This window comes from Pseudomonas sp. S1(2024) (assembly GCF_046557535.1).
Genome location: NZ_JBKGFP010000090.1, coordinates 1 through 56343 on the forward strand (window position 1 = coordinate 1; position 56343 = coordinate 56343).

At 63.4% G+C, this 56343-nt stretch carries 51 protein-coding genes and 1 pseudogene (1 of these 52 only partly in view); 25 read left to right on the forward strand and 27 right to left on the reverse strand.

The features are described 5' to 3' along the window. The first annotated feature begins 181 nt into the window (after positions 1–181). A complete protein-coding gene (locus ACLCGK_RS24740; protein ID WP_410953158.1) occupies positions 182–1669 on the forward strand; it encodes a methylenetetrahydrofolate reductase C-terminal domain-containing protein in 1488 nt (495 codons plus the stop codon). Here the strand turns inward: ACLCGK_RS24740 and yjiA are convergent. The 3 genes from yjiA to ACLCGK_RS24755 all read right to left on the reverse strand — a co-directional run bounded on the left by yjiA (position 1629) and on the right by ACLCGK_RS24755 (position 5061). Continuing rightward, positions 1629–2606 carry a GTPase gene (gene yjiA / locus ACLCGK_RS24745; RefSeq protein WP_015271793.1) on the reverse strand — a complete coding sequence of 326 codons (978 nt, stop codon included), beginning with the start codon at positions 2604–2606 and terminating at the stop codon, positions 1629–1631. The two genes, ACLCGK_RS24740 and yjiA, sit on opposite strands and share 41 nt — an antisense overlap. A gap of 177 nt (positions 2607–2783) precedes the next feature. Next, entirely contained in the window at positions 2784–2981 is a 198-nt protein-coding gene (locus ACLCGK_RS24750) for a YbdD/YjiX family protein (RefSeq protein ID WP_013974210.1), read from the reverse strand. Positions 2982–2994: 13 nt separating this feature from the next. Next, positions 2995–5061 (reverse strand): carbon starvation CstA family protein, encoded by a 2067-nt coding sequence (locus tag ACLCGK_RS24755; protein WP_024087740.1) that lies wholly within the window; start codon positions 5059–5061, stop codon positions 2995–2997. A 178-nt stretch (positions 5062–5239) separates the two neighbouring features. Between ACLCGK_RS24755 and ACLCGK_RS24760 the strand changes: the two genes are divergently transcribed. Next, the gene (locus tag ACLCGK_RS24760) at positions 5240–5602 is read left to right on the forward strand and encodes a PilZ domain-containing protein (protein WP_410953159.1); all 363 of its coding nucleotides are present in this window, start codon (positions 5240–5242) and stop codon (positions 5600–5602) included. A gap of 263 nt (positions 5603–5865) precedes the next feature. After that, on the forward strand, positions 5866–7383 hold the full coding sequence (locus ACLCGK_RS24765; RefSeq protein WP_013974213.1) for a nucleobase:cation symporter-2 family protein: 1518 nt from the start codon (positions 5866–5868) through the stop codon (positions 7381–7383). Positions 7384–7559: 176 nt separating this feature from the next. On the opposite strand, the gene radA is transcribed toward ACLCGK_RS24765, so the two are convergent. Next, the gene (gene radA, locus ACLCGK_RS24770) at positions 7560–8930 is read right to left on the reverse strand and encodes a DNA repair protein RadA (protein WP_015271795.1); all 1371 of its coding nucleotides are present in this window, start codon (positions 8928–8930) and stop codon (positions 7560–7562) included. A 177-nt stretch (positions 8931–9107) separates the two neighbouring features. Between radA and mscL the strand changes: the two genes are divergently transcribed. After that, positions 9108–9527 (forward strand): large-conductance mechanosensitive channel protein MscL, encoded by a 420-nt coding sequence (mscL, locus tag ACLCGK_RS24775; protein WP_015271796.1) that lies wholly within the window; start codon positions 9108–9110, stop codon positions 9525–9527. Positions 9528–9662: 135 nt separating this feature from the next. Here mscL and ACLCGK_RS24780 read toward each other — a convergent pair whose 3' ends face one another. Beyond that, positions 9663–10439, reverse strand: coding sequence for a ferredoxin--NADP reductase (locus ACLCGK_RS24780; protein WP_046616355.1), 777 nt, complete (start codon positions 10437–10439; stop codon positions 9663–9665). Positions 10440–10650: 211 nt separating this feature from the next. On the opposite strand from ACLCGK_RS24780, the gene ACLCGK_RS24785 reads away from it, so the two are divergent. Continuing rightward, positions 10651–11358 (forward strand): autoinducer binding domain-containing protein, encoded by a 708-nt coding sequence (locus tag ACLCGK_RS24785; protein WP_039613046.1) that lies wholly within the window; start codon positions 10651–10653, stop codon positions 11356–11358. Positions 11359–11454: 96 nt separating this feature from the next. After that, complete coding sequence (locus tag ACLCGK_RS24790) at positions 11455–12579, forward strand: methyltransferase (RefSeq protein WP_410953160.1); 1125 nt, start codon at positions 11455–11457, stop codon at positions 12577–12579. A 112-nt stretch (positions 12580–12691) separates the two neighbouring features. On the opposite strand, the gene ACLCGK_RS24795 is transcribed toward ACLCGK_RS24790, so the two are convergent. The 3 genes from ACLCGK_RS24795 to ACLCGK_RS24805 are packed head-to-tail and all read right to left on the reverse strand — an operon-like array spanning position 12692 to position 15304. Beyond that, on the reverse strand, positions 12692–12847 hold the full coding sequence (locus ACLCGK_RS24795) for a DUF2474 domain-containing protein (RefSeq protein ID WP_013974218.1): 156 nt from the start codon (positions 12845–12847) through the stop codon (positions 12692–12694). A gap of 9 nt (positions 12848–12856) precedes the next feature. After that, positions 12857–13864: a cytochrome d ubiquinol oxidase subunit II gene (gene cydB, locus ACLCGK_RS24800; RefSeq protein ID WP_013974219.1), complete on the reverse strand. Its 1008-nt coding sequence runs from the start codon at positions 13862–13864 to the stop codon at positions 12857–12859. A gap of 3 nt (positions 13865–13867) precedes the next feature. Next, positions 13868–15304 carry a cytochrome ubiquinol oxidase subunit I gene (locus tag ACLCGK_RS24805; protein WP_023662143.1) on the reverse strand — a complete coding sequence of 479 codons (1437 nt, stop codon included), beginning with the start codon at positions 15302–15304 and terminating at the stop codon, positions 13868–13870. 344 nt (positions 15305–15648) lie between these two features. Here ACLCGK_RS24805 and ACLCGK_RS24810 point away from each other — a divergent pair, with 344 nt between their 5' ends. The 3 genes from ACLCGK_RS24810 (at position 15649) to trmA (ending at position 19528) form a co-directional block, all read left to right on the forward strand. Beyond that, the gene (locus tag ACLCGK_RS24810; RefSeq protein ID WP_013974221.1) at positions 15649–16869 is read left to right on the forward strand and encodes an MFS transporter; all 1221 of its coding nucleotides are present in this window, start codon (positions 15649–15651) and stop codon (positions 16867–16869) included. 281 nt (positions 16870–17150) lie between these two features. Next, positions 17151–18446 (forward strand): NCS2 family permease, encoded by a 1296-nt coding sequence (locus tag ACLCGK_RS24815; protein WP_410953161.1) that lies wholly within the window; start codon positions 17151–17153, stop codon positions 18444–18446. Beyond that, complete coding sequence (trmA, locus tag ACLCGK_RS24820) at positions 18443–19528, forward strand: tRNA (uridine(54)-C5)-methyltransferase TrmA (RefSeq protein WP_410953162.1); 1086 nt, start codon at positions 18443–18445, stop codon at positions 19526–19528. The genes ACLCGK_RS24815 and trmA overlap by 4 nt, the downstream gene beginning before the upstream one ends. A 127-nt stretch (positions 19529–19655) precedes the next feature. On the opposite strand, the gene pcaG is transcribed toward trmA, so the two are convergent. Together pcaG and pcaH are read right to left on the reverse strand one after the other, a co-directional pair. Continuing rightward, on the reverse strand, positions 19656–20261 hold the full coding sequence (gene pcaG, locus ACLCGK_RS24825; RefSeq protein ID WP_015271805.1) for a protocatechuate 3,4-dioxygenase subunit alpha: 606 nt from the start codon (positions 20259–20261) through the stop codon (positions 19656–19658). Positions 20262–20271: 10 nt separating this feature from the next. After that, positions 20272–20991 carry a protocatechuate 3,4-dioxygenase subunit beta gene (gene pcaH / locus ACLCGK_RS24830; protein ID WP_003251597.1) on the reverse strand — a complete coding sequence of 240 codons (720 nt, stop codon included), beginning with the start codon at positions 20989–20991 and terminating at the stop codon, positions 20272–20274. Between the two features lie 227 nt (positions 20992–21218). Here pcaH and ACLCGK_RS24835 point away from each other — a divergent pair, with 227 nt between their 5' ends. The 3 genes and pseudogenes from ACLCGK_RS24835 (at position 21219) to ACLCGK_RS24845 (ending at position 24269) form a co-directional block, all read left to right on the forward strand. Then, a complete protein-coding gene (locus ACLCGK_RS24835; protein ID WP_410953163.1) occupies positions 21219–22103 on the forward strand; it encodes a neutral zinc metallopeptidase in 885 nt (294 codons plus the stop codon). Positions 22104–22484: 381 nt separating this feature from the next. After that, positions 22485–23414, forward strand: a pseudogene (locus ACLCGK_RS24840) (methyl-accepting chemotaxis protein); the annotation flags it as partial. Next, positions 23406–24269 (forward strand): methyl-accepting chemotaxis protein, encoded by an 864-nt coding sequence (locus tag ACLCGK_RS24845; protein ID WP_410953179.1) that lies wholly within the window; start codon positions 23406–23408, stop codon positions 24267–24269. The pseudogene ACLCGK_RS24840 and the gene ACLCGK_RS24845, both read left to right, overlap by 9 nt. A 133-nt stretch (positions 24270–24402) precedes the next feature. Here ACLCGK_RS24845 and ggt read toward each other — a convergent pair whose 3' ends face one another. From ggt to ACLCGK_RS24860, 3 genes are all read right to left on the reverse strand, one after another. Next, entirely contained in the window at positions 24403–26070 is a 1668-nt protein-coding gene (gene ggt, locus ACLCGK_RS24850) for a gamma-glutamyltransferase (protein WP_410953164.1), read from the reverse strand. A gap of 117 nt (positions 26071–26187) precedes the next feature. After that, complete coding sequence (locus tag ACLCGK_RS24855) at positions 26188–27084, reverse strand: LysR family transcriptional regulator (RefSeq protein ID WP_015271809.1); 897 nt, start codon at positions 27082–27084, stop codon at positions 26188–26190. Positions 27085–27156: 72 nt separating this feature from the next. Then, entirely contained in the window at positions 27157–27747 is a 591-nt protein-coding gene (locus tag ACLCGK_RS24860) for an NAD(P)H-dependent oxidoreductase (protein WP_039613053.1), read from the reverse strand. A gap of 156 nt (positions 27748–27903) precedes the next feature. Here ACLCGK_RS24860 and ACLCGK_RS24865 point away from each other — a divergent pair, with 156 nt between their 5' ends. Next, a complete protein-coding gene (locus ACLCGK_RS24865) occupies positions 27904–28218 on the forward strand; it encodes a putative quinol monooxygenase (RefSeq protein WP_003258316.1) in 315 nt (104 codons plus the stop codon). On the opposite strand, the gene ACLCGK_RS24870 is transcribed toward ACLCGK_RS24865, so the two are convergent. Beyond that, complete coding sequence (locus ACLCGK_RS24870; protein WP_367244663.1) at positions 28208–28972, reverse strand: sulfite exporter TauE/SafE family protein; 765 nt, start codon at positions 28970–28972, stop codon at positions 28208–28210. The genes ACLCGK_RS24865 and ACLCGK_RS24870 overlap by 11 nt on opposite strands. Before the next feature lie 77 nt (positions 28973–29049). On the opposite strand from ACLCGK_RS24870, the gene ACLCGK_RS24875 reads away from it, so the two are divergent. From ACLCGK_RS24875 to ACLCGK_RS24905, 7 genes are all read left to right on the forward strand, one after another. Beyond that, positions 29050–29931 carry a LysR substrate-binding domain-containing protein gene (locus tag ACLCGK_RS24875; RefSeq protein ID WP_410953165.1) on the forward strand — a complete coding sequence of 294 codons (882 nt, stop codon included), beginning with the start codon at positions 29050–29052 and terminating at the stop codon, positions 29929–29931. A 281-nt stretch (positions 29932–30212) separates the two neighbouring features. Then, positions 30213–30818: a CDP-alcohol phosphatidyltransferase family protein gene (locus ACLCGK_RS24880; RefSeq protein ID WP_013974233.1), complete on the forward strand. Its 606-nt coding sequence runs from the start codon at positions 30213–30215 to the stop codon at positions 30816–30818. Between the two features lie 30 nt (positions 30819–30848). Then, entirely contained in the window at positions 30849–32603 is a 1755-nt protein-coding gene (locus tag ACLCGK_RS24885; RefSeq protein ID WP_410953166.1) for a bifunctional alpha/beta hydrolase/class I SAM-dependent methyltransferase, read from the forward strand. Then, positions 32604–33935 carry a phosphatase PAP2/dual specificity phosphatase family protein gene (locus ACLCGK_RS24890; protein WP_410953167.1) on the forward strand — a complete coding sequence of 444 codons (1332 nt, stop codon included), beginning with the start codon at positions 32604–32606 and terminating at the stop codon, positions 33933–33935. Next, the gene (locus ACLCGK_RS24895; protein WP_410953168.1) at positions 33932–34363 is read left to right on the forward strand and encodes a hypothetical protein; all 432 of its coding nucleotides are present in this window, start codon (positions 33932–33934) and stop codon (positions 34361–34363) included. The genes ACLCGK_RS24890 and ACLCGK_RS24895 overlap by 4 nt, the downstream gene beginning before the upstream one ends. 10 nt (positions 34364–34373) lie before the next feature. Further along, positions 34374–34997: a lysophospholipid acyltransferase family protein gene (locus ACLCGK_RS24900; protein WP_102083310.1), complete on the forward strand. Its 624-nt coding sequence runs from the start codon at positions 34374–34376 to the stop codon at positions 34995–34997. 1 nt (position 34998) lies between these two features. After that, complete coding sequence (locus ACLCGK_RS24905) at positions 34999–35931, forward strand: phosphatidate cytidylyltransferase (RefSeq protein ID WP_410953169.1); 933 nt, start codon at positions 34999–35001, stop codon at positions 35929–35931. Positions 35932–35949: 18 nt separating this feature from the next. On the opposite strand, the gene ACLCGK_RS24910 is transcribed toward ACLCGK_RS24905, so the two are convergent. The 3 genes from ACLCGK_RS24910 to ACLCGK_RS24920 form a co-directional block, all read right to left on the reverse strand. Beyond that, entirely contained in the window at positions 35950–36357 is a 408-nt protein-coding gene (locus tag ACLCGK_RS24910; RefSeq protein ID WP_003258416.1) for a type II toxin-antitoxin system HicB family antitoxin, read from the reverse strand. Next, positions 36354–36581, reverse strand: coding sequence for a type II toxin-antitoxin system HicA family toxin (locus ACLCGK_RS24915; protein WP_003258415.1), 228 nt, complete (start codon positions 36579–36581; stop codon positions 36354–36356). Before ACLCGK_RS24915 ends, ACLCGK_RS24910 begins: the two co-directional genes overlap by 4 nt. 196 nt (positions 36582–36777) lie before the next feature. After that, on the reverse strand, positions 36778–37053 hold the full coding sequence (locus ACLCGK_RS24920; protein ID WP_410953170.1) for a metal/formaldehyde-sensitive transcriptional repressor: 276 nt from the start codon (positions 37051–37053) through the stop codon (positions 36778–36780). Between the two features lie 70 nt (positions 37054–37123). Here ACLCGK_RS24920 and dmeF point away from each other — a divergent pair, with 70 nt between their 5' ends. The 4 genes from dmeF (at position 37124) to ACLCGK_RS24940 (ending at position 40296) form a co-directional block, all read left to right on the forward strand. Continuing rightward, positions 37124–38071: a CDF family Co(II)/Ni(II) efflux transporter DmeF gene (gene dmeF, locus ACLCGK_RS24925; protein ID WP_410953171.1), complete on the forward strand. Its 948-nt coding sequence runs from the start codon at positions 37124–37126 to the stop codon at positions 38069–38071. 96 nt (positions 38072–38167) lie between these two features. After that, the gene (locus ACLCGK_RS24930; protein WP_003258412.1) at positions 38168–38512 is read left to right on the forward strand and encodes a cupin domain-containing protein; all 345 of its coding nucleotides are present in this window, start codon (positions 38168–38170) and stop codon (positions 38510–38512) included. Positions 38513–38819: 307 nt separating this feature from the next. Continuing rightward, positions 38820–39308, forward strand: coding sequence for an Hcp family type VI secretion system effector (locus ACLCGK_RS24935; protein WP_023663075.1), 489 nt, complete (start codon positions 38820–38822; stop codon positions 39306–39308). Positions 39309–39318: 10 nt separating this feature from the next. Further along, the gene (locus ACLCGK_RS24940; RefSeq protein WP_247846565.1) at positions 39319–40296 is read left to right on the forward strand and encodes a hypothetical protein; all 978 of its coding nucleotides are present in this window, start codon (positions 39319–39321) and stop codon (positions 40294–40296) included. 482 nt (positions 40297–40778) lie between these two features. Here the strand turns inward: ACLCGK_RS24940 and mmsB are convergent, their stop codons facing one another. Then, positions 40779–41666 (reverse strand): 3-hydroxyisobutyrate dehydrogenase, encoded by an 888-nt coding sequence (gene mmsB / locus ACLCGK_RS24945; RefSeq protein WP_015271823.1) that lies wholly within the window; start codon positions 41664–41666, stop codon positions 40779–40781. Between the two features lie 10 nt (positions 41667–41676). Continuing rightward, entirely contained in the window at positions 41677–43203 is a 1527-nt protein-coding gene (locus tag ACLCGK_RS24950; RefSeq protein ID WP_410953172.1) for a CoA-acylating methylmalonate-semialdehyde dehydrogenase, read from the reverse strand. A 132-nt stretch (positions 43204–43335) separates the two neighbouring features. On the opposite strand from ACLCGK_RS24950, the gene ACLCGK_RS24955 reads away from it, so the two are divergent. Next, positions 43336–44286, forward strand: a complete 951-nt coding sequence (locus ACLCGK_RS24955) for a LysR family transcriptional regulator (RefSeq protein WP_039613063.1) — start codon at positions 43336–43338, stop codon at positions 44284–44286. A 157-nt stretch (positions 44287–44443) separates the two neighbouring features. On the opposite strand, the gene ACLCGK_RS24960 is transcribed toward ACLCGK_RS24955, so the two are convergent. The 8 genes from ACLCGK_RS24960 to recC all read right to left on the reverse strand — a co-directional run. Further along, on the reverse strand, positions 44444–44695 hold the full coding sequence (locus tag ACLCGK_RS24960; RefSeq protein WP_410953173.1) for a DUF3077 domain-containing protein: 252 nt from the start codon (positions 44693–44695) through the stop codon (positions 44444–44446). Position 44696: 1 nt separating this feature from the next. Beyond that, positions 44697–44960 (reverse strand): hypothetical protein, encoded by a 264-nt coding sequence (locus ACLCGK_RS24965; protein ID WP_085720972.1) that lies wholly within the window; start codon positions 44958–44960, stop codon positions 44697–44699. A gap of 1160 nt (positions 44961–46120) precedes the next feature. Beyond that, positions 46121–46612, reverse strand: a complete 492-nt coding sequence (locus tag ACLCGK_RS24970) for an OmpA family protein (protein ID WP_410953174.1) — start codon at positions 46610–46612, stop codon at positions 46121–46123. 4 nt (positions 46613–46616) lie between these two features. Continuing rightward, positions 46617–47888 (reverse strand): diguanylate cyclase domain-containing protein, encoded by a 1272-nt coding sequence (locus ACLCGK_RS24975; protein ID WP_123085737.1) that lies wholly within the window; start codon positions 47886–47888, stop codon positions 46617–46619. Next, on the reverse strand, positions 47885–48451 hold the full coding sequence (locus ACLCGK_RS24980) for a YfiR family protein (RefSeq protein WP_410953175.1): 567 nt from the start codon (positions 48449–48451) through the stop codon (positions 47885–47887). Before ACLCGK_RS24980 ends, ACLCGK_RS24975 begins: the two co-directional genes overlap by 4 nt. A gap of 190 nt (positions 48452–48641) precedes the next feature. Beyond that, a complete protein-coding gene (gene recD / locus ACLCGK_RS24985; RefSeq protein ID WP_410953176.1) occupies positions 48642–50726 on the reverse strand; it encodes an exodeoxyribonuclease V subunit alpha in 2085 nt (694 codons plus the stop codon). After that, positions 50723–54400, reverse strand: coding sequence for an exodeoxyribonuclease V subunit beta (gene recB / locus ACLCGK_RS24990; protein ID WP_410953177.1), 3678 nt, complete (start codon positions 54398–54400; stop codon positions 50723–50725). Before recB ends, recD begins: the two co-directional genes overlap by 4 nt. Beyond that, positions 54397–56343: the 3' portion of an exodeoxyribonuclease V subunit gamma gene (recC, locus tag ACLCGK_RS24995; RefSeq protein WP_410953178.1), read on the reverse strand. 1536 nt of this gene lie beyond the right edge of the window; only the last 1947 of its 3483 coding nucleotides appear in the window; the start codon falls outside the window, past its right edge; it ends in the stop codon at positions 54397–54399. The genes recB and recC overlap by 4 nt, the downstream gene beginning before the upstream one ends.

Consider the following 56343-nt stretch of genomic DNA (forward strand, 5'->3'; position numbering starts at 1 on the left):
GCATGCCCCCTCCCCTTCCCACGTTCCCCCCCCCTTTTTTGGTCCCTCCTTCCCCCCCAAAAAGGGCCGGCACAGGCAAACCCGGATGTCTCATTCAGAGCACCACCCTGCGCATCCGGACATGACCGCACCCGCCTTCTGCCGCACAATGCCAGCCTGACCAAACCAGGTACCCGGCCCCATGAGCCTGCTGAAAACCGCGCTGCGCGAAAACACCTTCGTCTGCGTCATGGAGTTCGTCCCCAAGCCCTCCACAGAACGCTTTGCCGCCATGGACGCGATCCTGGCCCGTGCGCACCTGTGCGGCTGGCCGATGACCGTGGCAATCGGCGACCGCGTCGGCAGCCCGCTGGACATGTCGCCACTGGACGCCCTCGCCTCGTTCAGCAACCCGGTACCCGCCCTGCCGCACTTCTCCGGCAAGGACCGCGAACGCCACCACCTGCTCGCCCAACTGCAACGCATGGATGCCGCCGGCCTCGACCAACTGTTGCTGCTTACCGGCGACCGCCTGCCCGGCCACCAGCCTGGCCAACGCCCGGTGCGCTACCTGGAATCGGTCGCAGCCCTGCAGATCGCCCGCCAGGCCTGCCCACACTGGCTGCTTGGTGCGGCGCTCAACCCGTTCAAGTACTGCGAGGACGAAGGCGGTGCCCAATACTTCAAGGCCGAGAAAAAACTGGCGGCGGGCGCCGACTTCCTCACCCTGCAACTGGGCTTCGATGCCGGCAAACACCAGGAAGCCATGCACTGGATGAGCCGCCAGGCCATGCCCAGGCCGATGCTGGCCTGCCTGATGAGCCTCACCCACGGGCGTGCGACGATGCTCGAGCACGTGGCTGGCGTGACCGTCACGCCGTCCATGCGCGACATGCTGGAAGCGGAAGCGGCGCAGTCCAAGGCCTTTGCCCAGGCGCGCAGCGTCGACCGCCTGGCCTTGCAGATCATCGGCGTGAAGCTGATGGGCTACGCCGGCGTGCATCTGTCGGGGGTTCACGAACTCAAGCAACTGCTGGCCCTGGAGGCACGCATCGAGCACTGGAAGGCGCAAATCCACACACTGGAACAATGGGCGCCGGCCTGGCAGGCCAGCTGGCAGATGCCCGGCCTGCCGGCAGTCAGCTTCCATCCGCCGCAGGCAAGCTGGCGCCAGGGCGAGTCACGGGTCGATGCCTCGTTCAAGGAGAAAGCGCGCTATCACCTGATGCACGGCATGCATTCGCTGCTGTTCAGCCGCCGCAATAGCCTGAGCAAGGCATTTGGCTGGGCCGTGCGCCAACCGATGTGGGCTACCCGCCTTGGCGCACAGGTTCTGCACAAGGTGGAACACGCGGTGAAGCACCCGCTGGTAGGCTGCGACACCTGTGGCCGCTGCCGCCTGGAAGACACCCTGTACATCTGCCCGGAAACCTGCCCCAAGGGCCTGGCCAACGGCCCCTGCGGCGGCACCGCGCTGAACCGCTGCGAGTTCGGCGACCGCGAATGCATCCACAGCGTCAAGTACCGCACCGCCAAGGCAGTGCGGCAGACGGCGCTGCTGACCGAGCGCCTGATCCCGTGCATCGAGCTCGAGACACGCCACCGCAGCTCATGGCCGCAGTGGTTCCAGGCCCAGACGCCGCGTCAGCTCAGCCCGCAGCCAGCGCCTCGAACCCAGCCCGAATCGTAGCTTCGGGCAATTCGTCAGCGATGAACACCATCACGCTCTCGCGAGTTTCACCCTCGGCCCACTCGGCGTCCCAGTCGAAGCCATAGAGCTTGAGCACACCCTGGAACACCAGCTTGCGCGCTTCACCGGCGATGTTCAGCACGCCCTTGTAGCGCAGCAGCTGCTTGCCGTGGGTTTCCAGCAGTTCGTTCATGAAATCGCTGAGGCGGTCGATGTCCAGCGCGCTTTCCGTGCGCAGCACCAAGGTGGAGATCCGGTCCGGGGTAGCGGGCTTGAGCAGCGGGCGTAGCGCTGGCTTCAGGTTCGCGCCCAGATCGGGGTTGAGGTTGAAACCACGCACATCCAGCAGCTCGGCCAGGTCGATGCGACCATGCTCGACCACGCGGATCGCCGCCCGGCCATTGATGCGGGCCAGGCGCTCGCGCAGGGCCTCGACCGCAGCGGGCTCGACCAGGTCGGTCTTGCTCAGCAGCAGGCGATCGGCAAAGCCGACCTGGGCCTGGGCGATGGTCTGGGTCAGGTGCAGCTCGGCGTGGGCGGCATCGACCAGGGTGATGATGCCATCGAGGATGTAGCGCTCACGCAGTTCCTCGTCGATGAAGAAGGTTTGGGCCACCGGCGCCGGGTCGGCCAGGCCGGTGCATTCGATTACCAGGCGGTCGAAGGCGATCTCGCCGGCATCCAGGCGTTCGAGCAGCAGGTACAAGGCGCGGGTCAGGTCGCCGTGGATGCTGCAGCACACGCAGCCATTGGCCAGGGTCATCACCTGCACCGGCTCGTCGCCCAGCAGCTGGCTGTCGATGCCGGCCTCGCTGAATTCGTTTTCGATCACGGCGATCTTCAGGCCGTGCTCGGCCTTGAGCATGTGCTTGAGCAAGGTGGTCTTGCCGGCACCGAGGAAGCCAGTGAGTACGGTTACGGGGATAGGCGTCTGCACGCAGAACATCTCCTGTGCGGAAAAAACACTGGCCTCATCGCCGGCAAGCCAGCTCCCACAGGTACCGCACAGACCTTGAGGGCTGCGGAGTACCTGTGGGAGGCTGATTGCCTGCGCTGAGGCCGGAGCGGAGCCGGCTTGCCGGCGATGAGGCCGGGACAGGTTAACGCTTGAGGCTCAACAGCACTTGGGCCCGGACTTGCCGCCGTAACGCGCTTCCTGGCGTTCGCGGAAGAACTCCTCGTACGTCATGACCGGCTTGTCCGGGTGCTTGGTCTGCATGTGCTCGACGTAGTTGTCGTAGTCGGGCATGCCGACCATCAGGCGGGCTGCCTGCCCCAGGTATTTACCCAGTCGACCCAGGTCGTTGAACATCGCAGCAGTCCTCTCAAGCGTCAGGCAGGGCCTGGAACGGGGTTTCCTTGTCGGTGCGCTCTTTGCGGCCGAGGGCGGCGAAGCCGACCTTGACAGCGAAGAACAGCACGCTGAACACCACCACCAGGAACAGCACGGTCAGGCCGGCATTGGTGTAGGCATTGAAGATCACGTGCTGCATCTGCCCGATGTCCTTGGCCGGGGCCAGTACCTGGCCGGCGTCCAGTGCGGTGCTGTACTTCTTGGCCAGGGCCAGGAAGCCCACTGCCGGGTTCGGGTCGAACAGCTTGATCAGGCCGGCGGTGGTGGTGCAGATCAGCAGCCATACGGCCGGCAGCAGGGTGACCCAGACGTAGCGCTGACGCTTCATCTTGATCAGCACCACGGTGCCGAGCATCAGGGCGATACCCGCCAGCATCTGGTTGGAAATGCCGAACAGCGGCCACAGGGTATTGATGCCACCCAGCGGGTCGATCACGCCTTGGTACAGCAGGTAGCCCCACAGGGCCACGCAGCCGGCAGTACCGATCAGGTTGGCAGTCCACGATTCGGTGCGCTTGAGCGCCGGCACGAAGCTGCCCAGCAGGTCCTGCAGCATGAAGCGCCCGGCACGGGTGCCGGCGTCCACTGCGGTGAGGATGAACAGCGCCTCGAACAGGATCGCGAAGTGGTACCAGAAGGCCATGGTGTTTTCACCCGGCAGCACCTGGTGCAGGATCTGCGCGATACCCACAGCCAGGGTCGGCGCACCACCGGCACGAGCCAGCACGGTGTGCTCGCCAATGTCGCGGGCAGTGGCCTCGAGTTGCTCAGGGGTGATCAGGAAGCCCCAGCTGCTGACCGTCTGCGCCACCGACGCCACATCGGCACCGACCACCGCGGCCGGGCTGTTCATGGCGAAGTACACGCCTGGTTCGATCACCGAGGCGGCAACCATGGCCATGATGGCAACGAACGACTCCATCAGCATGCCGCCGTAGCCGATGTAGCGAGCGTTGGTTTCGTTGTCCAGCAGCTTCGGCGTGGTCCCCGAGGAGATCAGCGCGTGGAAGCCGGACACCGCACCACAGGCGATGGTGATGAACAGGAACGGGAACAGGGTGCCCTTCCACACCGGGCCAGTGCCGTCGGTGAACTGGGTCAGCGCCGGCATCTTCAGCTCGGGCGCGATGATCAGGATACCGATGGCCAGGCCGACGATGGTGCCGATCTTGAGGAAGGTCGACAGGTAGTCACGTGGCGCAAGTACCAGCCATACAGGCAGTACCGCGGCGACGAAACCGTAGCCCACCAGCATCCAGGTGATCTGCACACCGGTAAAGGTAAACGCCGGGCCCCAGGTCGGGTCTGCGGCAATCTGGCCCCCCAGCCAGATCGAAGCCAGCAGCAGCACCACGCCGATGACCGATATCTCACCGATATGGCCCGGACGGATGTAGCGCATGTAGATGCCCATGAACATCGCGATCGGGATGGTCGCCATCACCGTGAACATGCCCCAAGGGCTTTCGGCCAGGGCCTTGACCACGATCAATGCCAGCACCGCAAGGATGATGATCATGATCAGGAAGCAACCGAACAGCGCGATGGTGCCTGGAATGCGGCCCATCTCCTCGCGCACCATGTCGCCCAGCGAGCGGCCGTTGCGGCGGGTGGACAGGAACAGGACCATGAAGTCCTGCACCGCACCGGCCAGCACCACGCCGGCGATCAGCCACAGCGTGCCGGGCAGGTAGCCCATCTGCGCGGCGAGTACCGGGCCGACCAAGGGGCCTGCGCCAGCGATGGCGGCGAAATGGTGACCGAAGAGGATGTGTTTGTTGGTCGGGACGTAGTCCAGGCCGTCGTTGTTGAGCACCGCCGGGGTGGCACGGCGAGGGTCGAGCTGCATCACCTTGGTGGCGATGAACAGGCTGTAGTAACGATAGGCGACCAGGTAGATGGCCACTGCCGCGACCACGATCCACAAGGCATTGATCGCCTCGCCGCGACGCAGGGCAACCACGCCCAGCGCACAGGCTCCTATGACTGCCAGCGCCAGCCACGGAATGTGGCGTAGCAGGCTATTATTGTTGTTCATGGTTTGCTTCCAGCTGGTGGATTGGAAAAGACCGCCCATCGAGTCTAGGGCGAGTCATCGCGCATTGCCACACTTGCTTTGGTCTAGAGCCTCTGCGGCCAGATTGCGGTACCTGATGTACATACCACTCTAACTATAGTCAGGATGTCACCTGAAGACCTATGCGAGGATCTAACCCATGAGCGACCACGACGAACGCCGCCGTTTCCAGCGCATCGATTTCGACGCCCCCACCGAGCTGCGCCAGGGCCTGCGACGCTGGCCTGCGAAGCTGCTGGACCTTTCACTCAAGGGTTTGCTGATCGAACGACCGGCCAACTGGGATGTCGACCTGACCCAGGACTTCGATGCCATCATTCACCTGGGCCCCGATGCACACGTGCAAATGCAGGTTGAACTGCGCCATGAGGAACCAGACCGCCTGGGTTTCATCTGCTTGTACATCGACCTCGATTCGATGAGCCATCTGCACCGTCTTGTGGAATTGAACGTGGCCGACAGCACCGAAATGATGCGTGAGCTGCGCGAACTGATCGAATAATGAAATCTCTTAGCTAGCTAATCGCTTCCCCACCTTTTGTTTCCTGTCTACCCAGACAGCTTTAAGCCTGGGTAGCAGCGTTTTGTACACACCCCTCTAGCACAGCCTCTGACAAGTTGGTACGCCTTCTGCATTGAGCTCTCGCACACCTTGCGGGCGCTCTTGTGCGCGCTCCGATCAAAATATTGTATACAATTCTTGTGGCAATCATTTGTAGGAAGTGTCTACAGTAGCACCACAACAATAAACAGAGAGCCTGCTCCATGACTACGTCCCCTAGCACGTCTCCCGCCAAGCGCCCCGAGGATGAAAACCTCGGCCTTGGTGCCAACCTGGCCTATGGTCTGCAGCATGTGCTGACCATGTACGGGGGGATCGTCGCGGTACCCCTGATCCTGGGGCAGGCCGCGGGCCTGAACGGTGCCGAAATCGGCATGCTGATCGCCGCTTCGTTGTTTGCCGGTGGCCTGGCCACCCTGCTGCAAACCCTCGGTCTGCCGTTCTTCGGCTGCCAGTTGCCGCTGGTGCAGGGCGTTTCGTTCGCCGGTGTGGCAACCATGGGTGCAATCCTCAGCAGCGAGGGCGGCGGTGGCCTGCCGGGCGTGCTCGGTGCGGTCATGGCAGCATCGCTGATCGGCTTTCTGATCACCCCGGTGTTCTCGCGCATCACCAAGTTCTTCCCGCCGCTGGTGACCGGCATCGTCATCACCACCATCGGCCTGACCCTGATGCCCGTGGCCGCTCGCTGGGTGATGGGTGGCAACAGCGCCTCGCCGGAATTCGGCAGCGTGGCCAATATCGGCCTGGCGGCCCTGACCTTCGCCATCGTGCTGCTGCTGAGCAAGCTGGGCAGCGCGGCGATTTCACGCCTGTCGATCCTGCTGGCCATGGTGGTCGGCACCCTGATCGCCTGGGCGCTGGGCATGGCCGACTTCAGCAAGGTCACAGAGGGCCCGATGTTCGCCTTCCCCACGCCGTTCCATTTCGGCATGCCGGAATTCCACATCGCCGCGATCCTGTCGATGTGCATCGTGATCATGGTGACCTTGGTGGAAACCTCGGCCGACATCCTCGCCGTGGGTGAGATCATCGACACCAAGGTCGACTCCAAACGCCTGGGCAATGGCCTGCGCGCCGACATGGCATCGAGCATCCTGGCGCCAATCTTCGGCTCGTTCACCCAGAGCGCGTTCGCCCAGAACGTCGGCCTGGTAGCCGTGACCGGGGTCAAGAGCCGCTACGTGGTGGCCACCGGTGGCTTGATCCTGGTGGTGCTCGGCCTGCTGCCGATCATGGGCCGGGTGATTGCCGCAGTCCCTACTCCGGTACTGGGTGGCGCGGGCATCGTGCTGTTCGGCACCGTGGCAGCCAGCGGTATCCGCACCTTGTCCAAGGTCAGCTACAAGAACAACGTCAACCTGATCATCGTCGCTGCCTCGCTGGGCTTCGGCATGATCCCGATTGCCGCACCGACCTTCTACCACCACTTCCCGAACTGGTTCGAGACCATCTTCCACTCGGGCATCAGCTCGGCGGCGATCATGGCCATCCTGCTGAACCTGATCTTCAACCACTTCACCGCCGGCAACTCGGACCAGCAGTCGGTGTTTGCCGCCGCGTACGAGCGCACCATCCAGTACTCGGACATTTCAGCGCTGCGTGATGGCGACTACTTCAAGGATGGCAAGCTGTTCGATGCCGAGGGTAATGAGGTGCCGATGCTGGAACTGGACGAGCATGGCAATGAAACGGTCAGGCGCAGTGCGGTTGCCGAGCATTGACCGCTGACTGAGCGGTGAGGTGGGGGGCCGATGCGCATCGTCGGCCCCTTTTTCATTTACCTGTACCGGCCTCTTCGCGGGCGCGCCCGCTCCCACAGGGACTGCACAAGTTTCGGAGACTGAGGTGATCCTGTGGGAGCGGGCGTGCCCGCGAAGAGGCCGGTACAGGCGACAAACTATTCGAACAACGCATCCAGAGCCTGCTCCAGCCGGGTAACGGCAATCACCTGCAACCCGGCCGGAGCCTCTTTCGGCGCATTGCCCTTGGGCACGATGGCCCGCTTGAAACCATGCTTGGCGGCCTCCTTCAAACGCTCCTGACCACTGGGCACCGGCCGTACCTCACCAGACAGGCCGATCTCGCCAAACACCAGCAGGCCATGGGCCAGGGGCCGGTTGCGCAGGCTGGACATCACCGCCGCCAGCAACGCCAGGTCCGAGGCGGTTTCCAGCACCTTCACCCCGCCCACCACGTTGAGGAACACGTCCTGGTCATGGGTGGGAATACCGCCGTGGCGGTGCAGCACTGCCAGCAACATGGCCAGGCGATTCTGGTCCAGGCCCAGGGTCACCCGGCGCGGGTTGGCCAGGTGGCTATCGTCGACCAGCGCCTGCACCTCCACCAACATCGGCCGGGTGCCCTCCCAGGTCGCCATCACCACGCTGCCCGGTACTTCCTCCTGGGTGCGGTTGAGGAAGATCGCCGAGGGGTTGGACACCTCTTTCAGGCCCCGGTCGGTCATGCCGAACACACCCAGCTCGTTGACCGCGCCAAAGCGGTTCTTGACTGCCCGCAGCAGGCGCAGGCGGCCATCGGACTCGCCCTCGAAATACAGCACGGTGTCCACCATGTGCTCGAGTACCCGCGGGCCGGCCAGCGAACCTTCCTTGGTCACATGGCCGACCAGGAAGATCGCCGTGCCGCTCTGCTTGGCGTAGCGCACCAGCAACGCCGTGCTTTCGCGCACCTGGGCCACGCCGCCGGGTGCCGATTGCAGCTGCTCGGTGAAAATGGTCTGGATCGAGTCGATCACCATGACCCGCGGTTTCTCGACGCGGGCCGTGGCGATGATGGTCTCGATGCAGGTTTCGGTCATCACCTTGAGCTGGTCCTGGGGCAGGCCCAGGCGCCGGGAGCGCATGGCCACCTGCTGCTGCGACTCCTCGCCGGTGACATACAGCGCCGGCATGCCCACGGCAATGTTGCACAAGGTCTGCAGCAGGATGGTCGATTTGCCGATGCCGGGGTCACCACCGATCAACACCACCGAGCCATCCACCAGGCCACCGCCCAGCACGCGGTCCAGCTCGGTGCTGCTGGTGGTGAAGCGCGGGATCTCCTCGACGCTGACTTCGGCCAGGGTCTTGATCTGCGCCTGCTGCCCGGTCCAGCCGGCACGGCCGGTACTGGGCGCAGCGGCACCGCCGCTTTCGATCATGGTCTCGACCAGGGTGTTCCAGGCCCCGCATTCGCCACACTGGCCGGCCCATTTGGGGAAGGTCGCACCGCACTCGGTGCAGCCATACAAGCGCTTGGCCTTGGCCATGGCTGGGGTCTCCTGGAAAAAAACCGCCATGATAGCCGAGCTGGACGTGCCTCGAACGCCTCGGGATGCGACAAAACTATTCGTTCTAACAGCAGTCTGTGGCCCTGAGCACAACGCATGAAGCGTTTGAGTGGCTTACACTGCGTAAACCTTACCTTTTGTTACAAGGAACCAAACATGGGCATGATCAGTGAATTCAAGGCCTTCGCGGTCAAAGGCAATGTCGTCGACATGGCGGTTGGTATCATCATCGGCGCGGCCTTCGGCAAGATCGTCTCGTCTTTCGTCGGTGACGTGGTCATGCCGCCATTGGGCCTGTTGATCGGTGGCGTGGACTTCAGCGACCTGGCAATTACCCTGAAGGCTGCCGAAGGTGACGTTCCGGCGGTGATGTTGGCGTATGGCAAGTTCATCCAGACCGTGATCGACTTCCTGATCGTGGCCTTTGCCATCTTCATGGGGGTGAAGGCGATCAACCAGCTCAAGCGTGAAGAGGCCGTGGCGCCGACTGCACCGCCTGTGCCGACTGCAGAAGAGACCTTGCTGACCGAGATTCGCGACCTTCTCAAGGCGCAGAACCAGAACCGCTTGCCTTGAGATTGCCGGGGGCTGCCTTGCAGCCCTATCGCGACACAAGGCCGCTCCTACAAGGTTTTTGCATCTCCCAGGAAATCGCGGTTCCTGTAGGAGCGGCCTTGTGTCGCGATGGGCCGCAAAGCGGCCCCAACGGCCTTACCAGTAGTTTTCCACAGCCACCTGCCCCGGCCGCTTGCTCAGGCTCAATTGCAGGTCGCGCGCCTTCAGTACCTTGCGCGTCTCATCAATCATCTCCGGGTTGCCACACAGCATCACCCGCGAATGTTCCGGCGACAGTTCCAGCCCCGCCGCCTTCTCCAGCTCGCCATTCTCGATCAGCGTGGTAATCCGTTGGTTCAACGCCCCTGGGTGCTGTTCACGGGTCACCACCGGAATGAACTGCAACTTGCCGGCGAATTCAGCCAGGTAATCGCGCTGCTCCAGCCCGGCAATCTCGTCCACATAGGCCAGCTCTTTCGCTTCGCGCACCGAGTACACAAGCTTGATGTTGTCGAAACGCTCCCAGGCCTCGAAGTCCTGCAGGATCGACATGAACGGCGCAATGCCAGTACCGGTCGCCAGCAACCACAGGTCACGGCCACCAACGAAGCGGTCGAGGGTAAGGAAGCCGAAGGCCTGGCGGTCGATCAGCAGGGTATCGCCTGCCCCCAGCCGGCTCAGCTCGCTGGTGAACTCCCCGCCTGGCACCACGATGGAGAAAAAATCGAGGTGCTCGTCATGGGGCGCGCTGACCATGGAATAGGCGCGCCACACCACACTGCCATCGGCCTTGGTCACACCCAGGCGGGCAAACTGGCCGGAACGGAAGCGGAACCCCGCATCGCGCGTAACCCGCAGGCTGAAGAGGTTCGGCGTAAGTGGCTGAACATCGAGCAGGGTCTGGCGGGTGAACTTTTCGGCGCTAGCGGTCATATCGGGCTCCAGGTTTGGCGTGCGCACAGTGTCGCGCAAAGTGACGCGGATAAAAACCACTGCTTTGTAGGGCCTCGTCTGCGACGATCCTGTCTTACTCGCAGCAAATCCTGACTGCTATAACAAAAAATTCTCAGCGAATCGGTAGGTCCTTTCCTACAATCATGCGGGTACCTAAACGGACTGGTTCCTGAGGCAAGGAGTATTTCAGATGCTTAACTGGAAACCCGAGCATCTTCATTTGTTCATCGACGAACGCTGTCCAAAGAAATTGTTCGACATCGCCGTGCATCTGGCGCAGGACCTGGACATGGAGTACCTGGGACTGAACATTCGCATCCAGATCGCGACGCAAACACCCCACCTGTTCCTGTACAGCAACTACCCCCGCGAATGGATCGAGCGCTACCAGCGCGATGAGTTCTACAAGCAGGACGCGGCCGCCAATGTGAGCCACAGCTCGACCATGCCGGTGCTGTGGACTGATGACCTGTATCACGAGGCTCCGCAGTTTCGTGAAGCGGCCTGCCGGAGCGGTCTGCGCTATGGTTGGACACAGTCATTGCACGACCAGCGGCACAACGAAAGCCAGATCAGTGTGGCCAGGCCCGCCGGGGCCATCGATACGGTCGAACTCTACAGCAAGGCCGGCAATGTGCAGTGGCTGTGCCATACGCTGCATGCGGTGCTTGGCGAACATCACCTCAAAGCACTGTGCCCGCCACAACCGAAAATGAGCGAGCGGGAGCTGGAAGTGCTGAAATGGTCCGCCGCCGGCAAGACCGCCGCAGACGTTGCCTGCATCCTTTCTCTGTCGCAAAGCACGGTGAACTTCCATATTCGTAGCGTTATCACCAAGACCAACGCCGCCAACAAGGCCGGCGCCATCGCCATCGCCGCCCTGCGTGGCTGGCTCTGAGCTTCAAACCTGCGACCTTGGGCAAAGCCCTGTAGAATCGCCCGGCAAAGCCCGGGGCGAACCGCAACGGGCAGTTTCATACCCGAGCCAGACGCCATGCCCCTGTTGACCACCCCATACGCCGAACTCGACCTGATCCGCCAGCCGGAACAGGCCAACGACCCGCTGCAGGCTTTCGATGCCGCCGACGAGTACCTGCTTGCGCAGCTGCACGAGCAGGCACCCGAGGCCAACTGCCGGGTGCTGGTGCTCAATGACAGCTTCGGCGCCCTGGCCGCCAGCCTGGCAGGCAAGCTGCAGGTGGTCAGCAGTGGCGATTCGCACCTGGCGCACCTGGCCCTGGAAAAGAACCTGGCACGCAATGGCCTGCCGTTCGACAGCGTGCCATTCGTGCCGGCCAGCGAACATTGGCAAGGCCCGTTCGACCGGGTACTGGTGCGCGTGCCCAAGACCCTGGCCCTGCTCGAAGAACAGCTGATCCGCCTGCAGGGCCACCTGGCACCCGGTGCGCAGGTGATTGCCGGGGCGATGATAAAGCACCTGCCACGGGCGGCCGGAGACCTGATGGAGAAGTACATCGGCCCGGTGCAGGCCTCGCTGGCGCAGAAAAAGGCCCGCTTGCTGACCGCGACGGTGGCCGAACGGCCGGTCGCCCGCTCGCCTTACCCTAGCCGCTACCGCCTCGACGCGCCGGCGCTGGAGCTGCTCAACCACGCCAACGTGTTCTGCCGGGAGGGGCTGGATATCGGCACGCGGGCGTTCCTGCCGCACCTGCCCCGCGAACTGGGCCGCGCGCGAGTGGCGGACCTGGGCTGCGGCAACGGCGTGCTGGCGATAGCCAGTGCCCTGGCAAACCCGGATGCCCAATACACCCTGATCGACGAGTCGTACATGGCGGTGCAATCGGCGCGGGAGAACTGGCAGGCCGCGTTGGGCGAGCGCCCGGCGGTGTTCGAGGCAGCCGATGGGTTGGCGGGGGTAGAGAAGCAGTCGCTGGATGTGGTGCTGTGCAACCCGCCGTTCCACCAGCAGCAGGTGGTGGGCGATTTCCTCGCCTGGCGCATGTTCCAGCAGGCGCGTGAAGCGTTGGTGGTGGGTGGGGCGCTGTATATCGTGGGTAACCGCCACCTGGGCTATCACAGCAAGCTGGCGCGGTTGTTCCGGGGGGTGGAACAGGTGGCGGCAACGCCCAAGTTCGTTATCCTGAAAGCCCGCAAGTAAGCCTGTACCGGCCCTATCGCCGGCAAGCCAGCTCCCACAGGTACTGCACTGCATTCAAGGGCAGTACCTGTGGGAGCTGGCTTGCCGGCGATAGGGCCAGAGCAGGCTTACCTCAATGGGTGGTCAGCCCCGCAGCCCCCATGAACAGGCGCATCACGTAGGCCGCCACGCCCAGGGCCGCCACGCTCATCGCCCAGATCAGCAACAGCCAGCCCAACCGCTGCCACAGGGGTTTCTTCTCCTCCAAGCCAGGCTTGCCGGTCATCATGCAGCCCTCCTAGTGATAGCCGTCTTCATGGGTCACCTTGCCGCGGAACACGTAGTAGCTCCAGAAGGTATACATGAGGATGAACGGCAGGATGAACAGTGTGCCCACCAGCATGAAGCCCTGGCTCTGCGGTGGCGCCGCGGCATCCCAGATCGAGATCGACGGCGGGATGATGTTCGGCCACAGGCTGATGCCCAGGCCGCTGTAGCCGAGGAAGATCAGCACCAACGTCAGCAGGAACGGCGTGTAGTGCGCATTGCGCGCCACCGCCTTGAGCAACCCGTAGAAGGTTACCAGCACCAGGATCGGCACCGGCATGAACCAGACCAGGTTAGGCATGCTGAACCAGCGCTCGGCAATCTGCGGGTAGGCGATCGGTGTCCACAGGCTGACAATGCCGATCACCACCAGCAGCACCAGCGCCAGCGGCCGGGCAATGTCGTGCATCTTCTGCTGCAGCGACCCTTCGGTCTTCATGATCAGCCAGGTGCAGCCCAGCAGGGTGTAGGCAACGATCAGCCCCAGGCCGCAGAACAGGCTGAACGGGGTCAGCCAGTCAAGGGTGCCACCGGCGAAATGCCGGTCGACCACCTTGAAGCCTTCGAGGAACGCACCCAGCGCCACGCCCTGGAAGAAGGTGGCGATCAACGAGCCCCAGATGAACGCCTTGTCCCAGATGTGGCGCTTGTCGGCCTTGGCCTTGAAGCGGAACTCGAAGGCCACGCCGCGGAAGATCAGACCGATCAGCATCAGGATCAACGGCAGGTACAGGGCCTCCAGCACTACCGAGTAAGCCATCGGGAACGCCCCGAACAGCCCGGCACCGCCCAGCACCAGCCAGGTCTCGTTACCATCCCAAACGGGGGCGACGGTGTTCATCATCACATCACGGTCATGCTCGCCCTTGACGAACGGGAAGAGCATGCCGATCCCCAGGTCGAAACCATCCATCACCACATACATCATGACGCCGAAGATGATGATCACGGCCCAGATCAGCGGAAGGTCGATACCCATGGCTCAGTTCCCCTTGCTCAGGCTGGCGGAGTTGGCCTCTCGGCCATCATCGGCGGCGGACAGCGGCCGCGCCGGCGTGCGTTTGGTGCCAGGGCCACCAGGGTTGTGCTCGTCACCCTCGCCGGTCCGCGGCCCTTTGCGCACCAGGCGCATCATGTAGCCAAGACCGGTACCGAACAGGGCGAAGTACACCACCACGAAGGCCACCAAGGTGAAGCCGAGCTGGGCGTAACTGTGGTTGGACACACCGTCTGCCGTGCGCATCAGGCCATACACCACCCAGGGCTGGCGGCCGATTTCGGTGGTGAACCAGCCGGCCAGCAGCGCGATCAGCCCGGAAGGGCCCATCCACAGGGCCAGGTACAGGAACGGCCGCGAGGTGTAGAGCGTGCCGCGCTTGCGCAGCCAGAGGCTCCACAGGCCGACGAAGATCATCAGGAAACCCAGCCCGACCATGATCCGGAACGACCAGAAGACGATGGTCGAGTTGGGCCGGTCTTCGGGCGGGAACTCCTTCATCGCCGGCACCTGCTTGTCCAGGCTGTGGGTCAGGATCAGGCTGCCGAGTGCCGGGATCTCGAGCTTGAAGCGGGTGGTTTCGGCCTGCATGTCGGGGATGCCGAACAAGATCAGCGGGGTCGGCTCGCCGGGCACGTTCTCCCAGTGGCCTTCGATCGCGGCAATTTTCACCGGCTGGTGCTTGAGGGTGTTCAGGCCATGGAAGTCACCGATCACCGCCTGGATCGGGGCGACGATCAGCGCCATCCACATGGCCATCGACAGCATCTTGCGCACGGCCGGGTTGTCACGTCCGCGCAGCAGGTGCCAGGCCGCCGAGGCACCGACGAAGAACGCGGTGGAAACGAATGCGGCAGTGGCCATGTGCATCAGGCGGTAGGGGAACGAGGGGTTGAATACCACTGCCAGCCAGTCCACCGGCACAACCCGGCCGTCGATGATCTCGTGACCTTGCGGGGTCTGCATCCAACTGTTGGAGGCGAGGATCCAGAAGGTCGAGACCAAGGTGCCGAGCGCCACCATCACCGTGGAGAAGAAGTGCAGGCCACGGCCGACACGGTTCCAGCCAAACAGCATGACCCCCAGGAAGCCAGCCTCCAGGAAGAACGCGGTCAATACCTCGTAGGTGAGCAGCGGGCCGGTGATAGCGCCGGCGAAGTCTGAGAAACGACTCCAGTTGGTACCGAACTGGTAGGCCATGACCAGGCCGGAGACCACCCCCATGCCGAAGTTGACGGCGAAGATTTTCGACCAGAAGTGATAGAGGTCACGGTAGACCTGGTTGTTGGTCCGCAGCCAGAGGCCTTCGAGGACTGCCAGGTAGCTCGCCAGGCCAATGGTGATGGCCGGGAACAGGATATGGAACGACACGGTAAAGGCAAACTGCATTCGGGCGAGCTCTAAGGCCTCTATTCCGAACATGGTGCTTCCTCTTCAGATAATCCGGCGTCCGGGCCGCTGGCCCCGTCGCCCACTGCCCCCACGGTAGTCGAGTGCGGCGCGTTGGAATTGTTCTGTTCGATCGCAGGGATTTCGGCCCAAGGGCCCGATCGTTACATCTGGAACGATTGACCCAGATCAACGATTGCTAGGAAGCATAGTCCTGAATGGCCCGCCGGGCCGTGTGGTTGATTGCCGCGTGACCGGTTGCCCCACCCCCTTCCACGCCGCATGAAAAAGTGCCGACCCCAGCAAACAGTAACCGTTTGTTACAAACAGATGATACGCTGCGCCCCCCTCTACTGCGCCGAGGCCCCTGGTTTCCGATGTCCGATTCCGAACCGCAGTTGTTGCGTCACCACCGCCCTTTCCTGGCCTTCTGGCTGGCCCGCGTGTTCACCGCCAGCGGCTTCCAGATGCTCACCGTGGCAATCGGCTGGCACCTCTACCAGCTGACCGGCAATGTGCTGGACCTGGGCTTGGTCGGCCTGGTCGAATTCGCCCCACGGGTGCTGTTCATGCTGCATACCGGGCATGTCGCCGACCGCTATGACCGGCGCAAGGTCGCTGCGCTGTGCCAAAGCCTGCAGGGACTGATAGCCCTGGCATTGGCGCTTGGCAGTGCCACCGACAACGTCACCCGCGAGCTGATCTTCGCCCTCGCCTTCCTGCTCGGTGCCACGCGTTCGTTCGAAATGCCGGCGACCCAGGCGCTGCTGCCCAACGTGGTACCGGCCGGGCTGTTCCCACGCGCGGTGGCAGCTTCGGCCTCGGCCACCCAGTCGGCAACCATCGTGGCTCCGGCGGTGGGCGGCTTCCTGTATGCCTTCGGCAGCATCTGGGTATACGGCCCCACCGTGGCCCTTTACGCCATCGCCTGCGTGCTGACCCTGAGCCTGCAGGCACGCGGCCAGGTGGCACAGCGCGGGCGCGCCAGCATCGAATCGCTGCTGGCCGGCATCCGCTTCATTCGCAGCCGGCCGGACATCCTCGGCGCCATCTCGCTGGACCTGTTCGCCGTACTGCTGGGTGGGGCCACCGCGCTGCTGCCGGTGTTCGCCAAGGATATCCTGCTGACCGGCCCGCTGGGCCTCGGCCTGCTGCGCTCTGCGCCAGCGGTGGGGGCGTTGCTGATGTCGCTGTGGCTGGCGCGCTTCCCGTTCGAGCGCAATGTGGGGCGGACCATGTTCACGGCAGTGGGCGTGTTCGGCGTGGCGACCATTGCCTTCGGCCTGTCGACCTCGTTCTGGTTCTCGCTGGCAGTGCTGGTGGTGCTGGGCGCGGCGGACATGATCAGCATGGTCATCCGCGGCGCTTTCGTGCAGTTGGAGACGCCGGATGAAATGCGCGGGCGGGTGAGTGCGGTGAACGGTTTGTTCATTGGTGCCTCGAATCAGCTCGGCGAGTTCGAATCGGGGGTGACCGCGCACTGGTTTGGCACAGTGCCGGCTGTGGTGCTGGGTGGGGTGGGCACTTTGGTGGTGACTGGGGTGTGGATAAAGCTGTTCCCGACACTGGCCAAGCGAGATCGATTGCATAACGGTTGATCGTAGGCCTGTTCTGGCCCTATCGCCGGCAAGCCAGCTCCCACAGGTACACCACAGTTTCCGAACCCTGTGCAGTACTTGTGGGAGCTGGCTTGCCGGCGATAGGGCCGGTACAGGCTATAGAGAACCCATTCCCCAACGGCCATAGGCCCCCGCCAAGCATGCTGGTATGATGCGCGGCTTTTTTCCGCCCCACACAAAACCACGGCAACCGGTACGGTCTGTGCTTTGCTGATGGGGTCGATATATTCATGGCGCCGGGGGCGCCTTGGGGAGCGGGCATGCTGGAAAGGCTGTTTCAACTAAAAGCACACAACACCAATGTGCGCACCGAGATTCTCGCGGGCGTCACCACCTTCCTGGCCATGGCCTACATCCTGTTCGTCAACCCGAGCATCCTCGGCGAGACCGGCATGGACAAGGGCGCGATCTTCGTCGCCACCTGCCTGGCCGCGGCCATCGGCTCGGTGACCATGGGCCTGATCGCCAACTACCCGATCGCCCTGGCGCCAGGTATGGGCCTGAACGCGTTCTTCACCTACACCGTGGTCCTGCACATGGGCCACACCTGGCAGGTGGCACTGGGTGCGGTGTTCCTGTCGGCGGTGATGTTCTTCCTGCTGTCGATCTTCCGCATCCGCGAATGGATCGTGAACAGCATCCCGCTGCCGCTGCGTTCGGCCATTGCCGCGGGTATTGGCCTGTTCCTGGCGCTGATCGCCCTGCATAACGCAGGCATCGTCGTCGATAACCCGGCCACCCTGGTGGGCCTTGGCGACCTCAAGCAGTCGGCACCGATCCTCGCCACCCTGGGCTTCTTCCTGATCGTCGGCCTTGAGTCGCTGAAAGTGCGCGGTGCCGTGCTGATTGGCATTCTCGCCGTAACAATCGCCTCGATCCTGATGGGCGTGACGCCCTTCGGCGGCGTGGTCTCCATGCCGCCTTCGCTGGCCCCGACCTTCCTGCAACTGGACATCGCCGGCGCGCTGGACGTGGGCCTGGTCAGCGTGATCTTCGCCTTCCTGTTCGTCGACCTGTTCGACAACTCCGGCACCCTGATCGGTGTGGCCAAGCGCGCCGGGCTGATGGGCAAGGACGGCCACATGCCGAAAATGGGCCGTGCCCTGATCGCCGACAGTACCGCCGCCATGGCCGGTTCCCTGCTGGGCACCTCGACCACTACCAGCTACATCGAATCTGCCGCGGGCGTGAGCGCCGGTGGCCGCACCGGCCTGACCGCCATCGTGGTCGCCGTGCTGTTCCTGCTGGCGCTGTTCTTCGCCCCGCTGGCCGGTAGCGTGCCGGCCTTCGCCACCGCCCCGGCGCTGCTGTTCGTCGCGGTGCTGATGGCCTCGGGCCTGGCAGAAATAAACTGGGACGACGTCACCGAAGCCGCACCGGTGGTGGTGACCGCCCTGGCCATGCCGCTGACCTACTCGATCGCCAACGGCATCGCCTTCGGCTTCATTTCCTGGACCGCCGTCAAGCTGATCTCCGGCCGCCACCGCGACCTGAACCCGGCCCTGGTGATCCTTTCCATCCTGTTCGTCATCAAGCTGGGCTGGTTCAACGCATGAGTGCTGCTTTCGACCCCTCCTCCTACACCACCCAGCTGGACGCCAAGGTGGCCCGGCTGCGCGAGCTGCTGGCGCCGTTCGGCGCGCCGGAGCCGGCTGTTTTCGACTCGCCGCGCGAGCATTACCGCCTGCGCGCCGAATTCCGCCTGTGGCGCGAGGATGGCCAGCGCCACTACGCCATGTTCGCCCCGGGCGAGAAGCACAAGGCGATCCTGATCGAGGACTTCCCTATCGCCAGCCAGCGCATCAATGCACTGATGCCGCGCCTGAAGGCGGCCTGGCAGGCCAGCGAGGAGCTAGGCAACCGCCTGTTCCAGGTGGAGTTCCTCACCACCCTGGCTGGCGATGCCATGGTCACCCTGTGCTACCACCGCCCGCTGGACGAGGCATGGGAAACGGCCGCACGGCAGCTGGCCGAAGAGCTGGGCGTCAGCATTATCGGCCGCTCCAAGGGCAAACGCCTGGTCATCGGCCGAGACTACGCGGTGGAAAAACTCGAAGTCGCTGGCCGTGTGTTCAGCTACCGCCAGCCGGAAGGCGCGTTCACCCAGCCCAACGGCGCGGTGAACCAGAAGATGCTGAGCTGGGCCTTCGAGGCCATGGGCGAACGCAAGGACGACCTTCTGGAGCTTTACTGCGGCAACGGCAACTTCACTCTGCCGCTGGCCACCCGCGTGCGCAAGGTGCTGGCCACCGAAATCAGCAAGACCTCGGTCAATGCCGCGCTGAGCAACCTTGACGAGAACGCTGTGGATAACGTGCGGCTGGTGCGCCTGTCGGCAGAAGAGCTGACCCAGGCGCTGAATGAGGTGCGGCCGTTCCGCCGGCTGGAAGGCATCGACCTTAAGAGCTACGAGTTCGGTACGGTGTTCGTCGACCCGCCGCGGGCGGGGATGGACCCGGATACCTGCGAGCTGACCCGGCGTTTCGAGCGGATCCTGTACATCTCGTGCAACCCGGAGACGCTGGCGGCGAACATTGCCCAGCTGCAGGACACTCACCGCATCGAGCGGTGTGCGTTGTTTGACCAGTTCCCGTATACCCACCATATGGAGAGTGGGGTTTTGCTGGTTCGGCGCTGACCTTCAGATCGCCGGGGCTGCTTTGCAGCCCATCGCGACACAAGGCCGCTCCTACAGGAGGAACGCGATTCCCTGTAGGAGCGGCCTTGTGTCGCGATGGGCCGCAAAGCGGCCCCCGAGGTCCGACTCAGAAGTCGAAGAACACCGTCTCCCCTTCCCCCTGAATACGGATATCGAAGCGATATGCCGTCTTCCCGTCCACCTCGCAACGCTTGGCCACCAGGGTCTCGCGCCGCTGCGGCTGCTCGATCAGGTTGAGCACCGGGCACTTGGCATTGGCCTCGGCCTCGTCATCGAAATACAGCCGCGTGTGCAGGTGGATGTTGATCCCCCGGGCAAACAGGCTGATGTTGATATGCGGCGCCATCGGCACGCCCGCAGCGTTGTTCACCACACCCGGCTTGACCGTGTGCAGGGTCCATTCACCTGCATCGAAGGTGGTGGCAGTGCGGCCAAAGCTGTTGAAGGCGTTTTCCAGGTTGTAGGCATCCTGGTACTCGCCGTTGGCATCGGCTTGCCACACTTCCAGGAACGAATCGCGCACCAGGTGGCCGTTACCGTCATACACCTGGCCGATCAGCAGGATATGCTCGCCCGGCGCGTCCGGCTTGGCCAGGCGGTTCCAGATTTCCTGGTCGCGGGTCGGGTTGCCGGCCGCTTCCAGGGCCAGGCCGATGTGTACGTAGGGGCCGGCAGTCTGCGAAGGGGTTTCCGGCAGCAGTTCGATTGGCATGGCGGGGTCCTCAGCAGTTTTCGAAGTGGGTCTTGCGCTGGCCGCGCAGCACGATGTCGAAGCGGTAGGCCAGGCAGTCCATCGGGTTGGCGTTGCTCATGTCGAGCTTGGCGATCAACTGCTGCACGGCTTGCGGGTTGGCGATCGACTTGACGATCGGGCACATCGGGATCAGCGGGTCACCCTCGAAGTACAGCTGGGTAATCAGCTTGGTGGCGATCGACGGGCCGCTGATGGCGAAGTGGATGTGCGCCGGGCGCCAGTCGTTCGGGCCGTTGCGCCATGGGTACGGGCCCGGCTTGATGGTGCGGAAGCTGTAGTAGCCATCACGGTCGGTCAAGCAGCGGCCGACGCCACCGAAGTTCGGGTCCAGCGGCGCCAGGTAGCGGTCGTTCTTGTGACGGTAGCGGCCGCCGGCGTTGGCTTGCCACATTTCCACCAGGGTGTTCGGCACAGGCTTGCCGTACTGGTCGACGACACGGCCGGCAACGATGATGCGCTCGCCGATCGGCAAGCCGCCGTTGTTGAAGTTCAGCAGCAGGTCATGGTCATGGGCGCCGAAGCCCAGGTGGGAAAAGTCCGGGCCGGTAGTTTCGCTGATCGACTGCGGGATGCTGACCAGTGCCTGGCGTGGCGAACGGGCAATGGACGTCTTGTAGTCAGGCGTAAGTGCTTTCGGGTGCCAGTTGCGATCACGGATCACGAAGCGGCTGTTGTCCTGGGCGGGCATGCCGGTTTCCTCTCTTGGAATTATGGAAATGCGCGGGGGGATTATTTGAAACCCTGTCGCGGGCAAGCCCGCTCCCACATGCAGTTTCAGGCAGGTAGCGCGCAATGAATATTGAAATCAGCCACATCAAACATAACCATTTGGTTATGCATAAGCACCTTGGCCTGACACTCGCCGCTGTCGTGGACTAATCTTTGTCTTCTTGTTTCACGCTCCGGAGAGCATTCATGGATTGGCGAAAAGGCCGACGCAGCGACAATGTGGTCGATGCCCGAGGCGAAGGTGGTGGCGGCGGCATGCGTTTCGGCGGCGGCAAGGGGCTGGGGCTTGGTGCGGTGCTGCTGATTGTCGGTATCGGCTGGCTCACCGGCCAGGCCCCATTGCAGATTCTTGGTCAGCTCGCCGGCCAGATGGAGCAGCAACAGCAGGCACCGAGCAGCGGGGGCGGCAAGGCGCCGCCGGCCAACGACCAGCAGGCCGAGTTCGTCGCCTCGATCCTGGGCGACACCGAAGACACCTGGAAAGCCCTGTTCGCCGAGGGCGGCAAGCAGTACCGCGACCCCAAGCTGGTGCTGTTCAGCGGCCAGGTCAATTCGGCCTGTGGCTTTGCCTCGGCGGCGGTGGGGCCGTTCTACTGCCCGGCAGACCAACGGGTCTACCTGGACATGTCGTTCTTCCGCGAAATGGAAACCCGCTTCGCCGCCGCCGGCGACTTTGCCCAGGCCTACGTGATCGCCCACGAAATCGGCCATCACGTGCAGACCCTGCTGGGCGTGTCGGCCAAGGTCGATGCCGCGCGCCGCAGCGGCCAGCGCATGGAAGGCGACAATGGCTTGCTGGTGCGTCAGGAACTGCAGGCCGACTGCCTGGCCGGTGTATGGGCCTACCAGGCGCAGAAGCGCCTGAACTGGCTGGAGCCGGGCGATGTAGAAGAGGCCCTGAACGCGGCCAATGCCATTGGCGATGACCGCTTGCAGCAGCAAGGCCGCGGGCGCGTGGTACCAGACTCGTTCACCCACGGCACCTCAGCGCAACGGGTGCGCTGGTTCAAGGCCGGGTTTGCCGAGGGTGAGGTGAACCGCTGCGATACCTTCAGCGCGCGCAACCTTTGAATAGCTTCCAAAACCGACGCGATCCCTGTAGGAGCGGCTTTAGCCGCGAACACCGGCAAAGCCGGTGCCATCCACCGCGAAGGGCTGCAAGGCAGCCCCAATCAAGCCAGTTACAAATCTGCTGAAAAAGCGTTTCAGCTTCCTCCATCACTGCCGATAACCCCTGCACGAATCAGCGGGCATCCAGAACAACAACGCCTGGCGATCGAAGATCAAGCGAGCGAAAACAACTTCTGGAGAGCGTGCATGAACAGCTGGTTCGCCAACATCAGCGTCAACCTCAAACTCGGCCTGGGCTTCGGCCTGGTACTGATCCTCACCGGCCTGCTGGCCCTGACCGGCTGGACCAGCCTGGGCAGCCTGATCGACCGCAGCAACTGGATGGGTGATATCGGCCAGCTCAACAAGGACCTGACCGACCTGCGCATTGCCCGCCTGCAGTACATGATCGCCAACGGCGACGATGCCGCCGCCGCCAACACCCAGACCAAGCTGGACGCCTTCAGCAAACAGCAGGCCTACCTGGCCAGCACCTTCAAGAGCCCGGAAAACATCAAGCTGCTGAGTGAACTGGGCGAGACCATCAGCGCCTACAAGGTGTCGCTGAACAAGATGCGCCAGGGCTACGACGCCACCCGCACCGCGCGTACGGCCATGGACGGTTCGGCCAGCCGCGCCGACCAAGCCATGGACGCCCTCAGCCAGGAAGTCATGGCGCGCCCAGAAGCCGACAGCGTGCGCCTGGCCCAGTACCAGCTGATCAGCAAGGCCCGCCAGCAACTGCTGCAGGTGCGCATCGACGTACGCGGCTACATTGCCGAAAACAGCGCTGCCAACGAGCAGGCCGCCCTGCGCCAGCTGGACGCCGCCCTGGCCGAAATCGACAACCTCAAGCGCCAGCTGCCGGCCGAAGACACGCGCCTGCAACAGTTCGAAGGCTCGGTGCTGGCCTACCGTGACGCCGTGCGCCAGTTCCGCGATGCGGTCGCCAACATCACCACTGCGCGCGCCGAAATGACCGTGCAGGGTGCCGACATCGTCAAGCGCAGCGACGCGCTGTACCAGATCCAGCTGCAGCGCCGCGACATCGAGAGCACCCAGGCTCGCAGCCTGCAGGCCATCGCCACGCTGCTGGCGCTGTTGGTCGGCGTGCTGGCGGCAGTGCTGATCACCCGGCAGATCACCCGCCCACTGCGCGACACCATGGTGGCAGTTGAAAAGATCGCCAGCGGCGACCTCACCCAGCACCTGCGCGTCACCCGCCGCGACGAACTGGGCGTGCTGCAACAAGGCATCGCCCGCATGGGCACCACTTTGCGCGAGCTGATCAGCGGCATCCGCGATGGCGTCACCCAGATCGCCAGCGCTGCCGAGGAATTGTCGGCAGTGACCGAGCAGACCAGCGCCGGTGCCAACAGCCAGAAGGTCGAGACCGACCAGGTGGCCACCGCAATGCACGAAATGGCCGCTACCGTTCAGGAAGTGGCACGCAATGCCGAGCAGGCCTCGCATGCTGCCACCGGTGCCGATGACGAAGCCCGTGCCGGCGACCGCGTGGTAGGCGAAGCAATTGGCCAGATCGAACGCCTGGCCGAAGAAATGCACCGTTCCACAGAAGCCATGAACCTGTTGCAGCAGGAAAGCCAGAAGATCGGCAGCGTGATGGACGTGATCAAGTCGGTGGCCGAACAGACCAACCTGCTGGCGCTGAACGCAGCGATCGAGGCGGCGCGTGCCGGCGAGGCTGGCCGTGGTTTTGCCGTGGTTGCCGATGAAGTGCGCGGCCTGGCCCAACGCACGCAGAAATCCACCGAAGAGATCGAAGAACTGATCGCCAGCCTGCAGCATGGTACCCAGCAAGTGGCTACGGCCATGCACGGCAGCCGTACCCTGACCGACAGCAGCGTCGAGCTGGCGCGCAATGCCGGGGCTTCGCTGGAGAGCATCACCAGTACCGTGTCGAGCATCCAGTCGATGAACCAACAGATTGCCGCAGCGGCGGAACAGCAGAGTGCGGTGGCGGAGGAGATTAGCCGCAGCATCCTGAATGTGCGCGATGTGTCGGAGCAGACGGCGGCGGCCAGTGACGAAACGGCGGCGTCCAGCGTGGAGCTGGCGCGGTTGGGTGGGCAGTTGCAGACGTTGGTCAGCCAGTTCCGCGTCTGACCTGAAGACCCTGGGGCCGCTTTGCGGCCCATCGCCGGCAAGCCAGGCTCCCACAGGGATAGCACAGGCCTCGGGGCTGCGCCGTACCTGTGGGAGCTGGCTTGCCGGCGATAGGGCCGGCACTGACGACCGCTTACTTGATGACCATCCCTACCCCACGCCCACGCGGATCCGAAGCGGTCTCCAGCTTCGTCCCATCAACCCGGATCGCCTGGATATCGCCCATCTCCCAGCCCTGGTCCTCCAGCACATAGCCCATCTTCTTCAGTTCATCAGCCACCGGCCCGGTAAGCGGTGCATAGCTGTCGAAGTAGATGGTGTCCTTGGGCAGCAACTGATGGTGCACGCGTTGCGCCGCCACCGCCTTGTCCAGCGGCATGCCGTAGTCGTACAGGTTGTTCATCACCTGGAAGATCGAGGTGAAGATCCGCGAGCCACCTGGGGTGCCGATGACCAGCTCGACCTTGCCATCGCGGGTCATCAGGCTGGGGCTCATGGACGACAGCATGCGCTTGCCCGGGGCGATGGCATTGGCATCGCCACCTACCACACCAAAGGCGTTCGCCGCCCCCGGCTTGGCGCTGAAATCGTCCATCTCGTCGTTGAGCAGGAAGCCGGCGCCTTTCACCACCACACCACTGCCGTAGTCGAGGTTGAGGGTGTAGGTGTTGCTGACCGCATTGCCCTGCTTGTCGACGATCGAGAAGTGCGTGGTCTGGTGCGGTTCCAGGCCCGGCTTGACCTTGTCGGTATCGGAAATGGCCTTCGGGTTGACCTGCGCGGCGCGCTTGGCCAGGTAGTCCTTGGCCACCAGCTGATCCACCGGCACTTTGGTGAAGGCCGGGTCGCCAAGGTAGTCGGCGCGGTCGGCAAACACGCGCTTCTCGATCTCGGCTAACAGGTGTATGTACTGCGCCGAGTTGTGCGCCACACCCTTGAAGTCCGCCGCGCGGTTTTCCTTGATGCCGAGCAGCTGGGCCAGGGCGACGCCACCGGAGCTTGGCGGTGGCGCGGTATACACCACGTTGCCACGCCAGCTCACGGCCATCGGCTCACGCCATACGGCCTTGTAGTCCATGAGGTCCTGTTTGGTGATCAGGCCCTTGTCGGACTGCATCTGCGCCACCAGCAGGTCTGCAGTCTTGCCCTGGTAGAACTCGCTCACGCCCTTGTCGGCGATGCGCTCCAGGGTCTGGGCCATTTCCGGTTGCTTGAACAGCTCGCCGACCTTCATGTTGCCGAAGTAGTCGTTGAAATTGGTCGCGGTCTTGAACATGCCCTGGGCGTCGTTGCGGTACTGGTACTGCTTGGCCGCAACCTTGAAGCCGTTTTTCGCATAGCCGATGGCCGGGGTCAGCAGTTCGCTCCAGGGCAGCTTGCCGAACTTCTGATGCGCCTCCCACAAACCCATCACCGTGCCCGGAACGCCAGCAGCACGTGCCCCGACCAGGCTGAGGTTTTCGATGACCTCACCCTTTTCGTCCAGGTACATGTTGCGCGTGGCGGCCTTGGGCGCGACTTCGCGGTAATCGAGGAAGTAGGGTTTGCCGTCGACGAACAGGGTCATGAACCCGCCACCGCCGATGTTGCCAGCCTCGGGATAAGTCACCGCCAGGGTGAAAGCCGTGGCCACTGCCGCATCCACCGCGTTGCCGCCTTTCTTGAGGATATCGGCGGCCACCTGTGCACCATATTGATCGGGCGCGGCCACTGCGCCGCCCTCAAGATTGGCGGCATGGACCGAGGAACAGCTCAGGATCGCGGCTGCGAGAGCCAGGTACTGGAACGGAGCAATACGCATGACACTTCCTTGGTGTTGTTTTTGTTGAGCAGTCAGTAAGGCCGAAGCGCTTCGACTGTGCAATCAACCGCAGGAAGTTTCGCCGCCCGTGGACAGGACCTGTCGCGTTCAGGCAACTCAGCTGGCGTACATCGCCAACTTGCGCTGGATGAAATCGAGGAAGCATTGGATACGCAGCGCCAGCTGGGTGTTGCGGTAGTACACCGCATGGATCGGCTGGCGATAGCCGTTGTTGGCTTCGCTCAGCAGCACTTGCAGGCGCCCGGCGCGGATGTCCTCGTGGGTCATGAAGTGCGACAGGCTGACGATGCCCTCGCCGGCCAGCGCCAATTGGCGCAAGGTCTCGCCGCTGGAGGCGATCAGCGACGGGCGAATGCTCCAGCGGTCCCCCTGGGCATGGCGCAGTGGCCAATGGTTGAGCGATTCGGGCTGGCTGAAGCCGAGCAGGCAGTGGTTGGCCAGGTCCTCGACCCGCTGCGGCGTGCCGTGTTGCTCGAGGTAGGCCGGGCTGGCCAGCACCTGTACCGGGCTGCATCCCAGGCTGCGCGCGTGCAGGCTGGAGTCGGCCAGTTCACCGATGCGGATCGCCACATCGGTGCTTTGCTCCAGCAGGTCGATGATCAGGTCGTCGGTATTGAGTTCCAGTTCGATACCAGGGTATTGGCGGCGGAACTCGCCGATCCACGGCAGGATGGCATGCAGCATGAACGGCGCGGCGGCGTTGATGCGCAGGCGCCCGGTAGGGGTCTGGCGGTTCATCGACAGTCGCTCTTCCATCTCGTCCATCTGTTCCAGGATCAACCGCGCGCGCTCGAGGAAGAAGCGGCCCTCCTCGGTCAGGTCCATGCGCCGGGTGGTGCGGTTGACCAGCGTGGTACCCAGCTTGCCCTCAAGGCGCGACAGGGTACGGCTGACGGCGGACGGAGTCTGGCCCATCTGCTCGGCAGCAGCGGAAATCGAGCCGCAGTCGATGACGGTGACGAATACCTGGAGTTCTTCGGATCGGGTTTTCACATCTGCGCCTGTGGTTGGTCTCTGCCGGGATAGATAGCCGCTTGTCTAGGCCAAGTCCAGCACAGAAAAACCTTACTGTGCCTTGCCAAACACCTTGTCCAGATGCGCCTCATAGGCTGCCAAAGCAGCCGGCACATCAGGCCGCTTCATCACATCCACCGCCAGGAAAGTCGGCAACCCGGTCATGCCGAGGAACTGGTTGGCCTTGTGGAATGGGAAGTACACCGCGTCCACCCCCTTGCCCTCGAAGAAATCGCTAGGGTCGTCGAATGCCTGCTGCGGTGCATTCCAGGTCAGCGAAAGCATGTACTGCTTGCCGTGCACCAGGCCACCACTGCCGTACTTCTGCGAGTGGTCCGAACGGGTACGGCCGTCGTTGGCATACAAGCTACCGTGGCCGGCGGTGAACACCTCGTCGATGTACTTTTTAACGGTCCATGGCGCGCCCATCCACCAGCCGGGCATCTGGTAGATGACCACATCGGCCCAGAGGAACTTCTCCACCTCTTCCTGGGCATCATAGCCACCGTCGATGAAGGTCTGGCGCACATCGAAACCGGCCCGGTCCAGGTGAGCGATGGCCGCTTCGTGCAAGGTCGTGTTCAGACGACCGTCGGAGTGGGCGAACTGTTTACCACCGTTGAGCAAAAGGATCTTCTTCATGCGGGCCTCGCGGAAAAAATTCAGGCCGGCAGGTTAGGGGCTCGCGGGCGCGGGATACAGTAATGCAGCGGCAAAATACAATTGACCTGAAGTCACGAATCAATAATGCATTATTGCCTTAGAATCTCATCACCTCCCATCACCGAGTAGCGACCCATGAGTGAGCAGTACGCCTTCATCCTCAAAGCCAAGACCCGCCCGGAAATGGCTGAAGCGTTCGAAACCCTGTTCCGCGCTTACGTCGAGCCAAGCCGCCAGGAGCCGGGCTGCATCGAGTACCACATGCTGCGCGACAAGCAGGACCCGAGCCTGTTCGTGTTCTTCGAGGTCTGGGCCGACAAGGCCGCGCTGGATGTGCATTCGGCACTGCCGCACATGACCGCGTTCTTCGAAAAACGCATGGACTACCTGGAACGCGATTTCGACATCCAGATGATCGACATGCTCAGCGCATCAAGCGCTAACCGCTGATCAGCAAATGGCCGCCGAGCGCGGCCAGGCCGATAAAGAAGCACCGTTTGAACAGCGGCGTACTGATGCGCTGACGCAGCCACTGGCCGGCCAGCATGCCGACGAAGGCCGGCGCCAGCATCAGCAGCGAAGCACCCAGCGCCTGGCCACCCAGGGCATGCTGCCCGGCCAGGCCAACGGCCAGGGCCAGGGTCGAAACCGTGAACGACAGGCCCAGGGCCTGGACCATCTGATCCCGATTCAAACCCAGGCTCTGCAGGTAGGGCACAGCCGGTATCACGAACACCCCGGTCGCCGCCGTGACCACGCCCGTGACCAGCCCGCAAAGCGGCGCCAGCCAAGGCTCCCGCCCCGGTGCCAGGCGCAGGCCCGGACCGACCAGCCCGTATAGCGCATACACCATCAAGGCCGCGCCCAGTGCATGTGCGGCCCAAGGGCCGCTGTTGATCCCCAGCCAGGCGCTGCCCAGCAAGGTACCGACGAAGATCATCGCCAGCATCGGCCACAGGCGTGCCAGCAACCTCCGCAGGTGCCCCCCACTGGCCAGCTGCCAGAGGTTGGTGAGGGTCGAAGGCACAATCAGCAATGCCGCAGCCTGCGCCGGTGACATAGCCAAGCCCAGCAGGCCCATGGCGATTGTCGGCAGGCCGAGGCCGATCACGCCCTTCACCGCGCCGGCCAGCAGGAAAGTCAGTACCACCAGCAGCGACAGCGCTGGGCCAATGTTCTGGTAGAAAGCGAGCAAGGTATTCATGGGCCGATAATGGCGTGCGCCAGCTGGGCTGAAAATCTGCCATATACTCAGCCAGACTCTTGCCAGGACAGAGCCACATGCATTTCGACCTGATCGACCTCAGGCTGTTCCAGCACACCCTGGAGTGCGGCAACATCACCGCCGGTGCCAGCCGCAGCCATCTTTCGCTGGCAGCAGCCAGTGCGCGGATCCGCGCCATGGAGGCTTCGCTGGGCATCCCTTTGCTGGAACGCAACCGCCGTGGCGTGCAAGCAACTCTGGCCGGCCAGGCACTGCTGCAGCATGCCCGGCTGATATCGCAGCAGGTCGAGCGCCTGCAGTTCGACCTGGGCCAGTACGTTCAAGGGCAGCAAGGCCAGGTGCGCCTGCTGTGCAACACGGCTGCACTCACGGAATACCTGCCGGAGCTGCTGGCCGGCTACCTGGCTGAAAACCCAGGCGTCAGTGTGGATGTGCAGGAGTTGCCGAGCCTGCGCATCGTGCAGTCGATTACCCAGGGCATGGCGGACCTGGGCATAGTTTCGACCGCCGCCCCCAGCGAGCACCTGCAGACCCGGCCGTTTCGCGAAGACCCACTGGTGCTTGTAACGCCGCAGCGCCATCCACTGGCCAGCGAGGTAGCGCCGAGCTTCATCGATAGCCTGGCCCATGGCTATGTCGGCCTGGGTGCCGGCAGTGCACTGGCGTTGTACCTGGAAGAGCAGGCACTGCGCGAGGGGCGGCGCATGCGGGTTCGGGTGCGTGCCGAAGGGTTCGATGGCGTGATCCGCATGGTTGCGGGCGGAGCCGGAGTAGGGATTGTGCCGCTGGCTGCGGTGAAGCGCTGGCAAGGGGTGTTGCCGTTGCACTGGGTGGCGCTGACGGAACCATGGGCCAATCGCCGGTTGCTGGTGTGTGCACGCGATTTTGCGGCATTGCCGGGGTATGCCGCAGGGTTGGTAACCACCCTCACCCGCTGACGAAGTGGATGGCACGGGCTTCGCCCGTGTTCGCGGGCGGGCCCGCTCCCACAGGATATGTGGTATCTCTCGGATGGACGCTATACCTGTGGGAGCGGGCGAGCCCGCGAAGCAGGCACCGCGATTGATGGCACGGGCTTCGCCCGTGTTCGCGGGCGGGCCCGCTCCCACAGGATATGTGGTATCTCTCGGATGGACGCTATACCTGTGGGAGCGGGTTTACCCGCGAAGAAGGCTCACACACAATGGCGCCATAACGCCCCACCGAAAAGGACTTTCCAGTGGCATCGATCTACCAGCTCAAACCGCACTTCCAGGCCATGCTCCGCCCTGCTGTCCAGCGCCTCCACGACCGCGGTGTCACCGCCAACCAGGTCACTGTCGCCGCCGCCCTGCTGTCGATCCTGCTGGGCCTGCTGCTGGCTGCCCTGCCCCATCTCACCTGGCTGTTCATCCTGGTGCCAGTCTGGATGCTGCTGCGCATGGCACTGAACGCTGTCGACGGCATGCTCGCCCGCGAGTTCGGCCAGCAATCCACCCTCGGTGCCTACCTCAACGAACTGTGCGACGTGATCGCCGATGCCGCGCTGTACCTGCCCTTCGCCCTGCTGGCCGGTGTATCGCCAACCTTGGTCGTGCTCGTGGTGCTCAGCGCCACCTTCAGCGAATACGCCGGTGTCATGGGCCCACTGGCCGGTGCTTCACGGCGCTACGATGGCCCAATGGGCAAGAGCGACCGGGCCTTTGCCTTCGGTGTGCTGGGTACCGGTGTCGCCCTAGGCCTGCTGAATGGCACCTGGCTCAACGGCTTGTTGCTGGTCATCCTCGCACTCTCGCTCTATACCCTCTACAACCGGGTTCGCCAGGGGCTGGCCGAAACCCGCTGAGCCCACTGCCGTCGCAAAAGGATGTCGACCATGCGCCAAGCGCAAGCGCTGCACTTCTCCACCCATGACGGCGTCGAGCTGCATTACCGTCACTGGCCTGCCACGCGTAACCAACACCAGCCACGCCGGGCCGTGGTGATGTTCCATCGCGGCCACGAACACGGCGGGCGCATGGCACACCTGGCCGACGAGCTGGACATGCCGGGCTACGATTTCTTCGCCTGGGATGCCCGCGGCCACGGCCATTCGCCGGGCGCGCGTGGCGACAGCCCGGGCTTCGCCACCAGCGTGCGCGATGTGCAGACCTTCATCGAGCACATCCAGGCCAGCCATGGCATCGCCGAACAGGACCTGGTGGTGCTTGCGCAGAGCGTAGGGGCCGTGCTCGTCGCCACCTGGGCCCACGACTACGCGCCCAAGGTGCGCTGCCTGGTGCTGGCCTCGCCAGCGTTCAAGGTCAAACTGTATGTGCCGTTCGCCCGCACCGGCCTGAAACTGCTGAAAGCCTTGCGCGGAAACTTCTTCGTAAACAGCTACGTCAAGCCCCGCCTGCTCACCCACGACCCCGAACGGGTCATGTCGTACGTGGCCGACCCGCTGATCAGCCGGCCGATTTCGGTAACCATGCTGCTGGGCCTGTACGAAGCCGCCGACCGGGTGGTGGCGGATGCCCAGGCCATTCAGTTGCCAACCCAGCTGCTGGTGTCCGGTGCCGACTTCGTGGTCGAACGCCAACCGCAGGAACGCTTCTTCGAACGCCTGGGCAGTGCGCGCAAGGAAATGCACATCCTGCCAGGCTTTTTCCACGACACCCTTGGCGAGCGTGACAGGGCCCATGCCTTGCGGCGCATCGAGCGGTTTGTCGAACATTGCTTCGCCAGCCCCGCCGCCCTGCCGTCACTGCTCGATGCCGACAAGACCGGCGCCAACTGCGCCGAAGCCGAAAGCCTGGCCGCACCGCTGCCGCGCAACTCACCCCGCGACCTTTACTGGCGTGCTACCCGTGCCGGGCTGCGTCTGGGCAAGGGGCTGTCCGAAGGTGTGAAGCTGGGTTTCGAGACCGGTTTCGACTCGGGCAGTACCCTGGACTACGTGTACCGCAACCAGCCGACTGGCAAAGGCAAGCTCGGCCGCCTGATCGACCAGAACTACCTCGACGCCATCGGCTGGCGTGGCATCCGCCAGCGCAAGCTGCACATAGAGGAACTGCTGCGCCTGGCCATCGTCCGCCTGCGCGAACAGCAGCGGCCGGTGCACATCGTCGATATCGCCGCCGGCCATGGCCGCTACATTCTCGAGGCCCTGCAGGAGCTCGAACAGCTGCCGGATTCGATCCTGCTGCGTGACTACAGCGAACTGAACGTGCAGCAAGGCAGCGCACTGATTGCAGAAAAGGGCCTGGCCGACATCGCCCGCTTCGTCCAGGGCGATGCCTTCGACCGCCAGAGCCTGGCGACCCTGGAACAACCACCGACCTTGGCCGTGGTCTCCGGCCTGTACGAACTGTTCGCCAGCAACCAGTTGGTAGGCAACTCGCTGGCCGGCCTGGCGGATGCGCTGGAAGATGGCGGCTATTTGGTCTACACCGGCCAGCCGTGGCACCCGCAACTGGAAATGATCGCCCGCGCCCTCACCAGCCACCGCGGCGGGGAGGCCTGGGTGATGCGTCGCCGCAGCCAGGCCGAAATGGACCAGCTGGTAGAAGCGGCGGGGTTCCGCAAGCTGGCCCAACGCATCGATGAATGGGGCATTTTCAGCGTCAGCCTGGCACAACGGGTGCGCTGAATGAGCCCATCACGCGAGCCCCGGCTGATCCGCCGAGGCGTGTTCTGGCTTCTGTTGCTGGGGCCGCTGTTTTTCCTCAGTTACGGGCTGGCGAACAACCATACCGCCGGGCGCAGTGATGTCGGCAGCCTGGTGTTCGGCTGGGAAAGCCGCATGCCGTTGTGGCCGTGGACGATCATCCCGTACTGGTCGATCGACCTGCTCTACGGTTTGTCCTTCCTGCTGCCACGCGCGCGCCAGGAAATGGACCGGCACGCGCTGGCGCTGCTCACCGCGCAGCTGATCAGCGTCAGCTGCTTCCTGCTCTGGCCGCTGCGTTTCACCTTCGAGCGGCCGGAACTGGGCGGGGTGTTCGGCTGGATGTTCGATGTGCTCATGGGCTTCGACAAGCCGTTCAACCAGGCACCGTCGCTGCATATTGCCCTGCTGGTGATCATCTGGACGATGTTTGCCCGGCACGTGCAGCGCCAGCCCTGGCGTTGGCTGATGCATGGCTGGATGGCACTGATCGGGGTCTCGGTACTGACCACCTGGCAGCACCATTTCATCGACGTGCCGACAGGGGCATTGGCGGGGTTCGTCTGCGTCTGGTTGTGGCCACATCAAGGGCAACTGCCTTGGCAGCAGGTGCGCCTTGCGCGGGATGCCAAGCGTTGGCGGTTGGCGTTGTTCTATACAGTGGGTGGGCTGCTGTGCGCAGTGCCTGCCGTTGCGTTGGGCGGCGCCTGGCTGTGGTTGACCTGGCCGGCCGTGTCGCTGGCTTTGGTGGCGCTGAACTATGGCGTGCTCGGTGCGGGCGGGTTCCAGAAAGGCGCCGATGGGCGCTTGTCGAATGCAGCCAGCTGGCTGCTGGCACCGTACCTTATTGGGGCGTGGGTCAACTCGCGGTTGTGGACATGGCGGCACCCGCAGGCGGATGAAGTGTGTGATGGCGTCTACCTTGGGCGGATTCCTGGGTGTGACGCGCAGTTCGCTGCGGTAGTCGATTTGTGCGCAGAGCTACCGTGCCATGTTCAGGACAGCGCTCCTACACAGGTCGCGTCCGCCGTTGGCTACGCATGTTTTCCTACCCTGGACCTGATCGCCCCGGAAAGCCCATTGCTGCACCAAGCCGCCGTCGCCATCGAACGCCTGCGCTCGCAAGGCCCGGTGCTGGTCTGCTGCGCCCTGGGCTATTCGCGCAGCGCCAGCGCCGTGGCAGCCTGGCTGGTACTCACGGGCCGCTGCAGTGATGCTCGCCAGGCCGAAGCGCTGATCCGCAAGGCCCGCCCTGGCGTGGTGCTGCACAGCGCACACCGCCAGGCCTTGCAACAGCTAGGGACACAACCATGACGCTGTACGTGGTGGCCAGCCTGCTGGGCCGAGGCAAACAACTGGAACGCCTGTCGGACGGCCTCACCCTGCTGGCCCTGGCCTACGGCTTGGCGCCCTTGCTGGGTGCCCAATTGCAACCGCTGGCCAGCCTGCTGTGCATTGCGCTGCTGGTACTAGGCGTGCTGCACAAGTACTGGGCCATCCGTGTGGCCATCGATGCCCAATTGTTCGCCCGCCTCGCCGCCAGCCGCGACCTTGCGGCGGACACCCTGGCCCTGGACCACGCACTGTTCGAGCTGAAACTCAAACCGCAGGCCGCCGACACCCGAGCATGGCCTGCCCGTAGCCGGGCCGCGCTGGCCCTGTTACGCCGCCAGGCAGTGTGCCTGGGCCTGCAGCTGTCGCTGGCCTTGGCTACCCTGCTGACACTGCCTTTGAAGGGATGACTACCGATCCATGCTCGCCAACCTGACCGCCTACCTCATCACTTCCGCCGCCCGCCTGATCACCGGCGCCCGCGCCCTGTGGCTGGGCTGCACGCCGCTGCCGGTGCAGCGCCTGTATTTCGCCAACCACAGCAGCCATGGTGATTTCGTGCTGCTGTGGGCCTCGCTGCCGCAGCCGCTGCGCAAGCGTACCCGTCCGGTAGCCGGTGCCGATTACTGGGCCAAGCCGGGCATTCGCGATTTTCTTATCCGCAAGGTCTTCAACGGTGTGCTGATCAACCGGCAACACAGCCCCGGCCAGGGCAGCCCGTTGCAGCCGATCCTCGAAGCAGTGGCCCAGGGCGACTCGCTGATCTTTTTCCCGGAGGGCACTCGCAATCTCGGCGACGAGCCGCTGATGCCGTTCAGGAGCGGGCTGTACCACTTGGCAGCAGCCAACCCCGAAGTCGAACTGGTGCCGGTATGGATCGCCAATCTCAACCGGGTGATGCCCAAGGGTCGCGCCCTGCCGTTGCCGTTGTTGTGCACATTGAGCTTTGGCGAGCCGCTGCACCTGCAGGCGGATGAAAGCAAGCAAGCCTTTCTCGAGCGGGCCAGCCGGGCCTTGCTGAACCTGGCCCCCAAGGATGCCTGAGATGGACGACAACACCCTTTCCCTGTTTGCCGGCATCGGCGCCCTGCTGCTGCTCGCCAGCGTGATCGGCCGCCTGCTCAAATGGCGCGCCGGCCCGGCACCGCACGCGGTGATCGACAACCTCAACGCCCGCATCAACGCCTGGTGGGTGATGGTGCTGGTGATCGGCATCGCCTTCCTGTTCGGCAAGTACGGCGTGATCGTGCTGTTCTACGGCATGTCGTTCTATGCCTTGCGCGAGTTCATGACGCTCACCCCGACCCGGCGCAGCGATTACCCGGCGCTGGTGGCGGCGTTCTATGTGGCGCTGCCGGTGCAATACGTGCTGATCGCCATGGACTGGTACGGGTTGTTCAGCATCTTCATCCCGGTGTACCTGTTCCTGTTGCTGCCGATCCTGGCCAGTTTCGGCGGCGACACCACGCGCTTTCTCGAGCGCGCCTCGAAGGTGCAGTGGGGGCTGATGATCGCGGTGTACTGCGTGTCGTCGGTGCCGGCATTGATGACCCTGGACATCCCGGGTTACGAGGGCCGCAACCTGCTGCTGATTGCCTGGCTGATCCTTGTGGTGCAGATCAGCGACGTGCTGCAGTACGTGTGTGGCAAGCTGTTCGGCAAGCATAAGGTAGCGCCCAACCTGTCGCCATCCAAGACCGTCGAAGGCCTGGCCGGCGGCGTGGCACTGGCCACCCTGATCGGCGCGCTGCTGTGCTGGATCACCCCGTTCACCTTCTGGCAGGCCGCGCTGATGGCGTTGGCGGTGAACGCCATGGGCTTCTTCGGCGGGCTGGTGATGTCGGCGATCAAGCGCGACCGTGGGGTGAAAGACTGGGGGCACATGATCGAAGGCCACGGCGGCATGCTCGACCGCATGGATTCGGTGTGCTTTGCCGCGCCGGTGTTCTTCCACTTTGTGCGGTATTGGTGGGCGTAGCGAAAGTGAGCCTACCGATTAGTGCGAAAGGGCCAACTCTCGCAGTGCAGCCGAAGCCAGAAAACCGGAGCGGGACGCATAGCGATGATCACGCTTCACTTTTTCGTCGATTCGTTGAAGCAGGTTTTCCGGCAGCGTTGCATTGAAGCGAACCGCCTTACCCAGGTACGGGGTGACATCAAAATCCACAACGGCCCAGACCCCGCCTTCATAGTCAGGGTTTGCCACATGGACGTCGACTTCCTGTGCCTGCGGCAATGCCTCGTTATCTGCGACCAACCCTTCAAAATGTAGTGCCAGCGCTTCCTGAACATTCTCCAGTGCTTTTGCAACAGTGGCACCGGCGCTGAAGCAACCGGGCACATCAGGTACGGTCACGCCGTAGTCCGAGTCGGCGTCTTTGTGCAATACGACCGGGAATTTCATTGACTACCTCCGTTGATGCTCGTGCTGGCAGTGCCGTTGGCTTGAATCAAGCCAGCCTGCTTCAAGATGCTGCGTACTGTGCCCTTGGGGAGCTCACTCTTGGGATGAGGAACCGTGACTCGCCCCCTTTTTGTCGGGTGCCTGAACTGGTAATGACTTCCTTTCACATCAACCTGGTACCAGCCGTCGGCTTCAATAAGCTGGATAACTTCGCGACTGCGCATTCATTCTTCCTCGGCAGTCGATGTGTATCATACACACCGAATTGACCAGAACAAAGCGCACTACACACTATGCACACGTGTCGCGACCAGCGGACAGATTGGATGGCAAAGTAGGAACATGCCTTCTGACACGCAGGAAATCAGCAAGTACCATTGGGTACCAATACCCCCCTAGGGTATCGGTACCGCCGGTCTGCTACTTGAGGTACGACCGCAGCAACATCGCCACCTTGTCCGCCTCGTCCTGCCGCTCCTCGGCACTCAGCCCGTCCGCCACCAGGTGTTCGCGGATATGCCCTTCCATCACTTCGGCCATCAGCCCGTTCACCGCACCGCGCACGGCGGCGATCTGCTGCAGTATCGCCAGGCAGTCCTTGTCCTGCTCCAGCGCTGTCTCCAGGGCGGCGGCCTGGCCTTTGATCTTGCGCACCCGGGTCAGCAGCTGCTTCTTGCTCTTCAGGGTATGTGCCATTGGGTTTCACACCATGCTAGGTATACTGGGGTATAGTATATTTCTCGACGTTCCGGGAGCATGATAAACCATGGCGACACAAACCTCAGACCGCTGGCAGCACAGCCACCAGTTCCATACCAGCAACCTGAGCGCCGAGCGCAAGACGCGCCTGGCCGTGTGGCTGACCGCAGTGATGATGGTGGCGGAAATTACCGGGGGCTGGTTCTTCAATTCCATGGCGTTGCTGGCCGACGGCTGGCACATGAGCTCCCACGCCCTGGCCCTGGGCCTGTCGCTGCTGGCCTATGCCGCCGCGCGGCGTTATGCCGGCGACCGGCGCTTTGCCTTCGGCACCTGGAAGATCGAGATTCTCGGCGGCTACTCCAGCGCCCTGCTGTTGCTGGGCGTGGCCGGGCTGATGGCATTCCAGTCGGTGCAGCGCCTGCTGGCACCGGGGCCGATCCACTATGACGAGGCGATCTTCATCGCCGCCGTGGGCCTGGCCGTCAACCTGATCTGCGCCTGGCTGCTGCGTGACGACCATCACCATCACGATCATCACCACCATGGCCACGACCATCACCATGACCATGATCATGGCCACCATCACCACGACCTGAACCTGCGCTCGGCCTACCTGCACGTGATGGCCGACGCCGCGACCTCGGTGCTGGCTATCGTCGCCCTGCTGGCCGGCAAGTACTGGGGCGCAGGCTGGCTCGACCCGGTCATGGGCCTGGTCGGTGCGCTGCTGGTGGCGCTGTGGGCCCGCGGGCTGCTGCGCGATACCGGGCGGGTGCTGCTGGATGCGGAGATGGACGCGCCGGTAGTGGAGGAAATCCGCGCGGTGGTCGCGCAGCTGCCGGTGCCGGCCAGCATCACCGACCTGCACGTGTGGCGCGTGGGCAAAGACCAGTACGCCTGCATTCTCGGCCTGGCCGCCCGGGCCGAACTCAGCGCCGACAGCGTGCGCCAGGCCTTGGGCGTACACGAAGAACTGGCGCACATCACCGTCGAGGTCAACCGCCTGGCATAGCGCGACCAGACAGCTGGACGTCGAGCCCAGGCAACTGCGGCTCGGCCAATGGCCCTATGGTGACGAGTCATTCAGCCAGTCACCAGGAGTTGTGCCATGTCCGATTTCATCACCGTCCTGCGCGAAACCTGCCCGACGCCGGTCGTGGACGCCACCAAGTGGAAGCGCATCGGCGGCGATCCGCACACCGTCAACCTCAACGCCTACCTGTCGGCCGACGGCAGCAAGATCATGGGCACCTGGATCTGCACCCCGGGCAAGTTCGAGGTCAACTACGAGAAGTGGGAGTTCTGCCACTTCCTCGATGGCTACTGCATCATCACCCCGGAAGGCGAAGAGCCGAAGCACCTGAAAGCGGGTGATGTGTTCGTGATCGAACCGGGGATGAAAGGCACCTGGGAAGTGGTCGAGACCGTGCGCAAGTACTTTGTCTTTGCTTGATTCATAAGCGGACCTTGGTTTGGGTCATGTGGGATGAGTGAAAATTCCCACATGACTCTGCTCGCAATTCAACATGATGAATAAGGCAACCAGAAGTTAAGTAAACATCATCCTACTGCAAGGGTAACAGTTACATTTTTTGACATATAATTTCAGCTTTCCCCCTTCATTTGTAGTCCATTCCTGAACTGCACCTCTTCATTCCCTGAAGTATTGCCCCCGACTCATCGCAGGCCTAGGCTCTGCAAATCAGCCGGGTCACCGGGCAGCAATACCCAATTGATTCAATTCTCAGGGAGAAGAAAACATGGCTTTCGACGCCTACATTCAGATCGACAACATTCCAGGTGAAGCACTGGACGCGCAATACAGTAAATGGATCGAAGTGCTTGGCTACGATTTCGGCGTCAGCCAAAGCACATCTGCCACTGCAAGTTCTACTGGCGGAGCCACTTCCGGCCGTACCTCTGTCACCAACTTCACTTTCACCAAATACCTCGACAGTGCCAGTTGCAAACTGATGGAAGCCAGTTGCACCGGGCAGCACCTCAAGGAAGTGAAACTGGCACTCTGCCGCGCGGGTGGTGACAAACTCAAGTACTACGAAATAATCCTCGAGGAAGTGATCATCGCCGAATATTCGCAGAGCGTGGACACCGGCGTACCGCTTGAAGTAGTGCAGCTCAACTACGGCCGGATCAAGACCACCTATACCCAGCAGCGGCGCATTGATGGCGCCGGTGGCGGCAATATCGCCGGCGGCTGGGACCGGATCGGCAACAAGAAATACGCGTAAGGACAAGGCTATGTCTGAAGCCCGGGCGTTTCTCAATCTCAAGCTGCAAAACTATCATAGGCTGAAATCCGACCTGGCGCTGACCGGTCATTCCCTGGAAAAGTTTGACGTGCTGAATTCGCACATCGCCAATACTGTGGTCCGTAGCGGTGAACTTATCATCATCGGCGATCCCACCACGGCTTCCTGCACCAGCCAGGAAGCCTGGATGATGAGACAGGCGACGATTGCGCACATGGGGCTGATGCGCAACGGCCAAGGTGTGGATAACTTTTTCCTGGACAATTTCGAGACCTTGAAGAGCCTCATCGCGCATGCATCTGTGGGCGCTGGTGTAGTCAGTGAAGGGTGGAGCAAGCACCTGAAAGCTATCGAGGCCACCTTGATGGATATCGAGAAGCTGCATCAACAGCATCTCGGGTCAGGGGCCATGGAGGCTCGCGATCAGTTCTATGCAAAGCGTGCCGTCTTGTTCATGAAGTTGGATGAGCAGCTGAACAAGCTGGCGGCTTACGGTTCCGGGATAAGGAACAAGGGCTCGATCAAAAGGACGCTGGGGATATCCACAAAGAGTTATTTGCATACCGGCGAGATTGCAGGATATGCCAACAAAGTCTCAGGCGTGGCGACGGCTGCTAATTTGATCAAGAAAGGAACGTATGTAGGGATTGCATTAGACGTCGCTGCCACGGGCCTGGAGATACATAAAGCCTGTACGCTCGGACGCGAGGAGGAATGCAAAAAGGCGCAGTATGTCGAGGTTAGTTCATTAACCTTGGGTTTGTTGGGTACTACTGCTGGGGCAGCCAGTGGCAAGCTTATTCTTGGTGCTGCTTGCAGCGTGGTGTTTGGCGTAGCGACAGGTGGAACCGGAGCACTCGCTTGTGGGATATTCGGCGGTACAGTGGGGGGAATGGCAGGCGGAAAATTTGGGAATGAAGCAGGCGCCTGGGCTGGGGAACTTCTATACGAGGCAGTCGCAAAATGACAATCATGCACTGGATTTTTTTAGTCTACAGCATGACAGTCACAACTTTACTTTTCTTGAACCTGGCATTAACAATATATATCGCTCATCGCAAAATTGATTACATTGAAGGATTTTTATTAAATTGCAATGCAATAACCGGTGAAAAAAAACTCTGGCTACATGCTGGCTTGATGGGAAAATTCTTTCGACTAACGAATATATCATTCATACTGCTCATTCCTAAAATCTATGCACGAAAAAACCTCATTGACATCAAGGAAATAAATAATCTACCTTCAAAAATCAAGACCCTCCTAATCTTCATAGGCTCCTCGCTTTTGATATTGACTATCGCATTTTTTGGTTTGGGAATTTTCATGTATTACTTACCCCCCCCTTGCCTAAATAATGCTCAAAAAACATCGCAGTACGGGCCCCCTCCCCTCTGGTGCGCAGTTACAGAGGGAAGGCCGCCCGGCCCGCGATAAAGTCCTCGCTCGTCAATCCTTCTTGCGGTAACCCTCGACGATCGCCGAGAAGTCCTTGCCACCCTCGCCGCGCAGGCTCATGGCCTGGTACAGCTGCTGGGCCACGGCCCCCAGGATCACCGGTTGATGCGCCTGGCGTGCAGCCTCGGTGGCCAGCCCCAGGTCCTTGAGCATCAGCTCGGCGCCAAAGCCACCGGTATAGCCACGCGATGCCGGCGCGGTTTCGATGATGCCCGGCCACGGGTTGTAGGTGTCCGAGCTCCAGCAACGCCCGGTCGAACTGTTGATGATGCCGGCCAGCACCTTGGTGTCGATGCCCAGCGCGTTGCCCAGGGCCATGGCCTCGGACACGCCGATCATCGAGATACCCAGCAGCAGGTTGTTGCAGATCTTGGCGATCTGCCCGGTGCCGACTTCACCGCAGTGCACGATGTTGCGGCCCATCTGCTCCAGTACCGGCTTGAGGGTGGCAAACAGCTCGGTGCTGGCACCGACCATGAAGGTCAGGGTGCCTGCCGCCGCGCCGCCGGTGCCACCGGACACCGGTGCATCGCCCATGTCCACGCCCTTGGCCGCTGCGGCCTTGGACACATCACGCGCCGTCTGCGGGTCGATGGTGCTGCAATCCACGGTCGGAGTGCCGGGGCGAATGCCCGCCAGCACACCGTCTTCGTTCAGGTACACGCTGCGCACATGGGCAGCAGCCGGCAGCATGGTGATCACCAGCTCGCTGTTGGCCGCCGCGTCCTTGGGCGACGGGCTGACCTGCCCGCCCAGTTCTGCCAGCTCGGCCAGCACAGCCTTGTTCAGGTCGAACAGGTTCAGTTGGTGCCCGGCCTTGATCAGGTTGCGGGCCATGGGTGCGCCCATGTTGCCCAGGCCAATGAATGCGATACGCATGACTCTCTCCTTAGCGCAGGCTGATGGTGGTGTTCACACCATCGTTGACACTGTCGTCATCGAACCAGCGGGCGGTGACGGTCTTGGTCTGAGTGTAGAACTGCACCACTTGCTTGCCGTACGGGCCGAGGTCGCCGAGCTTGGAGCCACGCGAGCCGGTGAAGCTGAAGAACGGTACCGGTACCGGGATCGGGATGTTGATACCGACCTGGCCGATGTCGATTTCGCTCTGGAACTTACGCGCTGCCGCGCCGCTCTGGGTGAACAGGCCGGTACCGTTACCGAACGGGTTGGCGTTGACCAGGGCGATGGCCTCGTCGAGGGTGTCGACCTCCAGGGTCACCAGCACCGGGCCGAAGATTTCCTGGGTGTAAACCTGCATGTCGGTCTTCACGCCCGAGAACAGGGTCGGGCCAATGAAGTTGCCTTGCTCGTAGCCCGGTACCGTGACGTCACGGCCGTCGAGTTCCAGCTTGGCGCCTTCCTTGATGCCGCTTTCGATCAGGCCCAGCACACGCTCCTTGGCGCGTTTGGAGACCACAGGACCGACATCGGTGCCTGGCTCGCAGCCGGCATTGACCTTGAGCTTGCTGGCCGCTTCCTTGATATCCGGCAGCCATTCACGGGCCTTGCCCACCAACACAGCCACCGAGGTGGCCATGCAGCGCTGGCCCGCTGCGCCGAAGGCGGCACCGACCAGCGCGTTGACGGTTTGCGTGCGGTTGGCATCAGGCAGCACCACCGCGTGGTTCTTGGCGCCCATCATCGATTGCACGCGCTTGCCGTGCTGGCTGCCCAGGTTGTACACGTGGGTGCCCACTTCGGTGGAGCCGACGAAGGAAATCGCCTTGATGTCCTGGTGGGTGCAAATGGCATCCACCACTTGCTTGCCGCCGTGCACCACGTTGAGCACGCCAGCCGGTATGCCGGCTTCCAGCGCCAGTTCGACCAGCAGCATGGTCGACAGCGGGTCCTGCTCGGACGGCTTGAGCACGAAGGTGTTGCCGCAGACGATGGCCATGGGGAACATCCACAGCGGGATCATCGCCGGGAAGTTGAACGGGGTGATGCCAGCGCATACGCCGATCGGCTGGCGCAGGGTGTAGGTATCGACGCCGCCGGCAACGTTCTCGGCGAATTCGCCCATCTGCAGGGTGCCGATGGAGGCGGCGTGCTCGACCACTTCCAGGCCGCGGAAGATATCGCCTTCGGCGTCGGCCAGGGTCTTGCCCTGCTCGGCACTGAGGACTTGGGCGATGCGTTTGGTGTTTTCGCGGATAAGCGCCTGCAGCTTGAGCATGATGCGCATGCGCGCGCCGATCGGCGTGTTACGCCAGGTCTGGAAGGCACGGTGGGCAGCGGCCACGGCTGCGTCGACTTCTTCGACGGTGGCGAACGGTACGCGCGCCAGCACCTCTTGGGTAGCCGGGTTGACGATGTCGCGCCATTCGGTGGTCTTGGACTCGACCCATTGGCCGTCGATCAGCAGCTTGACCTGCTCGATTTTGGTCTGGTTAGGGGATTGCGGTGCGTTCATCTGCGTTCTCCTTGGAATTATTGTCGGGACGAGATCGCCATTGCCGGGCAAACGCGAGGTGGCGTCCTGAGGCTTGTTTCGAGTATAGATGTGCAAACATCCAACAAGAACGCACAAAAAAACCGGATCATCATGCAAAAAGACCTCACATCCCTGAGCGCGCTCAACTGGGACGACCTGAAGTTCTTCCTTGAAGTGGCGCGTACGCGCAAGGCCAGCAGCGCCGCCAAGCGCCTGAGCGTGGACTACACCACTGTGTCGCGGCGCATCAGCTCGCTGGAGGGGGCGCTGGGCACCTTGCTGTTCGAGAAATCCCGGACCAACGGCTTTGTCCTCACCGCCGAGGGCCAGCGCTTGCTGGGCTATGCCGAGTCGATCGAGAGCACGCTGCACATGGCCTGCGAGCAGGTATCCGGGTCGGGCGTGGCGTTGTCGGGGCATGTGCGCATGGGCTGCACCGAAGGCTTCGGCAGCTTCTTCGTCACCCCGCAGCTAAGCCACTTCGTCGATGCCTACCCGGCGATTTCGGTGGATATCCTGCCGCTGCCGCACTTCATCAGTCTGTCCAAGCGCGAGGCGGACATCGTCATCGCCCTGGAGCGGCCGGAGCATGGGCCTTATGTGTGCTGCAAGCTGTGCGACTACCGCTTGCGGCTGTACGCGACCCAGGACTACCTGGACCGCCATGCACCGATCAACCAGATCGCGGACCTGGCCAGGCACCCGTTCATCAGCTACGTGGACGACCTGGCGTTCAGTTCGGAGCTGCTGTACCTGGCCAACCTGATCCCCAGCGCCAGCGCGCATTTGCGCAGTACCAGCGTGATTGCGCAGTACACGGCAGCGTTACAGGGGCGTGGGCTGGCGATCTTGCCGTGCTTCCTGGCGGCGCAGGACCCGCGGCTGGTGACGGTGTTGCCGGAGGAGATCGAGGTGACACGGCAGTTCTGGATGTATTGCCGGGAGGATTTGAGGAAGTTGAAGCGGATTACGCTGCTCTGGGACTACATTCGCGGGGTGACGGAAGCGAATGCACCGTTGTTGATGGGTGAGACGCGGGAGATGCGCTTTGCTCAGGAATGAGGGGCTGCTGCGTAGCCCATCGCCGGCAAGCCAGCTCCCACAAGGTCTGCGCCGGATTCAAGGCATGCGCAGGACCTGTAGGAGCGGGCGTACCCGCAAACACCGGCGCAGCCGGTGCCAGTCACTTGAGCAAGGGCCGCGTCGCGGCCCTATCCCTTCAGCTCATTCTTCTGGACATTCCTAGCTCCATATCATCAATCAACGCTTTCGCCATCTCACTGAGAATGCGCGCGGCACTGCCTGCAATCCGGTCATTCTCCATCTCTGCCTCTGTCGTGAGGTGGCGAATACAGCCAAGCAGCACAGACAAATGCGTGAAGGCATGACTGAATGGCACGTTTGGCTGCAAGCGGAACAGATCGAAGGTTTCCATACCCGCTGTCGAGGAGTTTCTTGGATCATCGCTCATATCATTGCTCCCTGATGCGGGTGCTGGTGTGGTCCGTCAGAGCGTGAATTGCTCGACACAGTAGGCGAATGTTCATGCCCATGGCGTCCTGTATAAGGCCGGGGCCGCTGTCGATCAGTACGGTAGTGGTGTGATCCACGGTAAGAATCAGAGCACTGAGCAGCTGATCACATTCTTCTATGCTCGGAGGATCTTGAAGTGAGAGATTGGGTGGGTCGAGTTGCAGAAGGGCTGAGGCGTGTGGATCGGAGACGAGCTTTTTCATAATAGAGTTCCCCTGAACGACATGAGTACCGGCCCGGCCGAGGCCGGGCCGCGCACAACCGCCATGAGCGGTGCGAATTCATGAATTTCGGGGTCTCAAGCCCGGTCACCTGGAAAGGCGACCCAAGGACGTTATCTCAGGAGGACTTCCCCGCCTATGTGGCGGCTTCTGACTGGCGTGTAGGATAATTCGCCATGTGAGGTGAACTGAAGCAATTGGCTTCAGGTTCGGAAATTTCTTACAGGCAGATGGCCCTGGCGAGGGCTGCGCCCTCGATCGCAGGCAAGCCAGCTCCCACAAGATCTGCGCTGGATTCAAGACAGGCGCTGTAACTGTGGGAGCCGGCTTGCCGGCGATCACCGGCACAGCCGGTGCCAGGCACCGCGTTGCCTGCTTCGCGGGCTTGCCCGCTCCCACAGGTACTGTGCTGGATTCAAGACAGGTGCTGTAACTGTGGGAGCCGACTTGCCGGCGAACACCGGCGCAGCCGGTGCCAGTCACCGAGTCGCCTGCTTCGCGGGCTTGCCCGCTCCCACAGGCACTGTGCTGGATTCAAGACAGGTGCTGTAACTGTGGGAGCCGGCTTGCCGGCGAACACCGGCGCAGCCGGTGCCAGTCACCGAGTCGCCTGCTTCGCGGGCTTGCCCGCTCCCACAGGCACTGTGCTGGATTCAAGACAGGTGCTGTACCTGTGGGAGCCGGCTTGCCGGCGATCACCGGCACAGCCGGTGCCAGACACCGAGTCGCCTGCTTCGCGGGCTTGCCCGCTCCCACAGGTACTGTGCTGGATTCAAGACAGGTGCTGTAACTGTGGGAGCCGGCTTGCCGGCGAACACCGGAACAGCCGGTGCCAGACACCGAGTCGCCTGCTTCGCGGGCTTGCCCGCTCCCACAGGCACTGTGCTGGATTCAAGACAGGTGCTGTACCTGTGGGATCCGGCTTGCCGGCGAACACCGGCACAGCCGATTCCAGCACCGAGTCGCCTGCTTCGCGGGCTTGCCCGCTCCCACAGGTACTGTGCTGGATTCAAGACAGGTGCTGTAACTGTGGGAGCCGGCTTGCCGGCGAACACCGGCGCAGCCGGTGCCAGGCAACGCGTTGCCTGCTTCGCGGGCAAGCCCGCCCCTACACGCGGATATGCTGGCCTGGGAGGCTGTGGTCAGTAGGAAGCCACCACAATGGACACCCGCCGGTTCTCGGTGCGCCCGGCGCTGGTGCGGTTGTTCGCCACCGGCTGGCTGCTGCCCAGCCCGCGGGACTGGATGTTCTGCGCCGGCATGCCTACCCCGACCAGCGCCTTGGCAACGCTCTGTGCGCGGCGCTCGGACAGCTGCTGGTTATATGCCGCCTTGCCGGACGAGTCGGCATGCCCATCCACCCGCACCCCCTGGATGCCAACGCCGAGCAGCGACTTGCCAATACGCTCGACAATCGCCTGGCTCTGGCTGTTGAGGTTGTCCAGGTCGCTGCCGAACAGCACCTTGCCGGACAAATCGTAGGCCCAGCCTTCGTCGGTCGGGGTAAAGCCTTCACGCTTGAGCACAGCAATCTGCTCGGCGGACAGGCCTTTGGGCGGAGCGCTCTGGCAGCCGGTCAGCGCCAGCACGGCGAGCAACAATGCCCAAAGGGGGAAACGCAAAGCCTGTATCACGGGTTCAACTCCTGTTCTTGATTTCGCTGGCGGACCGTTCCGTCTGCGCCACCTGCCAATGGCCACGGCGTTTGCGCTTGGCCTGGTACATCGCCGCATCAGCGGCATTCAGAAGACTGACGGGGTCGGCGCCGTCATCCGGGTAATAGGCAATACCGACACTCAACGAGGTGGCGATACTGCGACCGCTGTCCAGCTGCACCGGCAACTTCATGCTGGCAACGATCTTCTCGGCAATGTGCTCGGCGTCCTGGCGCGAATGCAAAGGCGTCAGCAGCACGGCGAACTCATCGCCACCCAGGCGCGCCACAAGGTCGTGCTCGCGCAGTTGGGCACGAACGCGGTCGGCCACGCTGATCAGCACTTCGTCGCCCACCGCATGGCCGAGGGTGTCGTTGATCTGCTTGAAGTGGTCACTGTCGAGGAACAGCAGCGCCAGGTGATCCTGCTGCCGTTCTGCATTGCGCACGCTGCGGCTCAGGCGCCCTTCGAAGAAGGCGCGGTTGGGCAAGCCGGTCAGGCTGTCATGGCTGGCCTGGTGGGCCAGGGTCTGGTTTTCGTTCTGCAGGTGGCTGTGCCATACCTCCAGCTCATCCAGCAGCGCGTTGAAGTCATTGCCCAGTTCGTTGAGCTCGGCAATCGGCGCCTCCGGCACGCGCCGGTCGAAACTGCGCTCGCGGCGGGCGGCGTGGGCAACACTGGCCAGGCCACGCAGCGGGCGAACGATATCGCTTAGCAGACGCCGCGACAGGTACTGGGCAGCCAGGGCGCTGAGCACCGTGCAGAACAGGATGCCGGCCAGCCCGCTGAACAAGAACAGCAACAGGCTTCGCCCCTGGCCAACCAGCTCGATGCGCCCGACCTGCTGTTGCTGGTGCGTGATCGGCAGGTTGATCGGCTCATCCAGCAAGGCGGTGGCCACCTGCGCCTCCAGCCGCGCGAGCACGCCGGTATCGCTGCGCTGCCAATGCGCCAGCTGCTCGCCTTCGTTGTTGAAGACCCTGGCTTCGGCCACTTCCTCGGTACTGGCGATCAGCGCCAGCGATTCATTGGCGGCAGCGCTGTCGTCAAACACCACCGCCGCTTCCACGGTGTAGCTGATCGAGCGGGCGATCAGGTGCAGGTTGTCGTTGGCGTAGACACGCAGGGCGAGCACGCCCAGCAGGGTCAGGGATATGCCGGCAAGGCCCACGGCGAGCAAGGCGACGCTGAGGTGGCCACGGCCCAGCACCGAGCGCAGGGTCGGGCGCACGCCGCGCTTGCGGGTTGGTTTCATGGTTGCACCGCCCGGCGCCGCGACAATTGCAGCACGCTGGGATGAATGTGCACGCCGGAGCGTGCCACCGAGTCCAGGTTGACTTCAAAGGCTACCTGTTGGTCGCTGACCCGCAAGCAGAACAGGCTACCGACCGTGCACGGGTCGTCTGCCTCGCTGATGCTCAGCACCGGGTGGCCACTGACGCGCTCGAACAGCCGGTCGCGCTGGCCCTGGTCGAGTTTGCCAATGTAGATGGCGTCGCAGGCCTGGGCGACCTGGCTATCGTCTGCCAGCAGCCGCCGCACCTGCAGCGGTCGGCCAGACTCCTGCACATGGCCTTTGATCAGGTCATCGGCGTATTCGGTCGGGCCGACCAGGCACAGGCGCAAGGGCGAAGGTTCGACGGGCCAGCGGGCGTAGCTGAAGATGCCCAGCACCACCTGGGTGACGGTCTTGGCACGTTGCTGCGCCTGGGCGGCAGTTATGGCGGGGTCTGCCTGGGCCGGGCCTGCGGAAAGGAACAGGGCGGCCAGCAATAGCGAAAGCACACAGCTCGTCACTCGCCTTGCGGCCGCTTTCATGTGGGAAATCTCTTAAGGCCCTTTCCGATATCGGCGCAACGATAGCACATGGCCGCATCAATGTAGGTACGAGCAGCTTTGTGCATGGGGATTGATGGCCCCATCGCCGGCAAGCCAGCTCCCACAAGGACTCCACAGCCCTTGAAAACTGCGCTGCACCTGTGGGAGCTGGCTTGCCAGCGATAGGGCCTTATCGGTCCTCCACCTGCTCCCGCATCAACCCGGAAATACGCCGCACCTTGCGCGCCACCGCCTCTTCGAAAATACCCTGGCGAGGCTCGACCAGGCTGAAGCAATGCTTGGCGCGGGTGATGCCGGTGTATACCAGTTCCTTGGTCAGCACCGGGTTGAGCGCATCCGGCAGCACCAGCGCGGTGTGGCTGAACTCCGAGCCTTGGGACTTGTGCACGGTCATGGCGAATACCGTTTCCACTTCGTTCAGCCGGCTGGGCAGGACGAAGCGCACGCCCCCACTGCCGTCGTTACGCGGGAAGGCCACGCGTAGCAAGGGTTCGCCGTGCTCATCCGGCAGGCGCAGGGCGATGCCGATGTCACCGTTCATCAGGCCCAGGCCGTAGTCATTGCGGGTGACCAGCACCGGCCGCCCTTCGTACCAGGGCTGCTGGCTGTCGATCAGCCCGGCATTGTGCAGTACCCGCGCCACCCGCTCGTTGAGGCCTTCGACACCCCAGGCGCCGCGGCGTACCGCACACAGCAGTTGGAAGTCTTCGAAGCTGTGCAGCACCTTGCCCGCCCATTGCTCCCACGCGGGGTCGTCAACGGCGGTATCGAGTGCCGGGCGAAAACGGCCAAGGGTACGCAGGTAGCTGCGATAACCCTGCGGGCCGTCGCTGCCGCGGTTCAGGCCGTCGAGCAGCAGGCGGTCGAAGGCGCGGTCCTGTTCGTGCTTCAGGGCCAGGCTATGCACATCGGGCGGCGGCGTGGCCAGCAGGTTGCGGGCCGCGTGGGAGTCCTGGCGATTGACCAGCCGGGCCAGTTGGCCAATGCCGCTACCTTCGCCAAAACGCCGCGAGAAGCGCAGCATCACCACTTGCTGGGCAAGCGGATTACGTTGCTCATCGCCGGCCTTGAGGCCGCTGCCCGCCAGCGATTCGCCACCGGTCTGCTCCAGCCATGCCTCGGTCTCTGGCGAGTAACACCCCTCCTCGGCATCCCGGCACAGGTCACCTAGTACCGCACCGGCCTCGACGGAGGCCAGCTGGTCCTTGTCGCCCAGCAGTACCAGGCGTGCCCGTGGCGGCAGGGCATCGAGCAGGTTGGCCATCATTTCCAGGTCGATCATCGACGCTTCGTCGACCACCAGCACGTCCAACGGCAGCGGGTTGCCGGCATGGTGGCGGAAGTGCCGCGAACCGGGGCGGCTGCCGAGCAGGCGGTGCACGGTGCTGACCTCGGTGGGGATCTGCCCGCGCACCTGGGCGCTGACCTGCAGGCGCTCGACCTGCTGGCCAATGGATTCGGTCAGGCGCGCGGCCGCCTTGCCGGTCGGCGCGGCCAGGCGAATGCGCAATGGCCTGCCCTGCTCCACCGCCGGCGCCTGCAGCAAGGCCAAAAGGCGTACCACGGTGGTTGTCTTGCCCGTGCCGGGGCCGCCGGTGATGATGCTGAAGCCTGCGCGGGTGGCAAGAGCGCAGGCGAGCTTCTGCCAGTCCACCTGGCCAGCCGGCGTACCACCGTCAAACAGCTGCGCCAGGCGGCCACGCAAGTCGGCCGGGGGCGCTTCGGACTGGGTCAGGCGCTGGCGAAGTGTATGGTCGATGCGCCGCTCGTAACTCCAGTAACGGCGCAAGTACAGGCGCTCTCCGCTGAGCACCAGAGGCCGCGCTTGCTGCCCCGAAGTATCGCCGGCGGCCACTAGCGGACTGGCGGCAATGCGCTGGCGCCAGGCGTGCAGGTCGAGTTCGGCGAGCAACTGCGAAGGCAGCAGCAAGGGGCCGGTCAAGGCGTCGCCTTCAGGCGGCAAGGACAGGGCGAAATCGGGCTCGGCCAGGGTCTGCTGCAGGTCGAGGCAGACATGGCCGTGGCCCAGTTGGTGGCTGGCCAGGGCGGCGGCCAGCAACAGCAGTGGGTCACTACCGGGGGCTAGCTCCTCCAGGAATGATACGAACGCTCGGTCCAGGGCACGCAGCCAGCCGCGCTCTACCCAGCGGTCGAGCAGTTGCAGCAGGTCACCGCTGTCATGCTGTGGCGCCAATGCAAGCAGGTGCTCGGCGTGCAGCGGGGTGGGCAACAGGTCGACTAGGCTTCGGCTCATATCACGGCTCCGGCAAACAGGTCCTGCTGCACGGGCGGGTGCTCACCACGGAACAGCGCATCGAGGCTTTCGATCAGCTCACGCGGTGGCTTGGCGTGGTAAACGCCGTGGCCGCTGCTGCTGGCACCTCGCAGGAAGATGAACAGGGCGCCGCCGACATGGCGGTCGTAATCGTAGTCAGGCAGGCGGGCGCGCAACTGGCGATGCAGGGCCAGCAGGTACAGCACGTACTGCAGGTCGTAGCGATGCTCGAGGATGGCCTTTTCCATGGCCTGGGCATCGTAGGCCTGGATATCCGGGCCCAGCCAGTTGGACTTGTAGTCGGTCACGTAGTAACGCCCGTCCAGCTCGAAGGCCAGGTCGATGAAACCTTTGAACATGCCATTGAGCACGGTCGGCTGCGCCGCCGGGCGGGCCAGGCCGGGGTGGGTGTGGCGTGCCACCAGGCGGTCGAGTTGTTCGGCATCGACCTGGTGGCTGGCGAACCAGAACTCCATTTCGATCTGGTAGTGGCGCAGCTGCCCGAGCGTTACACCGAGGTGGTTGCCCGGCAACGGCAGCGCTTCGCCCAGCAGGCGCTGCAGCCAGTGCGTCAGGGTGGGAATCCAGCCGGTCCAGTCGCGACGGTTGCAGCGCTGGCCAACGGTTCGCTCGATCAGCCGTGCATTGCCGCTGACCTGGCTGAAGCCCTCGCGGCCAACCCATTCCAGCAAGCCATGCAGGAAGGTGCCGGGGTTGGGACCGCGCGGGAAGCGGTGAATATCGCCACTGTCGGCCGGGACCTCGCGCAGCACCTGGGTATCGACCACTTCATCATCCAGTAACTGCTGGGTCTGGGAGCTGTCGGCACCGAGGGTCTGGTCGCCGACGCGCAGGGCACTGTACGAGGCAATCCACCAATGCTCGGCGCCCGCCGCGCGGCGCGGTTTGCGGGCCGGTAGCAGCTCATGCTCGGCGTGCGGCATGCGATACACCTGCTCATCTGCCGGCGGCAGGCTCGGGCAAGAGATGTGCGGGCAGGTCTTGGCCAAGGCCTGCAACCAGTCCGTCAGTTGCTGCGAGCCCGGCAGGGCGAGGCCGCCTCCCAGCAGGTAGCCGAACGCCGAGCGGTGCAGTTGCGAGCTCTTCTGATTGCCCCGCTTGAGGTCGGCGACACCCAGCCAGCAGGCATGCTGGGCGCGGGTCAGGGCCACGTAGAGCAGGCGCAGGTCTTCGGCCAGGCGCTCGTCGTCGGCGCGGTCGATCTGTTCCTGGTCTGGTGTGAGGGTGAGATGGGCGTTGCCCTGGCTATCATGCCAGGCCAGCGGCAGGCGGCTGCCGTCCACCGGTTTGCTGGTGCAGATGAACGGCAGGTAGACCAAGGGGTATTCCAGGCCCTTGGATTTGTGGATGGTCACCACTTTCACCAACTGCTCGTCACTCTCCAGGCGCAGGATCTGCTCTTCACCAGCCTGGCCGGAACTGGCCAGGTGCTCGGCCAGGTGGCGAATCAGCGCCTGTTCACCGTCCAACTCGCCGGCGGCCTGTTGCAGCAGTTCGGCCAGGTGCAGCAGGTTGGTCAGCACCCGCTCGCCATCGCTGCGGCGGATCAGCGTGCGCGGCAGCTGGAAGTCATGCAGCAGGTGCCGCAGCATCGGCAACACGCCTTGGCGCTGCCAGGTGTCGCGGTAACGGCGAAAACGCATGACCCAGTCTTCCCAGACCCGCTCGTCCTGGTTCAGGCGGTCCAGCGCAGCCAGCGACAGATCGAGGGTAAGGCTGGCCAGGGCGGCCTTGAGCAGGCGCTCCGAGTCGGGTTCGGCACAGGCCTTTAGCCAGGCCAACAGGTCGTGGGCTTCCTGGGCGGCGAATACCGAGTCCTTGTCGGACAGGTACACACTACGCACCTCGCGCGCGGCAAGCTCGGCGCGGACCATCTGCGCTTCATGGCCATCGCGCACCAGGATGGCGATGTCCGATGGCAGGCACGGGCGCAGTTCGCCCTCGGCATTCTGGAAACCAGCCGTGCCTTGCTGGCCGCCATTGAGCAAGGCGACGATATGGCTGGCGCAACTGGCTGCCAGCTGCTGCCGGTAAACGCTGCCGGAGACCGGCTCTTCGCTTTCCAGATGCCAGCATTGCAGGGCTGCGCAGGCTTCACCGTCGATCAACAGCTGTTCGCCACGGCCTTTGGCGCGGACCTCGATGAACGGCAGCGGGTTGTCATCAGCCTCGCGGAACAGGAATGCGCCACGCCCTGCCTCACGCGCCTCGGCCTGCAGGAACACCTGGTTGACCGCCGCGACCATGGCCTTGCTGGAGCGGTAGTTGGTGTCCAGGCTGTGCAGGCGACCACTGGTGGCACGGCGGGCAGCAAGGTAGGTGTAGATGTCGGCGCCACGGAAGGCATAGATCGCCTGCTTGGGGTCGCCGATCATGAACAGGCCGGTTTCGGCGCGGTTTTCGCTGATCTGGTAGATGCGCTCGAAGATGCCGTACTGCACCGGGTCGGTGTCCTGGAACTCATCGATCAACGCCACCGGGAACTGTTCGCGGATCAAGCCGGCCAAGCGCTCGCCAGCCTCGCTGGCCAGGGCGTGCTGCAGGCGCAGGAGCATGTCGTCGAACCCCATTTCCGCACGCCGACGCTTCTCCACTTCGAAGCGTGCCGATACCCAGTTGGCGGCATGCTCGAGCAATTGGGCATCCGGGCTGTCCAGGGCCTGCAACTGTTGCTGCAAGCTCTGCATGGCATTGAGGGCGGGGTGCTCGGGTGGCTCGCCCTTCCAGGCTTCGGCCATGCCCGCTGGGGTCAGGCGGGTAAAGCCGGTGCCCAGGTCAAGTTCCACCAGTTGTTCGTCTGCGGCCCAGGCGCAGAGTTTGTCGAACCAGGGCTCGAAGTAACGGGCCTGCATCTTGCGGCCATCGACCTGTTTGGCGGCCAGTGCATCACGGCAGATCTGGCGCAACTCCTCGGCCCATTGCGCCCAAGGCGCCTTGAGCCGGGCCAACTGCTCGCCACGCTGCTGCAGCGATGCCTGGATCAGTGCCGCCGGCTCGGGCCCATCGTGCTGGACGCGCACGCGACCGAACAGCGGGCGGATCCGCGGCAGCAAGGCGTCGGGGCTGCCCCAGTGGCCACGCACCCAGGCCAGCGCGTCGCCTTGCATGCCGTAGCAGAAGCGCCGCCAGTAGTCGCGCATGACCTGACCCAGCAGTTCGCTGTGGTCGGTTTCCAGGGTCTGGGTGAACAGGCTGCCGCTGTCGAAGGCATGTTCGCGCAGCATGCGCTGGCACCAACCGTGGATGGTCGATACCGCTGCCTCGTCCATCCACTGCACGGCGATTTCCAGGCGCCCGGCACAACCTGGCCAGGTTTCTTCCGGGTAATCGTCACGCAGCTGATGCAGCAGCGGGTCGGCCGCCTCCAGCTCGCCACGGAAGAACCGCGCAGCTTCGGCCAGGCGGGCGCGGATACGTTCGCGCAGCTCTTTGGTGGCGGCGTCGGTGAAGGTCACCACGAGGATCTGCGGTGGTAGCAGCTCGCGGTTGAAGCCCTGCTCGCCACCGTGACCGAGGATCAGACGCAGGTACAGCGCCGAAATGGTGAAGGTCTTGCCCGTGCCGGCGCTGGCCTCGATCAGCTGGCTGCCATGCAGGGGGAAACTCAGTGCCAGGGGACGGTCCTGGGTCATGCGCCTTTCTCCGGGTTGCCCAGGGTCTGCCACGGGGCGTTGAACAATGGGCGGTACAAGGCTTCGCACCAGCCTTCGAAGGTTTCATCAGCGGTGAGTGCGGCAAAGTCGCGGAACTGCCGGGCCAGGGCGATGCTTTCACTGCGCTCGCCGAAGCTGGTGCGCTCGTCGCCTTCGTAGGCGCGGGCAGCGGCAGCCAGGGCTTTGTCGCTATCGTCCTGGGCCAGCCAGGCGAACGCGGTCTTGGCCGCGACCGGCAACGGCGCATTCATCGCCGCCTGGCGGGCTACCAGCAGGTCGCCCAGCAATTGCGCCGCCTGCACTTGCGGCAGTGGCGCAAGCAGCAGGGTCAGGTCGCTGGCCACCAGCGCGCTGTTATAGGGGTAGCCCGCCGCGCAGGCCGCCAGGTGCGTGACCCAGGGCGCGATCAGGCGGTGCCACTTGAGGGCGTTACGCCCAGCACTGATGGTGTTGGGTACGGTGGTGATGCTGAGCAGGCTCTGGTCATCCGCCTGGAACACCCGCCCCAGCCAGCCTTCGAGGCGATGCTGGCCGTGCTCGAAATGCACTGGCAATGCCCCCTCGACCAGCTGCGGCCAGCGTTGCAATAGCTGGCGGTGGCGTTGCAGCAGGTCTGGCAGGGGCTCGATCAGCTCGCGCTGCAGCAGTTCGCCAAAGCCGGCCAGTGGCAGCACGCCACAGGCCTGCAAGCGCCGGGCCTGGGCCTGCAGGGCCTGTTCGGGATTGTCCGGCTCGGCCAGCGCTGCACCCAGCAGGCTTTCACTGGCGCCGTACCGTTGCAGGGTATCGAGGACGAAGGGTTCCTCGTCCGGGGTCGGTGCCTCCAGCGCTTCGAAGTACACCTTCAGACGCTGGCTGAAGAAATGCCGCACCGGGTGGCGCAGGAAGTCATTCAGCTGGGTCAGGCTCAAGGCCTCATCGTCATGGTATGGCGGCAGGCCGGGGTCAGCCTGCTGGTCCTCCTGGCCCTGCTGGTGCAACACCTGCCATTCGTGGGCAAAACTGAACAGCGGGCTGCCCTTCTGGAAGTAGCGTGAACTGAACGGTTGCAGCGGGTGCTCCTGGGTCAGTGCGTGCAGCAGTTGCTCGCCCGGTTCTGCTGGCTGCCCCTGCTCCGCGCCTGCCAGCTGCCAGCCGGCTGCAAGGTGATCGCGCAACTGGCCGATGAGCACCGAGGCCGGGCGTTCGCTGTTGTCGCGAATGCTGCGCCCGACCCAGCTGACATACAGCTGGTCGCGGGCCGACAACAATGCTTCGAGCAGCAGGTAGCGGTCATCCTCGCGGCGCGAGCGGTCACCGGGGCGGTAGTCGCTGGCCATCAGGTCGAAGTCCAGCGGCTGCTGAGCGCGGGGGTAATCGCCATCGTTCATGCCCAGAAGGCAGACCACCCGGAACGGGATGGCGCGCATCGGCATGAGGGTACAGAAGTTCACCGAGCCGGCGAGGAAGCGCTGGGACAACTTGCCCTGGTCGAGGCCCGACAGCCATGCTTCGCGCACCACGGTCAGCGGCAATGGGTCTTGCAGGCCGACGGCCTCACACACCTCAAGCCAGCTATCACGCAGATCCTGCAACTGCATCAGCAGGAACTCGTCGCGCTCGCCCTCGGCCAGGAAAAACACTTGCAGCAATGCATGCAGGCGTTCCCCCCACTGGCTGACAGTGGCAGGCTCGGACAAGGCCTGGCCGGCCACTTCGAGGGCGTCGAGCAAGGCGACCAGCGGGCCGATGAGCGCCGCATCCAGGCCACCGATTTCATCGTAGGGTTCGATGCCGTCACAGGCCTCACCCACGCCGACGGCATAACCCAGCAGCATGCGCCGCAGGCCGAACCGCCAGCTGTTCTGTTCCAGCCCAGCGGGCAAGCCCAGGCTAGCCCGCTGCTCGGCATTGAGGCCCCAGCGGATGCCGGCCCCCTCGAT

What these genes read in the sequence shown, in the direction of transcription:
- ACLCGK_RS24740 (WP_410953158.1), top strand. Translation starts at nt 182, where the DNA reads ATGAGCCTGCTGAAAACCGCGCTGCGCGAAAACACCTTCGTCTGCGTC.
- ACLCGK_RS24750 (WP_013974210.1), bottom strand. Translation starts at nt 2,981, where the DNA reads ATGTTCAACGACCTGGGTCGACTGGGTAAATACCTGGGGCAGGCAGCC.
- ACLCGK_RS24755 (WP_024087740.1), bottom strand. Translation starts at nt 5,061, where the DNA reads ATGAACAACAATAATAGCCTGCTACGCCACATTCCGTGGCTGGCGCTG.
- ACLCGK_RS24760 (WP_410953159.1), top strand. Translation starts at nt 5,240, where the DNA reads ATGAGCGACCACGACGAACGCCGCCGTTTCCAGCGCATCGATTTCGAC.
- ACLCGK_RS24765 (WP_013974213.1), top strand. Translation starts at nt 5,866, where the DNA reads ATGACTACGTCCCCTAGCACGTCTCCCGCCAAGCGCCCCGAGGATGAA.
- radA (WP_015271795.1), bottom strand. Translation starts at nt 8,930, where the DNA reads ATGGCCAAGGCCAAGCGCTTGTATGGCTGCACCGAGTGCGGTGCGACC.
- mscL (WP_015271796.1), top strand. Translation starts at nt 9,108, where the DNA reads ATGGGCATGATCAGTGAATTCAAGGCCTTCGCGGTCAAAGGCAATGTC.
- ACLCGK_RS24780 (WP_046616355.1), bottom strand. Translation starts at nt 10,439, where the DNA reads ATGACCGCTAGCGCCGAAAAGTTCACCCGCCAGACCCTGCTCGATGTT.
- ACLCGK_RS24785 (WP_039613046.1), top strand. Translation starts at nt 10,651, where the DNA reads ATGCTTAACTGGAAACCCGAGCATCTTCATTTGTTCATCGACGAACGC.
- ACLCGK_RS24790 (WP_410953160.1), top strand. Translation starts at nt 11,455, where the DNA reads ATGCCCCTGTTGACCACCCCATACGCCGAACTCGACCTGATCCGCCAG.
- ACLCGK_RS24795 (WP_013974218.1), bottom strand. Translation starts at nt 12,847, where the DNA reads ATGATGACCGGCAAGCCTGGCTTGGAGGAGAAGAAACCCCTGTGGCAG.
- cydB (WP_013974219.1), bottom strand. Translation starts at nt 13,864, where the DNA reads ATGGGTATCGACCTTCCGCTGATCTGGGCCGTGATCATCATCTTCGGC.
- ACLCGK_RS24805 (WP_023662143.1), bottom strand. Translation starts at nt 15,304, where the DNA reads ATGTTCGGAATAGAGGCCTTAGAGCTCGCCCGAATGCAGTTTGCCTTT.
- ACLCGK_RS24810 (WP_013974221.1), top strand. Translation starts at nt 15,649, where the DNA reads ATGTCCGATTCCGAACCGCAGTTGTTGCGTCACCACCGCCCTTTCCTG.
- ACLCGK_RS24815 (WP_410953161.1), top strand. Translation starts at nt 17,151, where the DNA reads ATGCTGGAAAGGCTGTTTCAACTAAAAGCACACAACACCAATGTGCGC.
- trmA (WP_410953162.1), top strand. Translation starts at nt 18,443, where the DNA reads ATGAGTGCTGCTTTCGACCCCTCCTCCTACACCACCCAGCTGGACGCC.
- pcaG (WP_015271805.1), bottom strand. Translation starts at nt 20,261, where the DNA reads ATGCCAATCGAACTGCTGCCGGAAACCCCTTCGCAGACTGCCGGCCCC.
- pcaH (WP_003251597.1), bottom strand. Translation starts at nt 20,991, where the DNA reads ATGCCCGCCCAGGACAACAGCCGCTTCGTGATCCGTGATCGCAACTGG.
- ACLCGK_RS24835 (WP_410953163.1), top strand. Translation starts at nt 21,219, where the DNA reads ATGGATTGGCGAAAAGGCCGACGCAGCGACAATGTGGTCGATGCCCGA.
- ACLCGK_RS24845 (WP_410953179.1), top strand. Translation starts at nt 23,406, where the DNA reads ATGGGCACCACTTTGCGCGAGCTGATCAGCGGCATCCGCGATGGCGTC.
- ggt (WP_410953164.1), bottom strand. Translation starts at nt 26,070, where the DNA reads ATGCGTATTGCTCCGTTCCAGTACCTGGCTCTCGCAGCCGCGATCCTG.
- ACLCGK_RS24860 (WP_039613053.1), bottom strand. Translation starts at nt 27,747, where the DNA reads ATGAAGAAGATCCTTTTGCTCAACGGTGGTAAACAGTTCGCCCACTCC.
- ACLCGK_RS24865 (WP_003258316.1), top strand. Translation starts at nt 27,904, where the DNA reads ATGAGTGAGCAGTACGCCTTCATCCTCAAAGCCAAGACCCGCCCGGAA.
- ACLCGK_RS24870 (WP_367244663.1), bottom strand. Translation starts at nt 28,972, where the DNA reads ATGAATACCTTGCTCGCTTTCTACCAGAACATTGGCCCAGCGCTGTCG.
- ACLCGK_RS24875 (WP_410953165.1), top strand. Translation starts at nt 29,050, where the DNA reads ATGCATTTCGACCTGATCGACCTCAGGCTGTTCCAGCACACCCTGGAG.
- ACLCGK_RS24885 (WP_410953166.1), top strand. Translation starts at nt 30,849, where the DNA reads ATGCGCCAAGCGCAAGCGCTGCACTTCTCCACCCATGACGGCGTCGAG.
- ACLCGK_RS24890 (WP_410953167.1), top strand. Translation starts at nt 32,604, where the DNA reads ATGAGCCCATCACGCGAGCCCCGGCTGATCCGCCGAGGCGTGTTCTGG.
- ACLCGK_RS24895 (WP_410953168.1), top strand. Translation starts at nt 33,932, where the DNA reads ATGACGCTGTACGTGGTGGCCAGCCTGCTGGGCCGAGGCAAACAACTG.
- ACLCGK_RS24900 (WP_102083310.1), top strand. Translation starts at nt 34,374, where the DNA reads ATGCTCGCCAACCTGACCGCCTACCTCATCACTTCCGCCGCCCGCCTG.
- ACLCGK_RS24905 (WP_410953169.1), top strand. Translation starts at nt 34,999, where the DNA reads ATGGACGACAACACCCTTTCCCTGTTTGCCGGCATCGGCGCCCTGCTG.
- ACLCGK_RS24910 (WP_003258416.1), bottom strand. Translation starts at nt 36,357, where the DNA reads ATGAAATTCCCGGTCGTATTGCACAAAGACGCCGACTCGGACTACGGC.
- ACLCGK_RS24915 (WP_003258415.1), bottom strand. Translation starts at nt 36,581, where the DNA reads ATGCGCAGTCGCGAAGTTATCCAGCTTATTGAAGCCGACGGCTGGTAC.
- ACLCGK_RS24920 (WP_410953170.1), bottom strand. Translation starts at nt 37,053, where the DNA reads ATGGCACATACCCTGAAGAGCAAGAAGCAGCTGCTGACCCGGGTGCGC.
- dmeF (WP_410953171.1), top strand. Translation starts at nt 37,124, where the DNA reads ATGGCGACACAAACCTCAGACCGCTGGCAGCACAGCCACCAGTTCCAT.
- ACLCGK_RS24930 (WP_003258412.1), top strand. Translation starts at nt 38,168, where the DNA reads ATGTCCGATTTCATCACCGTCCTGCGCGAAACCTGCCCGACGCCGGTC.
- ACLCGK_RS24935 (WP_023663075.1), top strand. Translation starts at nt 38,820, where the DNA reads ATGGCTTTCGACGCCTACATTCAGATCGACAACATTCCAGGTGAAGCA.
- ACLCGK_RS24940 (WP_247846565.1), top strand. Translation starts at nt 39,319, where the DNA reads ATGTCTGAAGCCCGGGCGTTTCTCAATCTCAAGCTGCAAAACTATCAT.
- mmsB (WP_015271823.1), bottom strand. Translation starts at nt 41,666, where the DNA reads ATGCGTATCGCATTCATTGGCCTGGGCAACATGGGCGCACCCATGGCC.
- ACLCGK_RS24950 (WP_410953172.1), bottom strand. Translation starts at nt 43,203, where the DNA reads ATGAACGCACCGCAATCCCCTAACCAGACCAAAATCGAGCAGGTCAAG.
- ACLCGK_RS24955 (WP_039613063.1), top strand. Translation starts at nt 43,336, where the DNA reads ATGCAAAAAGACCTCACATCCCTGAGCGCGCTCAACTGGGACGACCTG.
- ACLCGK_RS24960 (WP_410953173.1), bottom strand. Translation starts at nt 44,695, where the DNA reads ATGAGCGATGATCCAAGAAACTCCTCGACAGCGGGTATGGAAACCTTC.
- ACLCGK_RS24965 (WP_085720972.1), bottom strand. Translation starts at nt 44,960, where the DNA reads ATGAAAAAGCTCGTCTCCGATCCACACGCCTCAGCCCTTCTGCAACTC.
- ACLCGK_RS24975 (WP_123085737.1), bottom strand. Translation starts at nt 47,888, where the DNA reads ATGAAACCAACCCGCAAGCGCGGCGTGCGCCCGACCCTGCGCTCGGTG.
- ACLCGK_RS24980 (WP_410953175.1), bottom strand. Translation starts at nt 48,451, where the DNA reads ATGAAAGCGGCCGCAAGGCGAGTGACGAGCTGTGTGCTTTCGCTATTG.
- recD (WP_410953176.1), bottom strand. Translation starts at nt 50,726, where the DNA reads ATGAGCCGAAGCCTAGTCGACCTGTTGCCCACCCCGCTGCACGCCGAG.
- recB (WP_410953177.1), bottom strand. Translation starts at nt 54,400, where the DNA reads ATGACCCAGGACCGTCCCCTGGCACTGAGTTTCCCCCTGCATGGCAGC.